The organism is Paenibacillus camerounensis (assembly GCF_000723885.1).
Taxonomy (GTDB): domain Bacteria; phylum Bacillota; class Bacilli; order Paenibacillales; family Paenibacillaceae; genus Paenibacillus_AQ; species Paenibacillus_AQ camerounensis.
In genome coordinates this window covers 1-57386 of record NZ_CCDG010000015.1, presented here as the reverse complement: position 1 = coordinate 57386, position 57386 = coordinate 1, and the positions used below count along the sequence as shown (strand labels likewise).

The 57386-nt window shown below is 51.9% G+C and carries 55 protein-coding genes, 1 pseudogene and 1 riboswitch (1 of these 57 running past the window's edge); of the genes and pseudogenes, 16 read left to right on the top strand and 40 right to left on the bottom strand.

Going from position 1 to position 57386, the window contains the following annotated elements:
• The 3 genes from BN3772_RS06275 to BN3772_RS06265 form a co-directional block, all read right to left on the bottom strand.
• On the bottom strand, positions 1 to 743 hold part of the coding region annotated (locus BN3772_RS06275) for a DEAD/DEAH box helicase (protein ID WP_052380401.1) (this coding region is incomplete at its 3' end). 496 nt of the annotated region lie to the left of the window's left edge; 743 of 1239 annotated nt are visible.
• Positions 744 to 839: 96 nt separating this feature from the next.
• Positions 840 to 1616: an SDR family NAD(P)-dependent oxidoreductase gene (locus BN3772_RS06270; RefSeq protein ID WP_042197873.1), complete on the bottom strand. Its 777-nt coding sequence runs from the start codon at positions 1614 to 1616 to the stop codon at positions 840 to 842.
• Between the two features lie 28 nt (positions 1617 to 1644).
• Positions 1645 to 2100, bottom strand: a complete 456-nt coding sequence (locus BN3772_RS06265; RefSeq protein WP_039876796.1) for a chemotaxis protein CheX — start codon at positions 2098 to 2100, stop codon at positions 1645 to 1647.
• 329 nt (positions 2101 to 2429) lie between these two features.
• On the opposite strand from BN3772_RS06265, the gene BN3772_RS06260 reads away from it, so the two are divergent.
• Both BN3772_RS06260 and BN3772_RS06255 read left to right on the top strand, forming a co-directional pair.
• Complete coding sequence (locus tag BN3772_RS06260; RefSeq protein WP_042197871.1) at positions 2430 to 3332, top strand: LysR family transcriptional regulator; 903 nt, start codon at positions 2430 to 2432, stop codon at positions 3330 to 3332.
• Positions 3333 to 3389: 57 nt separating this feature from the next.
• Positions 3390 to 4202 (top strand): histidinol-phosphatase, encoded by an 813-nt coding sequence (locus BN3772_RS06255; RefSeq protein ID WP_042197870.1) that lies wholly within the window; start codon positions 3390 to 3392, stop codon positions 4200 to 4202.
• Between the two features lie 168 nt (positions 4203 to 4370).
• On the opposite strand, the gene BN3772_RS06250 is transcribed toward BN3772_RS06255, so the two are convergent.
• The 7 genes from BN3772_RS06250 to BN3772_RS06220 form a co-directional block, all read right to left on the bottom strand.
• Complete coding sequence (locus BN3772_RS06250; RefSeq protein ID WP_042197868.1) at positions 4371 to 5120, bottom strand: nitroreductase family protein; 750 nt, start codon at positions 5118 to 5120, stop codon at positions 4371 to 4373.
• A gap of 226 nt (positions 5121 to 5346) precedes the next feature.
• Complete coding sequence (locus BN3772_RS06245; protein ID WP_052380400.1) at positions 5347 to 5895, bottom strand: GNAT family N-acetyltransferase; 549 nt, start codon at positions 5893 to 5895, stop codon at positions 5347 to 5349.
• 49 nt (positions 5896 to 5944) lie between these two features.
• Entirely contained in the window at positions 5945 to 6841 is an 897-nt protein-coding gene (locus BN3772_RS06240; RefSeq protein WP_042197866.1) for a metallophosphoesterase, read from the bottom strand.
• Between the two features lie 75 nt (positions 6842 to 6916).
• Positions 6917 to 7720: a DUF3891 family protein gene (locus BN3772_RS06235; RefSeq protein WP_042197864.1), complete on the bottom strand. Its 804-nt coding sequence runs from the start codon at positions 7718 to 7720 to the stop codon at positions 6917 to 6919.
• Between the two features lie 312 nt (positions 7721 to 8032).
• Positions 8033 to 8797 (bottom strand): succinate dehydrogenase iron-sulfur subunit, encoded by a 765-nt coding sequence (gene sdhB / locus BN3772_RS06230; protein WP_042197862.1) that lies wholly within the window; start codon positions 8795 to 8797, stop codon positions 8033 to 8035.
• A gap of 87 nt (positions 8798 to 8884) precedes the next feature.
• On the bottom strand, positions 8885 to 10627 hold the full coding sequence (gene sdhA / locus BN3772_RS06225; RefSeq protein WP_042180370.1) for a succinate dehydrogenase flavoprotein subunit: 1743 nt from the start codon (positions 10625 to 10627) through the stop codon (positions 8885 to 8887).
• A gap of 80 nt (positions 10628 to 10707) precedes the next feature.
• On the bottom strand, positions 10708 to 11373 hold the full coding sequence (locus BN3772_RS06220; protein ID WP_042180372.1) for a succinate dehydrogenase cytochrome b558 subunit: 666 nt from the start codon (positions 11371 to 11373) through the stop codon (positions 10708 to 10710).
• Positions 11374 to 11808: 435 nt separating this feature from the next.
• Between BN3772_RS06220 and BN3772_RS06215 the strand changes: the two genes are divergently transcribed.
• Positions 11809 to 12708, top strand: a complete 900-nt coding sequence (locus BN3772_RS06215; protein WP_042197860.1) for a LysR family transcriptional regulator — start codon at positions 11809 to 11811, stop codon at positions 12706 to 12708.
• 99 nt (positions 12709 to 12807) lie between these two features.
• On the opposite strand, the gene BN3772_RS06210 is transcribed toward BN3772_RS06215, so the two are convergent.
• The 7 genes from BN3772_RS06210 to BN3772_RS06180 form a co-directional block, all read right to left on the bottom strand.
• Positions 12808 to 14457, bottom strand: coding sequence for a type 2 periplasmic-binding domain-containing protein (locus BN3772_RS06210; RefSeq protein ID WP_042197859.1), 1650 nt, complete (start codon positions 14455 to 14457; stop codon positions 12808 to 12810).
• Between the two features lie 57 nt (positions 14458 to 14514).
• A complete protein-coding gene (locus tag BN3772_RS06205) occupies positions 14515 to 15414 on the bottom strand; it encodes a carbohydrate ABC transporter permease (RefSeq protein ID WP_042197857.1) in 900 nt (299 codons plus the stop codon).
• A 14-nt stretch (positions 15415 to 15428) separates the two neighbouring features.
• On the bottom strand, positions 15429 to 16385 hold the full coding sequence (locus BN3772_RS06200) for an ABC transporter permease (protein ID WP_042197855.1): 957 nt from the start codon (positions 16383 to 16385) through the stop codon (positions 15429 to 15431).
• A gap of 248 nt (positions 16386 to 16633) precedes the next feature.
• A complete protein-coding gene (locus tag BN3772_RS06195; RefSeq protein ID WP_042197853.1) occupies positions 16634 to 18901 on the bottom strand; it encodes a helix-turn-helix domain-containing protein in 2268 nt (755 codons plus the stop codon).
• 47 nt (positions 18902 to 18948) lie between these two features.
• A complete protein-coding gene (locus tag BN3772_RS06190) occupies positions 18949 to 20052 on the bottom strand; it encodes a rhamnogalacturonan acetylesterase (protein WP_042197851.1) in 1104 nt (367 codons plus the stop codon).
• 272 nt (positions 20053 to 20324) lie between these two features.
• Positions 20325 to 20993, bottom strand: coding sequence for a potassium channel family protein (locus BN3772_RS06185; RefSeq protein ID WP_042197879.1), 669 nt, complete (start codon positions 20991 to 20993; stop codon positions 20325 to 20327).
• Between the two features lie 15 nt (positions 20994 to 21008).
• Positions 21009 to 22376 carry a TrkH family potassium uptake protein gene (locus tag BN3772_RS06180; RefSeq protein ID WP_042197849.1) on the bottom strand — a complete coding sequence of 456 codons (1368 nt, stop codon included), beginning with the start codon at positions 22374 to 22376 and terminating at the stop codon, positions 21009 to 21011.
• Positions 22377 to 22595: 219 nt separating this feature from the next.
• On the opposite strand from BN3772_RS06180, the gene BN3772_RS06175 reads away from it, so the two are divergent.
• The 4 genes from BN3772_RS06175 (at position 22596) to BN3772_RS06160 (ending at position 27144) form a co-directional block, all read left to right on the top strand.
• Complete coding sequence (locus BN3772_RS06175) at positions 22596 to 22985, top strand: GntR family transcriptional regulator (RefSeq protein WP_042197847.1); 390 nt, start codon at positions 22596 to 22598, stop codon at positions 22983 to 22985.
• Positions 22978 to 23724, top strand: coding sequence for an ATP-binding cassette domain-containing protein (locus tag BN3772_RS06170; protein WP_042197845.1), 747 nt, complete (start codon positions 22978 to 22980; stop codon positions 23722 to 23724). The genes BN3772_RS06175 and BN3772_RS06170 overlap by 8 nt, the downstream gene beginning before the upstream one ends.
• Positions 23721 to 25289, top strand: a complete 1569-nt coding sequence (locus tag BN3772_RS06165; protein ID WP_042197843.1) for a hypothetical protein — start codon at positions 23721 to 23723, stop codon at positions 25287 to 25289. Before BN3772_RS06170 ends, BN3772_RS06165 begins: the two co-directional genes overlap by 4 nt.
• A 124-nt stretch (positions 25290 to 25413) precedes the next feature.
• Entirely contained in the window at positions 25414 to 27144 is a 1731-nt protein-coding gene (locus BN3772_RS06160) for a CPBP family intramembrane glutamic endopeptidase (protein WP_042197841.1), read from the top strand.
• 248 nt (positions 27145 to 27392) lie between these two features.
• Here the strand turns inward: BN3772_RS06160 and BN3772_RS06155 are convergent, their stop codons facing one another.
• From BN3772_RS06155 to trxA, 3 genes are all read right to left on the bottom strand, one after another.
• Positions 27393 to 27800, bottom strand: a complete 408-nt coding sequence (locus BN3772_RS06155) for a hypothetical protein (protein WP_042197839.1) — start codon at positions 27798 to 27800, stop codon at positions 27393 to 27395.
• 124 nt (positions 27801 to 27924) lie between these two features.
• Positions 27925 to 29892, bottom strand: a complete 1968-nt coding sequence (gene uvrC / locus BN3772_RS06150) for an excinuclease ABC subunit UvrC (RefSeq protein WP_042197837.1) — start codon at positions 29890 to 29892, stop codon at positions 27925 to 27927.
• Positions 29893 to 30007: 115 nt separating this feature from the next.
• Positions 30008 to 30325 (bottom strand): thioredoxin, encoded by a 318-nt coding sequence (gene trxA / locus BN3772_RS06145; RefSeq protein ID WP_038596102.1) that lies wholly within the window; start codon positions 30323 to 30325, stop codon positions 30008 to 30010.
• Between the two features lie 347 nt (positions 30326 to 30672).
• On the opposite strand from trxA, the gene BN3772_RS06140 reads away from it, so the two are divergent.
• Positions 30673 to 30831, top strand: coding sequence for a YqzM family protein (locus BN3772_RS06140; RefSeq protein ID WP_086074430.1), 159 nt, complete (start codon positions 30673 to 30675; stop codon positions 30829 to 30831).
• Positions 30832 to 30929: 98 nt separating this feature from the next.
• Here BN3772_RS06140 and BN3772_RS06135 read toward each other — a convergent pair whose 3' ends face one another.
• A complete protein-coding gene (locus BN3772_RS06135) occupies positions 30930 to 32768 on the bottom strand; it encodes an ABC transporter substrate-binding protein (RefSeq protein WP_042197835.1) in 1839 nt (612 codons plus the stop codon).
• A 111-nt stretch (positions 32769 to 32879) separates the two neighbouring features.
• Between BN3772_RS06135 and BN3772_RS06130 the strand changes: the two genes are divergently transcribed.
• A complete protein-coding gene (locus BN3772_RS06130; protein WP_086074429.1) occupies positions 32880 to 34139 on the top strand; it encodes an MDR family MFS transporter in 1260 nt (419 codons plus the stop codon).
• A 76-nt stretch (positions 34140 to 34215) separates the two neighbouring features.
• On the opposite strand, the gene dnaI is transcribed toward BN3772_RS06130, so the two are convergent.
• The 3 genes from dnaI to BN3772_RS06115 form a co-directional block, all read right to left on the bottom strand.
• Positions 34216 to 35172 (bottom strand): primosomal protein DnaI, encoded by a 957-nt coding sequence (gene dnaI / locus BN3772_RS06125; protein ID WP_042197832.1) that lies wholly within the window; start codon positions 35170 to 35172, stop codon positions 34216 to 34218.
• An 18-nt stretch (positions 35173 to 35190) separates the two neighbouring features.
• Positions 35191 to 36738, bottom strand: a complete 1548-nt coding sequence (locus BN3772_RS06120) for a DnaD domain protein (protein WP_042197830.1) — start codon at positions 36736 to 36738, stop codon at positions 35191 to 35193.
• 264 nt (positions 36739 to 37002) lie between these two features.
• Positions 37003 to 37299 (bottom strand): YuiB family protein, encoded by a 297-nt coding sequence (locus BN3772_RS06115; protein WP_042197828.1) that lies wholly within the window; start codon positions 37297 to 37299, stop codon positions 37003 to 37005.
• A gap of 444 nt (positions 37300 to 37743) precedes the next feature.
• Here BN3772_RS06115 and hemQ point away from each other — a divergent pair, with 444 nt between their 5' ends.
• Positions 37744 to 38502 carry a hydrogen peroxide-dependent heme synthase gene (gene hemQ / locus BN3772_RS06110; RefSeq protein ID WP_042197826.1) on the top strand — a complete coding sequence of 253 codons (759 nt, stop codon included), beginning with the start codon at positions 37744 to 37746 and terminating at the stop codon, positions 38500 to 38502.
• A gap of 210 nt (positions 38503 to 38712) precedes the next feature.
• Here the strand turns inward: hemQ and BN3772_RS06105 are convergent, their stop codons facing one another.
• Together BN3772_RS06105 and BN3772_RS06100 are read right to left on the bottom strand one after the other, a co-directional pair.
• Complete coding sequence (locus tag BN3772_RS06105) at positions 38713 to 38964, bottom strand: hypothetical protein (RefSeq protein ID WP_042197825.1); 252 nt, start codon at positions 38962 to 38964, stop codon at positions 38713 to 38715.
• Between the two features lies 1 nt (position 38965).
• On the bottom strand, positions 38966 to 40159 hold the full coding sequence (locus BN3772_RS06100) for an NAD(P)/FAD-dependent oxidoreductase (RefSeq protein ID WP_042197823.1): 1194 nt from the start codon (positions 40157 to 40159) through the stop codon (positions 38966 to 38968).
• Between the two features lie 424 nt (positions 40160 to 40583).
• On the opposite strand from BN3772_RS06100, the gene BN3772_RS06095 reads away from it, so the two are divergent.
• Positions 40584 to 41558, top strand: coding sequence for an NAD(P)/FAD-dependent oxidoreductase (locus BN3772_RS06095; RefSeq protein WP_042197877.1), 975 nt, complete (start codon positions 40584 to 40586; stop codon positions 41556 to 41558).
• Positions 41559 to 41694: 136 nt separating this feature from the next.
• Here the strand turns inward: BN3772_RS06095 and sda are convergent, their stop codons facing one another.
• On the bottom strand, positions 41695 to 41838 hold the full coding sequence (sda, locus tag BN3772_RS06090; RefSeq protein WP_086074432.1) for a sporulation histidine kinase inhibitor Sda: 144 nt from the start codon (positions 41836 to 41838) through the stop codon (positions 41695 to 41697).
• Positions 41839 to 42164: 326 nt separating this feature from the next.
• A complete protein-coding gene (locus BN3772_RS06085) occupies positions 42165 to 42827 on the bottom strand; it encodes a YheC/YheD family protein (protein ID WP_042197821.1) in 663 nt (220 codons plus the stop codon).
• Between the two features lie 238 nt (positions 42828 to 43065).
• On the opposite strand from BN3772_RS06085, the gene BN3772_RS06080 reads away from it, so the two are divergent.
• Positions 43066 to 43275: a hypothetical protein gene (locus tag BN3772_RS06080; RefSeq protein ID WP_042197819.1), complete on the top strand. Its 210-nt coding sequence runs from the start codon at positions 43066 to 43068 to the stop codon at positions 43273 to 43275.
• A gap of 163 nt (positions 43276 to 43438) precedes the next feature.
• Positions 43439 to 43615, top strand: a pseudogene (locus tag BN3772_RS31170) (gfo/Idh/MocA family oxidoreductase); the annotation flags it as partial.
• A 4-nt stretch (positions 43616 to 43619) separates the two neighbouring features.
• On the opposite strand, the gene BN3772_RS30860 reads toward BN3772_RS31170, so the two are convergent.
• On the bottom strand, positions 43620 to 44069 hold the full coding sequence (locus BN3772_RS30860; protein ID WP_042197817.1) for a hypothetical protein: 450 nt from the start codon (positions 44067 to 44069) through the stop codon (positions 43620 to 43622).
• A gap of 122 nt (positions 44070 to 44191) precedes the next feature.
• On the bottom strand, positions 44192 to 44551 hold the full coding sequence (locus tag BN3772_RS06070; protein WP_042197815.1) for a HesB/IscA family protein: 360 nt from the start codon (positions 44549 to 44551) through the stop codon (positions 44192 to 44194).
• A gap of 301 nt (positions 44552 to 44852) precedes the next feature.
• Here BN3772_RS06070 and mqnE point away from each other — a divergent pair, with 301 nt between their 5' ends.
• Entirely contained in the window at positions 44853 to 45959 is a 1107-nt protein-coding gene (gene mqnE / locus BN3772_RS06065) for an aminofutalosine synthase MqnE (RefSeq protein ID WP_042197813.1), read from the top strand.
• Positions 45960 to 46022: 63 nt separating this feature from the next.
• On the top strand, positions 46023 to 47084 hold the full coding sequence (locus tag BN3772_RS06060; RefSeq protein ID WP_042197811.1) for an NAD(P)/FAD-dependent oxidoreductase: 1062 nt from the start codon (positions 46023 to 46025) through the stop codon (positions 47082 to 47084).
• Between the two features lie 24 nt (positions 47085 to 47108).
• On the opposite strand, the gene BN3772_RS06055 is transcribed toward BN3772_RS06060, so the two are convergent.
• Complete coding sequence (locus BN3772_RS06055; protein WP_042197809.1) at positions 47109 to 47363, bottom strand: YuzB family protein; 255 nt, start codon at positions 47361 to 47363, stop codon at positions 47109 to 47111.
• Between the two features lie 82 nt (positions 47364 to 47445).
• On the opposite strand from BN3772_RS06055, the gene BN3772_RS06050 reads away from it, so the two are divergent.
• Complete coding sequence (locus BN3772_RS06050; protein ID WP_036701687.1) at positions 47446 to 47694, top strand: NifU family protein; 249 nt, start codon at positions 47446 to 47448, stop codon at positions 47692 to 47694.
• A gap of 184 nt (positions 47695 to 47878) precedes the next feature.
• Here the strand turns inward: BN3772_RS06050 and BN3772_RS06045 are convergent, their stop codons facing one another.
• From BN3772_RS06045 to BN3772_RS06005, 9 genes are all read right to left on the bottom strand, one after another.
• Positions 47879 to 48757, bottom strand: a complete 879-nt coding sequence (locus BN3772_RS06045) for a MetQ/NlpA family ABC transporter substrate-binding protein (protein WP_042197804.1) — start codon at positions 48755 to 48757, stop codon at positions 47879 to 47881.
• 53 nt (positions 48758 to 48810) lie between these two features.
• Positions 48811 to 49479: a methionine ABC transporter permease gene (locus BN3772_RS06040; RefSeq protein WP_042180446.1), complete on the bottom strand. Its 669-nt coding sequence runs from the start codon at positions 49477 to 49479 to the stop codon at positions 48811 to 48813.
• Positions 49479 to 50495, bottom strand: a complete 1017-nt coding sequence (locus tag BN3772_RS06035) for a methionine ABC transporter ATP-binding protein (RefSeq protein WP_042197803.1) — start codon at positions 50493 to 50495, stop codon at positions 49479 to 49481. The genes BN3772_RS06040 and BN3772_RS06035 overlap by 1 nt, the downstream gene beginning before the upstream one ends.
• Before the next feature lie 95 nt (positions 50496 to 50590).
• Positions 50591 to 50733, bottom strand: a riboswitch (SAM riboswitch).
• A gap of 55 nt (positions 50734 to 50788) precedes the next feature.
• Complete coding sequence (locus BN3772_RS06030) at positions 50789 to 51583, bottom strand: Cthe_2314 family HEPN domain-containing protein (RefSeq protein ID WP_167336651.1); 795 nt, start codon at positions 51581 to 51583, stop codon at positions 50789 to 50791.
• Between the two features lie 66 nt (positions 51584 to 51649).
• Positions 51650 to 53365, bottom strand: coding sequence for a UbiD family decarboxylase (locus BN3772_RS06025; protein WP_042197799.1), 1716 nt, complete (start codon positions 53363 to 53365; stop codon positions 51650 to 51652).
• Positions 53366 to 53422: 57 nt separating this feature from the next.
• Positions 53423 to 54343, bottom strand: coding sequence for a COX15/CtaA family protein (locus tag BN3772_RS06020; protein ID WP_081947749.1), 921 nt, complete (start codon positions 54341 to 54343; stop codon positions 53423 to 53425).
• Positions 54344 to 54506: 163 nt separating this feature from the next.
• Positions 54507 to 54851, bottom strand: coding sequence for a thioredoxin family protein (locus BN3772_RS06015; protein WP_042197798.1), 345 nt, complete (start codon positions 54849 to 54851; stop codon positions 54507 to 54509).
• Between the two features lie 111 nt (positions 54852 to 54962).
• Positions 54963 to 56588: a putative polysaccharide biosynthesis protein gene (locus BN3772_RS06010; RefSeq protein WP_042197796.1), complete on the bottom strand. Its 1626-nt coding sequence runs from the start codon at positions 56586 to 56588 to the stop codon at positions 54963 to 54965.
• A 26-nt stretch (positions 56589 to 56614) separates the two neighbouring features.
• Positions 56615 to 57100, bottom strand: a complete 486-nt coding sequence (locus tag BN3772_RS06005; protein ID WP_042197794.1) for a DUF456 domain-containing protein — start codon at positions 57098 to 57100, stop codon at positions 56615 to 56617.
• Positions 57101 to 57386 lie beyond the last annotated feature (286 nt).

Here is a 57386-nt window from a genome sequence, read left to right as displayed (position 1 = left end):
AACACAATCGCCCGCTTCGGATTATGGTGGCGGATGACGCGGCGCAGCATATCAATCTTGTTCCGCTCCTCCGACACCACATAGTGATGCTCCAGCGTCTGGGCGGTCATTACACCCGGATCAATACCGACCTCGGCCGGGTTCTTCATCTCACGTGAAGCCAGTGCCTTGGTCTCAGGACCGATAGTCGCAGACAGCATAACAAGCTGGCGTGTGCGCAGCGCGCTGCTGACGATCTTCGCAACCTCGCCGGCTCCGCTCAGCTGGAACATCTGGTCAGCTTCATCGATAACAATCGTGCTGACCTCATGCATCTTCAGCTTGCGCAGGCCGATCAGCTCGCGGATACGCCCCGGCGTGCCGACAACCAGCTGGGGATGCTCGCGCAGCTTATCAATCTGGCGTTTGATGGCGGCCCCGCCGATCAGCCCCATCACCTTAATGCCGCGGTGGTCTCCGTAGCGCTCGGCCTCGCGGAGAATCTGCATCGCCAGCTCCTGGGTCGGAGCCAGCACCAGCTTCTGCACCACCCTCTGCTCCGGGTTAATCGTTTGAAGCAGCGGCAGCAGGTAAGCCAGCGTCTTGCCTGTTCCGGTCTGGGAGGCGGCAAGCACGTCCCTGCCCTCCAGCAGCAGCGGGATCGTCTGCTCCTGAACGGGAGATGGAGCGGAAATGCCGAATTCCGACAATCGGGCAACAAGGTCCTCCTGGAGGCCGATGGCCGCAAAAGAAGCATTAGTCATAAGTATGTTTCATCCTTTTCGCTAAGTTAATATCTTCATTATATGCCAAAAAGGCCTCTCCACCAAATGGAAGGCCATTTCCTTATACACATAGATCTATTTACGGTTCATTGCGTTATAGGTCAGCTTGTCTGCCAGGCGGGGGAACAAACCGTACAGCCGGATGCCGAAGCCGGCAATTCCGGGAAGATCCATCTCTTCCTTGCGCTTTTCCATCAGCTTGACGATCTTGGCGGAGACGAATTCTGGAGTCATCATCATCCGGGCTACACTCTTCTCGTAGTTGCCGGAGGGGTCTGCCGTCTTGAAAAAATCAGTGGCAATCGGTCCCGGATTAACCGCCGATACCGTGATGCCGCTCTTGCGCAGCTCCTGGCGAAGCGCATTGGTGAAGCCCAGCACAGCATGCTTGGTCGCCGTATAGGCAACCGACCGGGCTGTGCCGATTTTGCCGGCCATCGAGGCTACATTAACAATCTGCCCGCCGCCCCTCTGCAGCATATGCGGAACAACAGCCTTGGTACAGCGGACAATCCCCATGTAGTTAACGTCCATCATATCATCGAATTCCTGCGCTTCCATCTCGGTGAATCCGGCAAATTTGCCGTAGCCGGCGTTATTCAGCAGAATATCAATTCTGCCGTATGCCGCCAGGATTTCATTGAACACCCGCGCAACCTCAGCCTCATCAGTAACATCGCAGGGATACAGTCCAAAAACGCCCGGAATTCCGGCCGCTGTCTCTTTCAGCTTTTTCTCCGAACGGGCCAGCAGGAGGGGAACCGCCCCCTTCTCGCTGAGCATCCGGGCCGTTATGGCCCCGATCCCGCTTGAAGCTCCTGTAATTACTACTATTTTGTCTTTAAGTTGCATGAAGGTCCTTCAGCTCCTAAGAGTACGCCTAAGAAATCATTACCTGAATATCAAGCTCCCCAATGCCTTCCATAAGCAGCGGAATGCTGAGTGCTTTACGCGGGAAAACGGCCATGCTCTCCAGTTTCATCAGCTTCGGAGGTGTAATATCCACAGATACTCCTTGGTTGGATAGAATCGTACTGGCATTTCCGCTGATCATATTTCCCAGCTCTGAAATCGCACTCTGTCCCATTTCATCCATTTCTGCAATCGGATAGCCGCCCATCATTGCGGATACCATCTTCAGCGCCACATGCTCCTCAAGCCCGAATATAATATCCCCGCTGAGCTGTCCTGTCATCCCCACCTGAATCCATATATGGTTATCGATCAGTTCAATATCCTTGATACCCAGATTTCCGGTCGATGGCGAGACCTGAACCACCTGCTCAATTACAATACGTGCAGACTCTAGAAATGGATTAATTACTTCTGCTTTCATGAAAGTGCTGTCCCCCCTCTACCTGGCTTTAGTCATATACCAAAAGTCCTAAGTAATAATGATTTATTATACTTCATATATCGGCATTATTCATCAAAAATTAATGCTCTTGTCGAAGGAATTCTCAATATAGTTTTCTCCTCCGCATTGCCCTGCCGGATGTAATCTCCTATAATTTAATCAAATACCCACACTCCGCGTAAGATAAGCCTGTACTACCATCCCTTGTTCCTATGTAACACTCAGCCCTGCAATCCTGTGAAAACGCCCGGTTTCCACACTATACAGATATTCAGCGATACGATTCGGTAGTAAAAGGGGGCACATCTATGAACATTAGCCAGCTGGAGACACTGATAACGATCTCCAAAACGATGAGCTTTCGCAAAGCAGGTGAACTGCTTAACCTGACCCAGCCGGCGGTTTCGGCGCAGATTAAGAGCCTGGAGGAAGAGTTCAAAACACAGCTTGTGGACCGGAACCAGCCGGTCACCCTGACGGACAGGGGCAGAGTATTCCTTACTCATGCCGAGCAGATTGTCAGCATTGTCGAGGAGCTGAAGCAGCGGCTTGCCGATTTGGACGAGAATCCCCAGGGACATATTATTCTCGGCACAACGACCTCTATTGCCATTCAAATTCTGCCGCGCATCCTGTCTTATTTTCAGGACCAGTTCCCGCATATCAAAACCTCCATCTCCTCCATGTCCTCATCACAGATTTATCAGCAGGTGGAGAGCGGACTGGTCGATGTCGGAATCGGCTATCTGATCGGACAGAATCCGGGCATGACCACCTCGGTCCTGTATTACGATACCTTTGAGCTGGTTGTCTCCCCGAGGCATCCGCTGGCCCAGGTAAAAACAGCGGGAATCGAAGCGCTCGGCGCGACGCCGCTCATCCTGCTCTCCCCGGATACGGTCGGCCGCAGATTTGTTGATGATGTCCTGGCCCGGCACGGCATTCAGCCCCAGGTCATCATGGAGCTGACGAGCAGCGAGGAAGTAAAGCGGATGGTTGAGCTGGATCTCGGCGCTGCCGTCATCTCCAAGCAGTCTGTAACTGCCGAGGTGCGTAACGGGACGCTCCGCATCGTTCCAATTATCGAGCTGGAGGTTACCCATCCGGTTGGCGTCATCACTAAGTCAGGCAAATATGTCAACTCTGCCATGCGCCAGTTCCTCAGTGACCTGAAGGGCATGCCTGAGACCCAATTCATCGGTTCGGAATAAACGGTATGCAGCGCTGCTGACGTACACACACTATGGCCAAAGGAGATGTTCATGCTAATGAAGTTTGACCTGCACACCCATCATTTCCGCTGCGGCCATGCCGACGGAAGCATCAGGGATTATATAGAAGCCGGCATCGCCGCCGGCCTTAACGTCATCGGGATTTCCGACCATACACCATACTTCGGCCATTCGTCCGAACAGGCTTTTCCCCATATTGCCATGGCCAAATCAGAGATTGTGAATTATGTGGAAGAAGTGCTGGCCCTGCAAAAAGAATACGCCGGCACCATCGACGTCCTGCTCGGCATCGAATCCGATTATTTCCCGGAGCATGCAGAGCTGTACCGGGCTACGCTGGCTGCTTATCCCTTTGACTATGTAATCGGCTCCGTACATAGCGTGAACGGGGACAGCATTTTTAACAAGAGCCGCTGGAAAAAGCTCAGACCGGAGCAGATGCAAGCGGTCAAAGCCGAGTATTACCGCCTGATTGCCGAATCCGCCCGCAGCGGCATGTTCCAGATTCTCGGCCATATCGACGCAATGAAGGGTAACTATCCCCAGTTCTGCGATATTCCTGCCGCCGCTGAGATTGATGAAGCGCTGCGGGTCATCGGTGAATGCCGGACTGCAATCGAGATCAACACCTCGGGAGGCACGAAGCTGTGCGGCGGCTGGTACCCGTCGGACGATATTCTGGAGCGCGCGCTGCATTACGGTGTTGAAGTCAGCTTCGGCTCTGATGCGCATAAGCCTTCGAGGGTGGCAGACCAGCGGAATGCTGTAGAGGTCCGGCTGAAGGAAATCGGCTTCAAGGAATGGGTATATTACAAGCGCCGGGAGCGGGTTGCCGTTCCTATTGAATAAATCATGGATCAAGTAGAAACGGCTATGCCGTCCTTCAAAGATTATTGACAGCGTAAAACATTTAAATTCTTATATTTCAAAAAAGCACCGCAGCAGCAAAGGCCCCGGGAAGCATAACAGCTTACCGGTCTGTCCTTTACCGCTGCGGTGCTCTGTTTATTAGGCAGCTTAGAATTTATGCAGATTGCCGCAGGTGAAGCCCTGCTTGGGAAGCGTCTTCCCGGCATCCCCGTACTGCGGGTTCAGTGCATAGAAATGGGCAATGACCGCGCTCCAGTCCCGTTCCGTCTGGCCGGCGGACTTCTGGTACTCGCGGAATTCCGCATTGTAACTGCGGATGCTGCCTTCCAGATCACGATTGTAACGCTCCTGATGGTATACGGCCTCCAGCGGCAGCCGCGGCTTCTTCGGCAGCTCTTCGCCAGGATAGCCGATACATAGGCCGACTACCGGGAACACATACTCAGGCAGCTCCAGAAGCCCGATGACGCTTTCGGTATTACGGCGGATCCCGCCGATCGGGATAATGCCGAGCCCCAGCGATTCAGCAGCAGCTACTGCAGCCTCCAGTGCAATCCCCACGTCCACAGCACCGACAAGCAGTGCATCCGTATCGCCTCCAGCCTCAAACGGCTGCCCCTCCAGCTCGGCCGCCAGCTTGGTCCGGTAGAAGTCCATGCAGAACACCAGAAACACCGGCGCGTCTGCCACATGCTGCTGTTTTCCGCTCAATTGCGCGAGTTGTTCTCTGCGCTCCTTGTTCTGCACGGCAATAATGGTGACCTGCTGCCCGTTAACCCAGGATGGCGCTGCCTGCGCCGCTTCAATAATGGAGCGCAGCTTCTCCGGCTCTACAGGCTTGTCTGCATACTTCCGGAACGAACGGTGATTATTTAGAATGTTCAATACCTCATTCATTGGATAATTCCTCCTGATCCTTAATGAACTTCTCCTGTGTCTAATCATAACCCGGCGGCAGCCGCAGCCGCCAGTATTTCAGCCTATGTATGCCAGCCCCGCAGCCCATTCCCGGCAGGAGGGCAAAAAAAATGGACCCGGATCTCCGGGTCCCAACAGCAGTTATATTTCAAAAGGGGGTCATGTACTTAGTTTAACCGGACACTGTTAGAGTTTGATAACGGCTTTATTTCAATTGTGTAACAATGCTGAACACTTTTATGACATCGCCTGATCCGTCTGCCACCGGAACAATACGTTCCAGGGTCAGCCCGTTTTTGAGCATAACCCGCTCGCTTCTCAGATTGCTGCCGCGGCAGCGCCCCTCGATCCTTTGCAGACCCAGCTCCTGTACGGCGTAATCCAGCATCAGCCCGACTGCTTCTGTAGTGAAGCCTGCACCCCACCAGTCCGGATGCAGCATGTAACCTAACACGGCCTTGCCCTCATGCCGGTTCCAGTTCTGCAGTGATACCGTCCCAAGCAGCTCCCGGCCGCCCCCGGCATAGATTCCGGCATGCAGGGCGCAGGGATCATGGGCATAAATCATCCGCTGAGCCAGTTTGTCCAGAACAGCCTGCTGGGATCCGGCGCCGCAGCGCATTACAATATGCGGCTGAACCTCCGGATGCGAGAGAAGAGCCTTCAGCCTGCCCGCTTCAGCAGGCTGGACCGGCCTGAGTTCAACAGCTGTTCCTTGCCGGACGGTGAATGATACTGTTTCATAAGTAATCATAAATCCTCCTCTTCTCAGCAGCTATTCCGGCATTGTCCTGTCCTCTGTGTCAGGCCCGGCGCAGGGTGAATACGGTCAGCTCCGGCCTGCACAGCAGCCGCAGCGGCATATAGGTTTCGCCGAAGCCTCTGTTCACATAGACCGGCATTGCTTTTGCTGCGGTATAGTATAAACCGCTTATGTATTTAGTCGAGCCGTAGGGCGTGTAGGGTGCCCCTACTAACGGCAGGCGGATCTGTCCGCCATGGCTGTGTCCTGATAATTGCAGGTTAAAGGGATAGCCCTCGGCCGTATCGGCATAATCCGGCTCGTGCATGAGCAGCACCGTGAACATGTCAGCCGGAACATCCTTCAGCGCAGCTGCAGGATCTGGACTGCCCTTGAGCATATCCTCAAGTCCGGCAACCGCGATTCTCTCACCGCCGCGGCTGATGACATAGGACTGATTCCTGAGGACAACAAAACCCGCAGACTGCAGCAGACGGGTAAGCAGCTCTGTATTCTTATAATCATGATTTCCAAAAATAGCGTATTTCCCGAGCGGTGCAGTCAATTCTGCCAGCAGCGCAACAGAATCATTCAGATCCTCGGCATCGCTGTCCACTATATCGCCCGTGAAGCAGATCATATCCGGCCTGGCCTCCTTGATATGCTTCACCAGCCGCTTAACATCACCGGCATCTTTATTGAAGCCCAGATGCACATCGCTGAAATGAACAAGCCGCGTTCCGGCAAAAGCCGGCGGCAGCTGCCTCAGCGGTAGCTCCAGCTCTGTCACCTCAAGCCAGTTAGGCTCTCCCTGCCAGACATACCCGCCTGTAAGCAGCCCCGCCCCGAATAAAGCGCTGGTTCCCCGGGCCAGGAACTGGCGGCGGGTCATCCTGCGGCGGCTGGCGCCTGCCGGGTTATTACTATTGGGAGAAGTCCCGGACGATTCTCTATTCATAGGGAGATTCTCCTTTGCACCAAATTGGATCATATTGTTCAGCCTCAACCGTATAAATGCTGAGAATGCTTAGCATTAAGCAGGCGTTTCCCCCGCAAAACCGGTCACCATAATCCGGCACTCCTCCTCCGGTGTCTCGCGGTATGCACGGGCTATCCCCTTGTCGGTAATGTCCTTACGGCTCACCTTGCGCAGTATGATGACAGTCTCCACCTCATGGGTGAACGGAAACGGCTCCAGCCGCAGTGTCGCTTCATCCTGCCACTCGGCGGTAATTACCCGGCCGGAGGTGAATTTAAAATCCTCGCTGCCCGAGAAGCCGTCCTTCCACCACGGGTGCTCTTCGGATTTGGGGCTGCCCGGCCGGTTCAGCGCCATATACAGCGACAGGTCATCACAGAACTGCAGCAGTCTGGCATCATAATACAGCTCATCTTCACCGATCGGGACGGCGCGCTGCTCCAGCTCACGGTGAATGCTTGCCCGGCGCTCCGCTTCATCCTTCTGATACTCCTCCAGCTCCGGACATTCCTCTCCGGACACCTCAATCAGCCGTTCAAAATGCAGGCTGCACAGCAATGCGCCATAGGGGGAGACCGCTTCAATTTCATTAAGCCCCCGCCGGTAAAAGGTAAGCTTAGGCACGACAGGAAAATCAATAAAGCTGTAAGGGGCGTTCTCGGCATCATTCCAGAAGGGTGTCTCATCCAGATCAATCCAGCCCCGGTCGTGGTTGGCAATGGACCACAGCACTTCATCGCGGCGTACAGATTCGGGCACCTGTTCATCCTTGAACCATTTGGCAAGCTCTCCGGCCAGCCGCCCGTGCTCATGCTGCTTAACCATGACAATTGTTCCATCCTGCTCTCGACAGATCAACGTAATTCCTCCCCCGGTACTCCTTAAATTGAAAGCGCATTAACCAAGAAGATTATAACATGCAGTTCTATAAATGTTTAAGTTTACCTTTTTTTCGCTGTTCCTTATGTATTGACGGAATGTATATCATGTACCCGCTTTTCCGCGCAAAAGAAACATATAAAACATTACCAGCCGGGTCTTAAGGCCTGTAGTTCACAGAACTGTACTAATCGTACTTTATCCCCGCGCCTTTAAGCAATAAAGCCGTTCCCCAAGGCGGAAACAGCCTTGGGGAACGGCTTTGAACAGAATAATTGCAGCGGTAAGGCGCTACACGCCCAGCCAGCGCTTGAACATATGCTTGGTAGTCTGCTTATTGATCTCGGCAATCGAGGTGGTCAGCGGAATGCCTTTCGGACAGGCGCGCACACAGTTCTGCGAGTTACCGCAGCCGTCGATCCCGCCGTCCTCCATCAGCGCCTCCAGGCGGTCATCCGCGTTCATTTCGCCAGTCGGATGGGCGTTGAACAGGCGTACCTGGGAGATCGCTGCAGGGCCGATGAAATCGGTCTTCTCATTGACGTTCGGGCAGGCCTCCAGGCAGACGCCGCAGGTCATGCATTTGGACAGCTCATAGGCCCACTGGCGTTTTTTCTCGGGCATCCGCGGACCCGGACCGAGATCGTAGGTACCGTCAATTGGAATCCATGCCTTGACCCGCTTAAGGGCATTGAACATCCGGCTGCGGTCAATGACCAGGTCACGTACCACCGGGAAGGTCTTCATCGGCTCAATCCGTACCGGCTGCTCCAGGTTGTCTATCAGTGCGGCACAGGCCTGGCGCGGCTTGCCGTTGATCACCATTGAGCAGGCCCCGCATACTTCCTCAAGACAGTTGGAGTCCCAGCAGACCGGCACCGTACTGTCACCGCTTGCGTTAACCGGATTACGCTGGATTTCCATCAAAGCGCTGATTACATTCATCCCCGGCCGGTACGCCAGCTCAAATTCCTCATTATAAGGTGTGCTCTCCGGTTCGTCCTGGCGGGTAATGATAAATTTCACGTTTTTGGGAGCTGCAGCAGTTTCCGCCATATCGGTTACCTCCTAAAAGTTTTGTGAGCGTTACTTCTCCGGTTATCCTTCGTACAAAACTCGCTTCGAAAGCATACGCGATTATAATTAATCCTTGGAATAGTCACGCACCCGCGGCGGAATCAGCGACACATCTACAGCCTCATAGGAGATTTGCGGGCCATCCGCCGTCCATGCCGCTTTGGTTGTCTTGAGGAACTCCTCATCGTTACGGTTCGGGAATTCCGGCTTGTAGTGGGCTCCGCGGCTCTCATTGCGCAGCAGCGCTCCGAGTGTCATCGCCTCGGCCAGCTCCAGCATGTTCCACAGCTGGCGGGTGAAGGCAACGCCCTGGTTATTCCAGCGCGAGGTATCGCTCATATTGATGTTGCCGTAGCGCACCTTAAGCTCTTTGATTTTGCCGATCGTCGCTTCAAGCCGCTTGTTCTCACGCACCACGGTCATATTGGCGGTCATCCATTCGCCCAACTCCTTATGGATTACATAGGCGTTTTCTGTACCTGACATGTTCAGCAGTGATTCGTATTTGCCAACCTGCTGCTTGTGGAAGCTGTCGAACACGGTGGACGGAATATCCTGCACGGACTTCTTAAGCCCTTTAATATATTCTACCGCCTTCGGTCCCGATACCATCCCGCCGTAGATTGCCGAGACGAGCGAGTTCGCGCCGAGCCTGTTCGCACCGTGGTACTGGTATTCGCATTCGCCCGCTGCGAACAGTCCCGGGATATTGGTCATCTGGTTATAATCGACCCACATGCCGCCCATTGAATAATGCACAGCCGGGAAAATCTTCATCGGAATCTTGCGGGGATCATCCCCCATGAATTTTTCGTAGATCTCGATAATGCCGCCGAGCTTGACGTCAAGCTCCTTCGGGTCCTTGTGCGACAGGTCCAGGTAGACCATGTTCTCGCCGTTAATGCCCAGGCCCTGATCGACACATACATTAAAAATCTCCCGGGTGGCAATATCGCGCGGCACCAGGTTTCCGTAGGAAGGATATTTTTCCTCCAGGAAGTACCATGGCTTGCCGTCCTTGTAAGTCCAGATACGCCCGCCTTCGCCGCGCGCCGATTCCGACATCAGCCGCAGCTTGTCGTCGCCCGGAATCGCCGTGGGGTGGATCTGGATGAATTCCCCGTTGGCATAATGGACACCCTGCTGATAGACCGCGCTGGCCGCGGTTCCTGTATTGATGACCGAGTTGGTTGTTTTGCCGAAAATAATGCCCGGCCCGCCGCTGGCGAGAATAACCGCATCCGACGGAAAGGTCTGAATTTCCATCGTCTTCAGGTTCTGGGCGCTGATACCGCGGCAGACGCCCGCATCGTCCAGAATAACCGAGAGGAACTCCCAGTTCTCGCTCTTGGTTACAAGGCCCTCCGCCTCCCAGCGCCGTACCTGCTCATCGAGCGCATACAGCAGCTGCTGTCCGGTAGTCGCCCCGGCAAAAGCCGTCCGGTGACGCTTCGTACCGCCGAACCGGCGGAAATCGAGCAGCCCCTCCGGTGTACGGTTGAACATAACGCCCATCCGGTCCATCAGGTGGATAATCCCCGGCGCAGCCTCACACATCGCCTTAACCGGCGGCTGGTTCGCCAGGAAGTCACCGCCGTAGACGGTATCGTCGAAATGCTCCCAGGGCGAGTCTCCCTCGCCCTTCGTATTTACAGCCCCGTTGATGCCTCCTTGGGCGCAGACCGAATGCGATCTTTTGACAGGGACCAGAGAGAATAGATGAACATGTGCGCCGGATTCCGCCGCCTTGATGGTAGCCATCAGGCCAGCCAGCCCGCCGCCCACGATAATGATATCGGCTGATGCCATGAGAGTTCCTCCTAAAGTTTTGTAGGGTACATATAATATAGCTTTGTACAAAACCGTCTCTTTTAACAGCCGTCACCCGCTTAAAGCAGCGTTCTGAGGGTCTGTGCGGCGCCGGCCGCTGTCTGGAATTCACTGTCACGGAAGGCGAACAGCGAGATCAGGAACATAAAGGTTACAATAACGAAAAGACCGAGACAGAGCACGGAGGACACTTTTTGTGAGCGCGGCCCGACGGTAATGCCCCAGCTGATCAGGAAAGACCAGAGTCCGTTTGAGAAGTGGAAGCAGGCTGCAATGATAGCGATCACATAAATCGCCAGCATCAGCGGCTGAGTCACAATATCATGCATGACGCCGCCAAGCTGCTCATGTTCAACATTGCCTACGGCAACCTGAACCCGCGTCTCGAACATATGCCAGACGATGAACACGAAGGTAATGACCCCGCTGATCCGCTGCAGGGTATAACGCCAGTTTCTTTCCAGGTTGAAGCGGCTCAGGTTCGGCTTGGACTGGTAAGCGATATACAGCCCGAAGACTCCATGGTACAGCAGCGGAAGCCAGATGCCGAACAATTCCAGGAAGAAGACAAGCGGAAGGCTGTTCAGCCACACCACACTGTCAATGAAGCCTGAAGCGCCACCCTCTACTGCCGCGAAATTCGTCATCATGTGTTCGATGAAGAAGAATCCGAGCGGGATAACGCCGAGCAAGGAATGAATCTTTCTGGAATAAAATCCTCTCATGCAAAGTGTCCCCTTTCCGATTAAAACAGCGTTTTCATTAATGAGCATACACCGCCGGGAGTACAGTTGAAACAGGGGAAGGAAGGCCTAATCAGCTCGCCAGACATCTATTTTCACCGCTATCCATTGTTTTCCCGGACTTTGCTCTAACATTCACAATATGTGAATATCTTGTGTCACTTTTCATGTTACTCTTTTTTGTCTTATAAGGGAATTGCAATCTAATTATTAAACGTTATACAATAAATGCATAAGAATATTTTTAATATGATAATAATTCTCATTTAGAACCTTGGTTTCCTGGTTTAATCCGCTTTTTCCGATATTGGATCGTCTTTTCCCGGCAGCTATGCTATGAGCATTATCACATTCATCCATAGACAATGAGCGTAAAGTATCAGCATTACCATAGATTGGTCAAAGGAGAACCCCCTTATGTTCGATGATTTGGACATTTTTGCTGCGGTTGTAGAGCATTCCAGCCTCAACCGGGCCTCGCGCCAGCTCAATCTCTCACAGCCTGCCCTCTCCCGCAAAATCTCGAAGCTGGAGGAGCGCCTCGGCGTATCCCTGTTCAACCGGTTCGGCAAGCGGCTGGAGCTGACTGAGGTCGGACGCCTTACTTATACTTATGCACTTGAACAGCGGCTGCAGCGCTCCAAATTCCTTGAAGCCCTGTCCAAATTCAAGGAAGGTGAGCCGCAGCTCGTTACCCTGGGGGCCAGCCTCACCACCCTGCAGACGACACTGCCGCCGCTTGTGAACGCCTACATGGAGAAATATCCGGCTGCCGAGCTGAAGCTGATTACCGGACGGACGCATGAGATTGTATCCTCCGTCAGCGAAGGCCGGAGCGATGTCGGGATCGTCGCCTCCTCCATCCAGGAGCCGGGCCTGCGCTGCATTCCGCTGTTTGAGGACCAGCTCAGGCTGGTCGTCTCCGAGCACCATCCGCTGACCCTTAGTGCAAAGCTGACAATGGATGATCTCAACCGGCTGCCGATGATTCTATTCTCTAAGGGAACCTGGTACCGCCGTATGACTGATGAGCTGTTCCAGCGCTGCGGCACCGACCCTGATGTACGGATGGAGATCGACTCCTTCGAGGCCATCGTGCGGCTGCTGCCGACAATTAAGGCCGCTGCACTCCTGCCGAAGTCATACCTGCGTCCGGAGCTGCTGAACGGCGGCGGACTAGTCTCCCTGCATATCAAAGAGCTGGAGCAGACCCAGCGCACCACCTGTCTCATTTATCCCGGCAACGGCGGACTCAGCACAGCTTCGCGCTGCCTTGTACAGGTTACAGAGGAAGTGTTCCTGGCAGACCAGGAATAAACAGCAAATCCCCGGCAGGACGTTCCATACTACTATGGAATGTCCCGCCGGGGATGTTTTTATCCGTACGGCTGTTCAGTTATACTGGCTGCAACCGGATTAACGGAACTGGCCCGCATCAATTGCTTTTTGCTTCTCATCAAGGATTTCCTGGTAGCCTGCATCCAGGTAGGTTTTCTTCGCTGCTTCATAGTTGGCATCGAAGTCAGCTTCAGGAGCCAGTACAATCTTCACATAGAGTTCCTGGAAGAGGGTATTAAGATCTGCTTTGTATTCATTAACCTTTTCAAGAACGGTTGTGAACATGGCGTCCGGTGTGCGGAATTCAGCTACTTCATTGTAGTACTTCACCAGATCGTCAGCCAGATATTCATAGCCGGCAGGCGACCAGTTGCGCAGGTTCGCTTTGAGTGTCTTTTCAGGCTCAGGGTATTGCGCAATTTCTGTTACAAGACCCCAGTAGTCTTTATTGTTGTTCTGGGACAGGACAGATTCACCTTTGTAATCCGGGTTCTTAACAGCGATGCCTTCTGCATCAAGCGTGTAGTTCTCGCCTTCAATACCGTTCTGGAATTTGAACAGGTTCTCCGGCTGGCTCAGCCATTCCAGGTACATCCAGACTGCAGCGCGTTCTTCATCGGAGGTTTCATAGTTAATTCCCATGATGAAACCGAACGGCCAGTAGGCACGGCCTTGAGGCTGCTTGCCTTCCGGAACACCTGCAAATGGAGGCACGATAGCAAACTCAGCGTTAGGGTCATTGGCCAGCGTCGCGGATATAACATCCGTATTGTTGGTCAGATAGAGTCCAAAGGTACCTGTTTTGCCGGAAACAAACTCCGATTTGATTTTTTGCTCGTCAGTGCGCAGATAGAATTCTTTATCAATGAGACCGTTATTGTACTGGTAGTTCATGTTGCGCAGCCATAGCTCTGTATCCTTAGTAGTGAAATCAGCCACGCTCAGATCGGAATACAGCGCACGATACTTGGCGTCGATTGGCCAGTCACGGAAGGCATAGTTATAGTTGAAGCTATTGGCTGTCAAGCTGCCCCCGGTTACACCGAGTCCGGCTTCTTTCCATTTCGCGAGCATATCGTTGTATTTCTCAAGGGAAGTCAGATCCTCAACCTTCATACCCACCTTCTCTACCCAGTCTTTGCGGATAAGGGTAGTGAAGTTATCAGCTTCCGGACGGGCAGCGTAGAAGAAAATATTCTGGTCATCTACAATACCATACTGCTTGATGGTCTCACCCATACTGCCCCAATAAGTCGGCGCATAATTCTCAATCTCAGCCCAGTCCAGCGGCTGCATGACATCCTCACCATAGTAAGTAAGCGCTTGCGGCATATCGTAGTGGAAGATGATATCCGGAGCTTTGTGCGATGCCAGCAGCTGCTCATAGTCAATGACTTCACTCTTGCGGGTAATCGGAATAAAGTTAACATCAATGTTGTATTTGTCACCGAACTCTGCCTGCACCCAGCGGGTGTAGTAGTTATCCGTAACATTCCAGCCTTCGAACGCACGCTCATAGACCGGGATATCAAGCGAAACCTTGTCTTTGAAGCCTTGTGAATAATCCGGGTATTTCCCTTCAGCTGCAGCATTTGTAGCTGCTGCTGTCTCTGCAGGGCTGTTAGTGGCTGCGGCGTTCTGTTTATTGTTGTTGCCGGAGCATCCGGCCAGCATACCGGCGGTCATGACCGAGGCCATCAATAATGATACATACCCTTTTTTGTTCATCGCAATTCCCCCAATTATAGTTTTCGTATTGAAGTAGTACTGCTGTGGAACATATAATTACTCTTTGACTGCTCCGAGCATAACACCCTGTACAAAGTATTTCTGGACGAAAGGATATACGCAGAGAATAGGCAAAGTAGCAAACACAACAACAGATGCTTTCAGCACTTCAGGATTACTGAGTGTGACGGTGGTTGCTTCCAGCTGGAAGCTTTCACTGGCCTGAATAACCAGATAGTACAGCTTAAGCTGCAGCGGCCGCAGATCGGTCGCATGCTTGATATAGAACAACGCGTCCTGATAGGCATTCCAGCGTCCAACCGCGAAGAAAAGAGACAGCGTCGCGATAATCGGCTTGGAGAGCGGAATCACGATATTCCAGAGAATCCGGAAGTGTCCTGCCCCGTCAATCCGTGCAGATTCTTCCAGGCTGACAGGAATACTGCTCGTCAGAGAGGTCTTCATGATCAGCAGGTTAAAAACACTGAAGGAGAGCGGAAGAACCAGCGACCAGATCGTATCCATCAGCCCCAGATTGTTGATGTTCATGTAATCCGGGATAATGCCTCCGCTGAAATACATCGTGAACAGGAAGATGAAGGTGATGACCCGGCGGCCTTTGAACTGGGCTCTTGACAGCGGATAGGCTGCGCAGATCGTCAGGACCATCCCAAGAACAGTGAACAGCACAGTTACAATAACTGAGATGTACAATGACCGGAGAATACTGGCATCGGCAATAATTTTACCATATGCTTCCAGAGTGAAGCCTTTTGGCCACAGAAAAACTTTGTTGGCTATAACATAGGAATCAGAGCTTAGTGATTTGGAGGCCACATGCACGAACGGCAGCAGGCACACCAGCGAAGCAACAATCAGGCCGAATTTGATCAGCAGATCATAGATATCTATACGCCATTTGCCTGATGCGGCAGGACTTACGGTTGATGCTTTCATGGTTCCTCTCCTTTCTATAGGATTCCATCCTCGCCAAGCTTCTTGGCTACCCGGTCAGCTGATACTACAAGGATAATTCCGATTACGGACTGGAACAGTCCAATCGCCGTCGCCCGGCTGAAGTTGCCCGATTCAATCCCCCAGCGGTATACGAGAACCGGTATGGTGGTTGTAAATTCAGTAGTCGCCTTATTCTGCAGGGACCAGATCCGCTCAAATGAGCCGTCCATGACTTTTCCCAGACTCATAATCAGCAGGGTTACAATGGTTGCCCGGATTGATGGAATGGTAATATTCCATACCTTGCTCCAGCGTCCGGCCCCGTCAACGGTTGCTGCCTCATACATTTCGGGATTGATGCCGCTGATTGCGGCCAGATATATGATTGTTCCCCAGCCCATACTGTGCCATACGCCGATAGCCAGATAGCTGATCAGCCAGTTTGTATCCTCCTGAAGGAACGGCACCCTGGTTCCGCCCATCAATTCAATGAGATTATTGACGGCACCGCTTCCTTCGCTAAGCAGCTGGTAGGCGATTGCTCCGATAATAACCCATGACAGGAAGTGGGGCAGATACAGCAGGGTCTGGTTGACCCGTTTGAACTTGACGCTCTTCACTTCATTCAGCATGAGCGCCAGGACAATCGGCATCGTGAAGCTGAATAGAAGGTCAAGCACATTGAGCAGCAGCGTATTGCGGACAGCCCGTGTGAAATCAGGCTTGGAGAAGATCTGCTGGAAGATTTCGAAGCCTACCCATTCACTGCCCCAGAAGCCTCTGGCAATTTTGTAGTCTTTAAAAGCGATTACAAGCCCGGTCATCGGCAGGTATTTGAAAACGATTACAAAAGCGAGCGGAAGCATTACCAGCAGATACAGCTGCCAGTCACGGCGCAAGTAATAGAGCGGCCCGTATTTTTTTCTTAATAAAAGGGCCTGATTGGTTTGTGAAGCGCTTGCAGCTTTCAAAGTCTCACCCCCTGCAACATTTTATCTTTTGGCCGGCTGTGTGCTCCGGTGTGAATCCAATGTATCCCGATTATCCGGTTTTGCAAATCATGAGTATTGATGATTCCCATCAAATTTGATTAGACCGCGGTATTATCAGCTTTTGCGGCTTGTTCATAATCAAATATGATAGGCATTCCCAAAAATAAAACGCTTTCATTAACAGAGAAACAAATAAAAACCGCCGGCTGTCGGCCCCGAGAGGGCTCCTAGGAGCCCTTGCTCTTGGCCGACTTGTAGCTGCTCGGCGGCATACCTTCATATTTACGGAAAAAACGGTTGAAGCTCTGCAGATTATAATATCCTACCTCTGCAGCAATCTGCTTAATCGTCAGATCGGTATCCAGCAGCAGCTCCTTGGCTTTTTCGATACGGAGCTGGTTAAAGAAGTCGATCATGCTTTTACCGGTCTGCTCATATACGATTTTGCGCATATAGGAGTAGCTGATCCCGATATCCTTTGCCATATCCTCGAATACAATTTCCTCGCGGTAGTGCTCCTTCAAATATTGAAAGATCCGTTCCCCGTGATTTGTTTCGCCGGTGCTGTGATCCAGGCTCTGGACAATCTCCCGGAACATCTCGTGCAGATACTCCTCAAGCTCCTCCAGCGTATCCATAGCGGCCAGAATACTGTAGATGTTGCCCTTCCCGACAATCATTCTTCCGGTACCGATATGATTCTCGCGCAGATGCTTGATCGTCGCGCCCATCAGCTGGTGATATATGAACATGATGTTATCATACGAGATGTTGTCTTCTGCGCTGATCTGGCTGCGGATATTCTGCAGCTCTTTAAAGATACCGTCCAGATTGCCGGCATCCAGGAAGTTGAGAATCCGCCGTTCACTGCAGTCGAAATCGATATATTTGCGGCTGTGCTCCTCTTCATCCTCCCAGTACATAATGCTTCCGGCCCCGTTGATCATCCGCTGCTTTATCAGCTCCATTGCTTCAAACAGCCGCTCGGCCACCACTTCAGGCGCATCCGCCACATCGCTTACTCCGATTGTAACCGTATGCTCCAGCAGCGCAAGCGATTCATCACGGACCTTTTCCAGCGCCTGCTGGATAGTCTCCCTGCCTGCCTCATCCTCATCCGGGGCAAAATTCAGCACGATGACAATACAGCCGTCATTATGATAGACAGAGCTGGCCAGAATCCCCTGAGGGAAAAGGCTTTCAAACTTGGTGTTGAGCAGATAGCGGTGGTAGCTGCGTGTCTCCACATTGGTGTTACCGATATACACCCTGTAACGGTCGATCGAGACTACAGCTATCCGGTAATAGGCTTCAGGGAACACTTCGGTAATGCGCGGCGGAATTTCTCCGCGCAGCAGACGGTGAACCGCAAGGCTCCGGGTATCCTGCTCACGCTCCTGCAGCAGCTGGAACAGGCTCTCCTCCTCCTCCTGCATCCGCTTGAAGGCCATGTCCAGAAAGGCAAGCTCATTTTTGTTGGCGACTTCCAGATCACTCTTGGAGCGTATGGTCCGCACCAGCTGCCTCAGCGGCCTTGACAGCCAGGTAGCAAAAAAGAGCGCAAGAACGGTTCCGAGCAAAATAATGGCACCGGTCAGCAGAATAATATTCCCCTGCATATCCCTGGAATCGGCCATCATCTCATCCAGTGAGCTCCAGCTGACATTCCACCATCCGGATAACGCCGATCCGGTCCAGGCATAAACCATCCGCTTACCGTCAAGCTCACGGAACGCATAGCCTTCATTTATATTCTGATTCAGCAATTCACGGAGAAACGGCAGCTCATATCCGTCTGACAGCAGCAGTGATTTGTCATTGAAGGAAATCACCCTGCCATCGGAGTCCAGCAGCAGATTATTGCTGTTACCCACCTCTGTGGCATTCAGGTATTTGAAGATCTGGCTCTCCTTCATATTCACTACGACAATTCCGTGGGTGTTGGAGGACAGCCGGTTAAGCGGATACACATAGGAGACGACATTCTCTCCGGTATCCAGCTTGCGCGGAACCCATACGCCACTGATTCCCCGCTGATCCTCAAGGGCTGTACTCACCCAGTCCATCGCCTCATAGCGCTCCAGCTTCGTCACACTCTTGTCCGTAGAGACTACATAATCAGAGCCGTCCAGATAAAAGTATGAAGAAGCTACGCCGTCTATCCGGCGGTTGAGATTCAGCAGCTCATTCGTTACGGCCTTTCCCAGGCTGACATTCGTATAGTTGGAATTAATTTCATCGTATGTCTCGAAGCTGCGAATCCGGTCAAACACACTCGTTGCTGCCAGACGTGACGTATCCTGTACCATACTGGCCATTGCGTTTTCATTCAGCTTGCGGTTGGCATTAAGCCCCGCAAGCGTTGATTCCCCGATGGCTGCCTCTGAGTTCTCAATAATCTGCGACCCGCTGTACCAGGTAAGGATGGCTGTCGGAATAGCCATGATACAGAACAGAATTAACGCTAACTGCAGCATCATCGGTATTTTTTTCATAGTGCGCCCCCCTATAATCTCTAATCCCCATAGATGATCACAGCAAGCTATCTGAGGAACATAATGAGCTTCTGCAGCCCGAGCTCTCTGATTCCCTGAACAACCAGTTCAGCTATACGCAGACTGCCGCGCTCCTGGAAATGTGTATTGTCAACGGTACCGCCGGGATGATTCATCCATTCCCCCGGCGCTCCCCACAGAAAGATTGACTTGGTTGCTTCCGGTCCAGCTTCTTCAAACAGGATTCTGCTTTTCCCGGCCAGATCAATCAGCGGAACCTCTTTTTCCCCGGCCAGCTTTCTGACAGCCTCCAGATAAGCCCCGTGTGTGTCCTCGAGCTTGCCGGAAGCATCAAAATACCGGCGGTGCACAGAGGTAACCAGCACAGGGATCGCCTGCTTGGCACGTGCACCTTCAATATACTTACGCAAATACTCCGGATAGGTTGTCAGCGGGTCTGTATGGCGCGCTTCATCCCATTTCTGGTCATTATGCCCGAACTGGATGAATAAATAATCGCCTTCCCGGATCTCGTCCAGGATCGGCTGAAGCCGGTTTTCGCCGATGAAGCTTTTGGAGCTGCGGCCTCCTACAGCATGATTGGCAACCGTGACATCATGCTTGAAAAAGTACTGGAGCATCTGCCCCCAGCCGGAGAACGGAAAGCCCTTCTCATCCCCGACATCCGTAACTGTCGAATCGCCGGCCAGATATACTGTAATCTGTTCGCTCGTCTTCGTAATTTCCAGCGCATTAATCCGCGGGGCAACACCGCCGAATCTGAGCTTCAGCTGGCCTCCGCGCACGTTCACACCGAACATTTCCCGTGATACCTGTCCGGTAACTGTCCGGTAATTGTTAAGGATCAGCCTCTCCCCGTTAGTCTTAAGGGATGTGCAGGACGGCGCCGCCTCATCACCGGTCAGAATCGAAACAATATAATTACCGTCTTCAACATCTGCCAGAAAAGCCGTATTAAAAGGTATAACAAAATCCCCGGTAAGCTGCTGCTCCCCCCGGATATGCTCTGTCACCTGTGATACATCTGTAAACCCATAGCCCTTGCCGGCATCATAGCTGTCCGCAGCAGACACTTTGGTGAATCCTTCTGCCGCTGTCCCGGCGGGTCCAAAATCAAAACGCAAACTCATATTACATCCCCCTACTATAATTTAGATGAAATTTTAAACGCTTACAAGTTATATTACAGAAAACACTGAACAAAGGCATGCTTACCGTTATTTTAACATTATAAGAATCGGTTAATATATAATTTTAGAGCGATTTTTCAAATAAATTTGCTAAAACAACTAAAACCCAATGAATAGATACCACAAATGTTGGAAACAGACATCAAACGGCGCAAAAAAACCCGGATAAGTCCGGGCCGGCTGTCTGCCGTAAAAGAACGGCTTATATGATATTATTCCGCGTTAACCGCCTCATCCTCAAACTCCTCAATACTCGCATTAGAGCCGATTACGACCATAATATCACCCTGGCTTACGTAATCATGTGCAGTCGGTGCAACAATGATCCCGTCCTTGCGGTTCAGGGCAATGATGCTGCAGCCGTATTTGGCCCTTGTGTTCAGCTCAGAGAGGCTTTTGCCGTCCATGCAGGCGGGTACTGTCAGCTCAACAACTTTGTAGTCCTTGGAAATTTCGATGTAATCCAGCAGATGGGGCGTGACCAGCTGATGCGCTACACGGATGCCCATATCCCTTTCCGGAAAAATAACCCGGTCCACGCCCAGCTTGGATAGCGCGCGGCCGTGCAGAATCGTAATTGCCTTGGCAACCACCTGCTTCACGCCCAGCTCCTTCAGCAGAATCGCCGTCAAAATGCTCCGCTCCATATTATCCCCGATAGCCACAATACCGCAGTCAAAATTACGCACACCCAAGGAACGCATGATGTTCTCATCCGCTGCATCTGCCATAACGGCATGAGTCAGCTTCCCGCTCATTTCCTCCACACGCTCTTCCAGGTGGTCGATTCCGAGCACCTCATAGCCCATAGCCATCAGCTCCAGCGCCAGGCTGGAACCGAAGCGGCCAAGACCGATCACAACAAACTGCTGTGCTTTCAACATTACTTTAACCCCTTATCCAATTATCATTTTACCTTCCGGGTACTTATACAATGGCTTACCCTGCTTCGGACCCAGTGCATAGGCCAGCGTCAAAAGACCGAGCCTTCCGGCAAACATCGTCAGACAGAGCAGAATTTTGCCCGCATCTGTCAGCTCCGGTGTCACACCCATCGTCAGACCGACGGTCGCAAAAGCCGATGTTGTCTCGAACAGAATCATCAGAAACGGCCACCCTTCAGTAGTCGAGAGAATCATCGACACTGTGACAATCAGCAGGACAGCAAGCAGCGTAATAGTCAGCGCCTTGAAGACCCGCTCCTGGGCCAGCCGGTAACGGAACAGGACGATATCCTCCCGTCCGCGCAGCATGGAGACAACCGCCCCGATCATCAGCGTAAAGGTCGTCGTCTTAATTCCTCCGCCTGTTGAGCCCGGGGAAGCCCCGATAAACATCAGCATGACAATGAAAAATTGTGAAGCCTGGCGCATACCGCCGATGTCTACCGTATTGGGTCCCGCTGTACGGGGCGCAACCGACTGGAAGAATGCAGCCCATATCTTGCCGCCGATATTCAGCGGGCCAAGCGTACGTGCATTCGTGAACTCAAACACAAAAATAACAGCCGCACCGGTCAGAATCAGCGCTGCGGTCATCGTCAGAACGACCTTGCTGTGCAGCAGCAGCCTGCGGGTCTTGCGGTAATCAATCAGATCCGCCATTACGATAAAGCCGATCCCGCCGGAGACAATGAGCAGCATGACAACCAGGTTAATTACCGGGTCATTGGCATAAGCCGTAAGGCCGCTGTAATCCCTGAACAGATCAAATCCGGCATTATTAAACATCGATACGGCATGAAAGACACCGTAGTACAAAGCGCGGGCAAGCGGCATATCCGCCGCCCATCGAAGTGCCAGCAGCACAGCACCGGCTGCCTCTATCACAAGTGAATACACCAGCACCTTGCGGATTAGCCGTACAATCCCCTCCATCGAGCTCTGATTCATCGCTTCCTGAAGAATCAGCCGGTCACGCAGCGAGATTCGCCGTCTCAGCAGCAGCGCGAACAATGTGGCCATAGTCATAAAGCCGAGGCCGCCGATCTGCATCAGCACCAGGATAACCGTCTGGCCGAACAGGCTGAAGTAAGAGCCCGTATCCACCACCACCAGCCCGGTTACACAGGTTGCAGAGGTTGCGGTAAAGAGCGCATCTATGAATGTCAGAGAATGGCCGGAGGTACTGGAAAAGGGCAGCATCAGCAGCAGCGTTCCGACCAGGATGACTGCGGCAAAGCCAAGCACCAAAATCTGGGGCGGGGACAGCTTAAGAAATTTGAATTCCGGAAATTTAGGAAACGGCGAAGCCAAGCGGCTCATCCTTTCACATGCTTCTTGTCAGCACAAAATTAATATTCATCCGATAAACATACAAATTATATACGTTATTGTCCAGCATCACAAAGCCTGAATTTTCGCCTGTGATCAATTTCTCTTGATATTGTATGGTGTGTAGTGGTACACTCCATTTATAAAGTGTATGGCCTTCCCCCATACACATATCCGTTTGTTAACAGCAGAACAAGGAGGCAGGGGCCTATGGATCAGCCTTTTGAGCTTTTACCGGAGCCGTTTCAGATCAATCCCTCATTGCCGATCTACGAGCAGTTTGTCGAAGCGATACAAGGAAGAATTGTCAGCGGGCAAATACCGTCCGGCTCCCGGCTTCCTTCTGTAAGGGAGCTGGCAGCTGGCAGGGGTGTCAATCCTACCACCATAGCCAGAACCTATCAGGAGCTGGAGCGTATAGGCCTGATTGTCACCTACCGCGGGCAGGGGACCTTCGTCACCAGGGATGAGACGGCGATTGGCGGGGCACGCAAAGTTATGATGCGCAGGGCCATACAGGATTTTAAGGCAGCAGCGGCAAAGCTTGGCATCACTGCTGAACAATTGCTTGAATTTGATAAGGAGGATTCTAATGAGTGAATATATTTTAGACAATTCCAATTCCGGGATAGGGGTTTCAGCAGAGCCGGCAGCTGTAGAGTGCATAGGGCTCGGGCTTACCCTGAGAAAAAAGAGTATCCTCCATGACGTCACCTTTAATATTCCCCGCGGCAGCCTGACCGGACTGCTGGGTCCTAACGGGGCCGGCAAGTCCTCGCTGCTGCGCATTATCGCCGGGCTGGCTGACCCCGATACCGGCTCGGTGGAGATCTTCGGCAAGCCGGCAGGAGCAAAGCGGCTCGGCGAGCTGTCGCTGCTGCCGGACCGCAGCAGTCTGCCAGGCTGGCTGAGTGTCAGGGAATGGCTCAATTTCGCCGCCGGCATCTATCCGGACTGGGATCCGGCCAAGGCGCAGGAGCTGCAGGCGAAGCTGTCTGTATCCGCAGAGGCCGTTATATCCACGCTATCCCGCGGAGAGGAGGCGCGGCTTCAGCTGCTGACCTGCCTGTCACGCAAGGCACCGCTGATTATTCTTGACGAACCGTTCACCGGTGTAGACCTTATATCACGGGAACGAATTGCTTCGGCTGTTGTCGCTGAGCTCGCTGACGGTGCACGGACTTTTCTGATCGCGACCCATGACATCCGGGAGATGGAACTGCTGTTTGACCGGCTAATCCTCATCGGCGGGGGCACAATCCGCAGCGTTGATGAGGTAGATACCCTCCGCCGTTCCGGTAAGTCGGTCGAATCCCATTACAGGGAAGTGTTCGCATGAATATTATGAAGACGCTCATCAATCTTGAATACAGCCGCTACGACCTGTCCCGGCGCGGTAAACACTACAGCCTGTTTGCAGCCTTGACCCTCATTATTCTGCTGTTCATGACCGGACTGAATCTGAAAGGTACCCATGTGTCGGAACGTGTTCCGTTCATTTATGCCTCCATGCTGCTATGGTCAGTTGTCACCATCCTTTCCGCTGTACATATGGTTACATTTAAAAGCCTGAGCCACCGGGACTGGTTTCTGTCCTTTCCGCATTCCAGGCTGAAGCTGCTCTATGCCCAGCTGTTCAGCCTGCTCCGGCACAGCCTGAACCTCACCCTTGCAGTACTGGCTGCAGCCTGCATTCTTTACTATTATTCTGTCAGAGCAGGCTGGTATCAGCCGCTTACAGCATCCGGGTTGATTTATCTGTTTTCAGCTAACACCCTATTTCTTCTGGCCTTTCTGCCGCTCGCGGTTACTTTTGGGCTGGGAGTCAGCCTGTTTCTGCGTTCCCGCACGGGCGCGCTGCTGCTGTTCCCGTATCTGATGATTTGGATGTTCCCCTTCATAGCAGAAAGCGCTCTTGGTTCTGCCAATCAGGAATTTTACACCTCAGCTGCCAGCTCTCCCGGCCGTGTGCTGCTTGCCGCACTGGTGTTATGCCTGGCCGGCTGGCCGCTCTGCCATCTGCTAATGAAGCTTATTGCCGCCAAAGGAATGAATGCCGCAGCCGCGGCAGACCGCCTTTCCGCAGCCCGCACTGCCTCCCTCCGCCCGGGATTCCGGGCGCTGCGGATGAAGTCAGGCAGCGGCTCTGCCGGCCGTCTTGTACCCTATCTGCTCCTTTACCGGCTCCATATCAGCCGCGTACATCATATAGAGAAGCACCCGGCAATCCGGATTCTCAAGCTGGTTGTTCCGTTTCTGATTGCTGCTGTCGTGTATCTGGGTTTTGCCTTGGAAGAGGAGGTCGTTATCCTTGACTTCATCAAGCCATTATTTGCACTGCTCGTTATGCTCGGCAGCATATGGATGCTGATGCGCACCGGCATTGAACGGAAGCAGCTCCCTTGGCTGCTTAGCTTTCCGCAGAGCCGGCTGGCCCTGCTCCTGAGCGGAGTTGCTGTAGTCTGGACAACTGTAATGCGGGCTCTTTCTGCACTCATGCTCTCAGCCTGTGCCGGCAGCGTTGCCGCTCTGCTTGCCGGCCGTACCGGGATAGAGGAGTGGTCACATAGCATCTCCTGGGTGTTATATTCCTTCCTGCTCTCTGTACTGGTGCTGACTGTGATCCTGTGTCTGCTGCAGATCGAATACTGTACATTGAAATTAAAGGTGCTGAACATCGTAATGATACCGCTGGCTATGCTCGGCCCTCTGCATAGCTTTCTGCTGAACCGGTTCATGTATTCCGGGCTGCACGGCGGGGCTTCACCTGACTTCCGGTTGCTCGGACTGACCGCCCTGATCGCCCTGCCAGTAGCGCTATGCTGCATTCCGGCAGGAGCGGCTTATTATCACATGAGCCTGATTCAGCCAGCCGGCAAAAAGACAAGATCTAAACAGGCATAAGCCGGGGCTTGTTTACGTAAACGTAGAGATAGGCAAGTGGGTTCCTTTTTGTAACGATCCGGCCCGTCCTTTATAATGAAACAACATGCAATGACTGCAGAATAATCTATCAAGGAGGCGTTCCATGAATCCCGTCGGCCAGTCCTTACAGCAGCGGCCCCTTTCAAAAAGACTTATCCTCGCAGGCATATTCGGCCTTATCGTATTTCTGATGTTCCAGGTAGCTCCGCAACTGCTCGCAGGAGGGGCTGCTACCGCCATCAGCAAGACTGAAGCCCGTGACAAGGCAGCTGCCTTTGCAGCAGAGCACCTGGGGCATGCCCAGAGCGGTCAGGACCGGTGGACGGTAAGCTATCAGACCGACTCTTCCTTCTACGGCTACATGTCCCGGGAAAAGCTCCTGCAGAGCTACAATGACAATAAGCTGGATCAGCGGTACCCATTCGACGTTTATCATGCTGTACTTTATACCGAAGGAGCCGCAGATCCGCTGCTTGCCGTTGATCTTAACATGTACACAGGCGAAGTTACCGCCTTTGCACGGAACGGCTATGCCCATTCCAGTGACGGTTGGGACTACGGCAATCCGCCTTCCCCCGGAAATTCCAGGGGAATTTACTTAGAGGGCAGTGAGAACGGCGGACTGTCACTGCAGCAAAAAGAAACACTGGCCAGCCCTTGGCTGAAGCTGTGGGGAGCCAGCCCGGCCAGGCTGCAGATTGAAGCAAATACGGACGGCTACGGACTTGTTTATACGGACAGCTCGGTTAAGATCGGTGAATCTTCGCTGCAATACCAGTTTAATTTCTTGAACGAGACGCTGTCTTATTTCCGTGCAGGCTTCTCTGCACCATCCTGGCATGACACCTATGTGGAGAACCAGACTTCGCTGGCTAACAGGCTGACCCTGCTCGGCTACGCCCTTCCCACCCTTGCGCTCGGCCTTCTGGCGCTGATCTTCAGCATTCTGCGGAGGAGCCACACTTCTTTTGTACGCGGTATTACCTTAAGCTCGATTCATTTCACAATCATGATGATCAGCACCTACAATATGCTGCCTGAATCGGCCTTGGACACCGCGGAATCCCGCATAACGGCCGTCATTATGTTCATCATCTATGCCCTCTACAGCCTGCTCATGTCTTCCCTGCTCTACTTCTCCCTCGTCGGCGGTGACGGGTTGTGGCGTAAGGAGGAGGGCCTGAATCCCTGGCCGCGGGCCAATGAGCCCGGCTACGGCAGGTATGTACTCGACAGTCTGCGCGCCGGTTACGTATGGGCCTTCATTCTGCTTGGTGTGCAGACCGTCATGTTCATCATTCTTTCGTTCACCCTCGATAACTGGTCAACGACGGATGCCAGCCAGTCTCCGTACAATATGAGATATGCCCTGCTGCTGCCGGTTGTCGCCTGGCTTGCCGGCTTATCCGAGGAAGCTGTCTACCGGCTGTTCGGTATCCGGATGCTCAAAAAGCTGGTCAAAAACACCTTTATCGCTTCCCTCATCACCACTGCGATCTGGGCTTTCGGGCACACCCTGTATCCAATCTATCCGGTTATTTCAAGACCGATTGAGCTGACTGTGATCGGGCTGCTGTTCAGTTATATTTTTCTGCGCTACGGCTTTATCGCGGTCATGTTCGCGCATGTGGTGTTCGACAGCATCCTGATCGGTATGACGCTGATCTTCATGCAGGAGAGTGTGAACATCGCAGCGGGTGTCATTACCATCGTTCTGCCATTCGTTGTCGGCTATATCGTATACCGGTTCAATCCGCCGGACAGCACCAGCCGCAAGGACCCTCAGGGTCCTGACGGTCCGCTTCGGCCCGCAGGATCAGGATGGCTGAGCTAGGCTCCAGACAATCCAGACAATAATAAAGGTGCTCCGCAGGCTGCCTAGATATAGCAGTCTGCCGGAGCACCTTTTGTATTCTGCCAAAAACCTCATCCCCCGCTGGCGGTCCCTCCCGCTTATCTCCGCTTAAAAAACCGGTCGTACAGCACCAGGGCAACCAGGATCGTAAATACCTCCATCAAAAACTTGGGCAGCAGCAGAAATATATATTCCATAAGAAACCTCCTATATCTGTTAAATCTGTATTATATATATTTCTGTTTAATCCACCGGCTATCCTTTATATTGCCCTTCATTTGGCGGTTCAGCCCGGGTTCGGCTGAATCAAGAGCATTTTTGCCCTTCATCTGGCGGTTCAGCCCGGATTCGGCTGAATCAAGAGCATTTTTGCCCTTCATTTGGCGGTTCAGCCCGGATTCGGCTGAATCAAGGGCATTTTTGCTCTTCATTTGGCGGTTCAGCCCGGATTCGGCCGAATCAAGGGCATTTTTGCCCTTGATGTGACGGTTCAGCCGGGGTTCGGCTGAATCAAGGGCATTTTTGCCCTTGATGTGACGGTTCAGCCGGGGTTCGGCTGAATCAAGGGCATTTTTGCCCTTCATTTGGCGGTTCAGCCCGGGTTCGGCTGAATCAAGGGCATTTTTGCCCTTCATCTGGCGGTTCAGCCGGGGTTCGGCTGAATCAAGGGCATTTTTGCCCTTGATGTAGCCTCTCCTCTCCCGCCAGCCGCAGACCGCAAATAACCGGCCCCAAAGGGCCGGCTTCCATTAACACATGTTATTGCTCATCCTCACTATCAGTATCAGCCTGAGCCGCCGGCTCCTCATCATTGAGCGCAGCCAGGATCTGCCCGGCCAGCTTCTCACCAATGGAGAGCGCGCGGAAGTCCTCAAGCGAAGCTTCCTTAATTTTTTTAAGCGAGCCGAAATGCTTGAGCAGCACTTTCCGCCGCTTCTCCCCGATGCCGGGGATCGAATCCAGCTTCGAGGTGACCATCGATTTGCCGCGCTGCTCGCGGTGGAAGGTAATCGCAAAGCGGTGAACCTCATCCTGGATGCGCTGCAGCAGGTAGAACTCCTGGCTGTCCCGCGCCAGCGGCACCGGCTCGGCGGAATCCCCGATCAGTAGCTGCGCGGTCTTGTGCTTGTCGTCCTTGACCAGACCGCAGACAGGGATGTACAGCCCCAGCTCATTTTGCAGAATATCAATCGCCGAGGAGATCTGCCCTTTACCGCCGTCGACCACAATCAGGTCCGGCTGCGGCAGGTCCTCCTTCAGCACCCGCTCATAGCGTCGCCGGATAACCTCACGCATTGTCTCGTAGTCATCCGGACCCTGTACGGTGCGTACCTTGTACTTCCGGTATTCCTTACGGGCAGGCTTGCCGTCGATGAAGACGACCATCGCCGAGACCGGATTGGTTCCCTGGATGTTCGAGTTATCGAACGCTTCGATCCGGTTCAGCGATTCCAGCCCCAGACTCTGGCCGAGGCTGAACGCCGCACCCGAGGTCCGCTCCTCATCCCGTTCAATCAGCCGGAACTTCTCGTCCAGTGCAACCCGGCTGTTCTGGCAGGCCATGCCGACCATCTGCTTCTTCAGCCCGCGCTGCGGGACCAGCACCTTGAGGCCCAGCCATTCCTGCAGGGCTGCAGCTCCGCTGGCTGCTTCCACCGCAACAGCCGAAGCAGCTTCGCTCTCTGCCTCCGGCTCCCCGTCATCTTCAGCGTCCAGCTCTGCAGCCAGCCTGCCTGCCGTCACAGCTGCGGCCGCTGAGGCTCCGGATGGCTTCTCCGTACCCTCACTGACTTCCTCGGGCAGCAGAATCTCCTGCGGCAGCGCCGGGTTATCGCTGTAATACTGCGTCACATACGACATGAAGTCGCTGTAAGCCTCCCCGTAGAACGGGAATGCCGAGGAGTGGCGCTGGATCATTTTCCCCTGGCGCATGTAGAGAATCTGCACACACATCCAACCCTTGTCCACGGCATAGCCGAACACATCGCGGTCCTTCGTATCTGCCGTATTAATCTTCTGCTTCTCCATCAGGGCATCGATGTGCATAATCTGGTCACGCAGCTCTTTGGCACGCTCGAAATACAGCTCATCCGCCGCTTCCTGCATTTTTTTCTGCAGATCCTTTTTGACCGCCTCATGACCGCCGCTTAAGAAAGCCGAAATATCGCGGATGATTTCGTCATAAGCCGGCTTAAGCACTTCCTTCTCGCACGGGGCGAGACACTGGCCCATATGATAATAAAGGCAGACCTCCTTGGGCATCACACCGCATTTGCGCAGCGGATACATCCGGTCAAGCAGCTTTTTGGTCTGCTGGGCCGCGTAAGAGTTCGGATACGGTCCAAAATATTTGGCTTTATCTTTAAGCACCCGGCGGGTCACTTCAAGGCGCGGGTGCGCTTCGTTCGTTATTTTGAGATACGGAAACGTCTTGTCATCCTTCAACAGCACATTGTAGCGCGGCATATGCTTTTTGATCAGATTGCACTCCAGAATGAGCGCTTCCATATTACTTGAAGTCACTATATATTCAAAATCAACAATATTGGCGACGAGCCGCTGGGTTTTGCCGTTATGACTGCCTGTAAAATAAGAACGGACACGGTTCTTCAGCACTTTGGCCTTACCCACGTAAATAATGGTCCCCTCTTCATTCTTCATCAGATAGCACCCGGGCAGGTCCGGCAGCAGCGCCAGCTTGTTGCGGATATTATCGTTATAATCCATGATTTCTCCCCCACCTGTTACTTGCACATACTATAGCAATTTTAACACACAAAACGCCCCCGGATAAACCGAAGGCGCTTGTAATCAAATCTTATTCAGTAGCGGTAACTACATTTTATTGGTGTTTAGCTACGATATTCTTAAGGGAATCCTTGGAGTTCAGGCCGACAACCTTATCCACCGGCTGACCGTCTTTGAAGAAGATCAGGGTAGGAATACTCATAACTCCAAAACGGGAAGCCGTTTCCGGATTCTCATCCACATTCAATTTAGCAATTTTTACGCTGTCGCCCAGCTCGGTGGACAATTCCTCGAGAATAGGGGCAAGCATTTTGCAAGGGCCGCACCAAGGTGCCCAGAAATCTACTACTACAGTACCCTGACCTTCAACTTCACCCACAAAGGACTGGTCAGACACGTTCACGATAGCCATGATATTGTTCCTCCTTTAATTTTGCAGAGCTGCATCCGCTCCTATAGACTGTGCTTGCAGAAACGAATTCACTCTGTAAGGTTAGCTGGAAAAAAAGCTTCATGTAATATGATAACCATATTACCATTTACCGACACATCCCATTATAACATAGATACTATACTTTTGGGAAATGTTTTAGACAATTACATTGTATAAAATCAATTATTTAGCACATTTTCGCTTCTTTACAATATTGCAGAGACTACGTATACTCTAAGAAAACGCATTAATTGTCAATGACTTCCCTCACACGTAATACTGTAATTCATTGCAGTACAGCTTGCAAGCGCAAGGAGGAGAACGAAGTGGATATCAATGCCAAGACACGGGATCCGCGGGAGCATGTTAATGAAGAGCCGCGCAACGATTTGGGCGATCTGATGACCGGTTTTGCGGGAATGGCCGGCTTTATGACGCTGGTATTCTTCGGGATGGTGATTGTGAAATTTGTTTTTCTGGATTAACGGCAGATGACAGCTGAGAGTCCGGCGGTTCCTGTGTAATGATTAGCGGGAGCGCCGGACTTTTGTGTGCAGACCTTTTCACTCAAAATCTTGCGGGCTTAAACATTCAGCGGCTGAAACCAGATTTTATGAAATTCGAGCCAGCCGTAAGCATTGATCGACACTCCGCGGACTGTTCTATGGTGCGAGGTGTTGTTTTTTTTATGAATCAGGAACAAAACGGAGTTCGTAGCCCGCAGCAATGCTTCCAGCTCTGCCAGCACCTTCTGGCGTCCAAGCCCGTCTGGCTCCCTGAAGACCGCATTTACCTTATGCTGTACAGCATTAGAGGTCTCCGTATCAAATGCGGGCTGCAGATAGTTTTTTTGCAGATACATTTGAATTTCACTGATTTCATCATCTCCTAGCACACTTCCAAATAACCTCGCATCATACTGTGAAAATGGCTCCCCGTTCCTCCCGTCCTCTATCCGGTCAGCGACTTGAATCTCCACCCGGATGCCGAATTTCCCGGCCTGCTCCTGAATCCAAACAGCATCACTGCGGTGAAAAGAGTTCACATGCAGCCTGAGTATCTCACCCGCATAGCCGCTTGCTGCAAGCAGTGCACGAATTACCGCAGGCTCCGGAGAAGTGGTGTTATTCGCCATCTCTGCCTGCTCACCCGGAAGATAACGGAACCCGAAAGCAGGGTGTAACCGGTCCTCTCCCAGTTCATCGATCATCTTGTTCCGGTCCATCAGCAAATCCAGCGCTTTCCGGAAATCCGGATGATTCTGCGGGCCTCTTGTCCCCTGATTGAACACAAGCAAAGTGCAGCAGGAAAACCGGGTTTCCAGATCCAGCCACTCCCCGCTGCCTTCCTTCAGAACCTTCTGATATGCCTTTGAAGCATCCCCGTGTGAGGACATGGCCGAGGACCAGTCAGGTTCAGATAAATCCTCTCCTTCCATACCTGACAAGTTCAAAATTTCAACCCGGTCAAGCTGCGGCCGCCCCCGGAAATGCTGTGCAAAAGCTTTCAGCACACAAATCCCGTCGCTATGGCGCTCAATCCGAAATGGCCCTGTACCCACCGGACGGACCGCAAAATCCGCTTCAGCATATCCGCCCATGTCTGCCGGTATGATGCTCGCCGGAATTGTACAGAGAAAGCGCAGAAATAAATAATTCGGCTCCCGCAGCCGGATGCGGACGGTTTTGGCATCCAGCGCCTCCATCCTATCTATATCCTGAAACATCCAGGCTCCCTCGTAGATCTCCGGCTGCAGGCGCAGCCTGTTCAGTGAGAACAAGACATCTGAGGCTCCCAGCTCCTTACCATGGTGGAACAGCACACCTTTTCGCAGATGAAATATCCACTCCCTGTTATCTTCGCTTTTTTCCCAGGAATGGGCTATGCAGGGTTCAACTCTCCGGCTTGTCTGATCATATTCCACCAGTGTATTGAACAGCTGCCCCGCCATATGACAATCAAACGCATAATAGACCTGACCCGGGTCCAGAGTGAAAATCTGCCGGTATACCGGAAAGCGCAGCGTATCCTGCTCAGCTTCCTGTACAATCTGTGTTGAAAAGCCGATTCTCCGCGATAGCCAGTCCCTGAACTGCTCCTTGGCCGTATGTCCCCCGAACCGGTTCATCAGCTCCATAGCACCGTCTACGTCACTCTGCTCCATCTTTAGCTTCACTTCCTGCAGCAGAATGGCATCCGAATCAGCCAGCAGTGTCAGAATAGAGGAGTGGCCGCGGCCTAAACCCGGCTGCCAGTTAATCCAGGCCATGCCGTTAAGCGTACGGATGATCTGTTTGGCATATCGCGGTGTACAGTGCCAGGTCCCCGCAAGCTTGTCGACAGTAACCGCGAACGGTTCTCCTGTCTCATAGTCTTTGGCCGCGCAGCGAAGCTCCAAAAAATGCAGGGCTGCCGTTAACATATCTAATCTCCTCCGCAATTAAAAGGTGATCTCACTTGGACTTATTGTACCCTTTTCATCCTCTTTTGGGCAGATATACTTAATTCAAACCACAACAAAAGGATGATGGGAATGACAACCGGTACGAAACAGCATACAAGCACAAGCAAAACAGCATTTCATCCCGTAGCCTGGGGGGTCATACTCGGAACCTTTCTTTCCAGAACCGGGTTCTTCATGACGATTCCCTTTCTTGGCATCTATCTGGGACAGGTAAAAGGCATCGATCCGGCAACCATCGGGGCGATTCTGGCCCTTAGCCTATTTGCAGGAACCTGGGGGAGCTTTGTCGGCGGAGCACTCTCAGACCGCATCGGCAGGTACCCGGTGATGATCGGTTCGATGGCTTTATGGAGCCTCGTTTTTATTGGCTTCGCTTTTGCGGATGCCACCTGGCTTTTTTTCCTGCTGAGCGGTCTGAACGGATTGTTCCGCAGCTTGTTCGAACCGACCGCCCGGGCCCTGCTCACTGATGTGACACCGGAGGAGCGCCGGACAGATGTATTTAACGCAAGATATTTCGCCATTAATGTCGGCGGGGCAATCGGACCGCTTATAGGATTAAAGCTGGGGATCGGAGGCTCTTCCTCACTGGTGCCTTTTATGCTGAGCGCAGCTATTTATTTCTTTTACGCCATCGTCCTGGTTATCTTTAGCATCAAATATAAGCAACCAGCCGGAAATGATTCCAGTTCAGTCACGGTAAAACAAATGGTTAAAATTATGATTACGGACAAGGTATTCCTTTACTTTCTGATTGGCAATATCTTTGTGTTTGGCGCTTACTCCCATCTGGATACGACACTATCGCAATATATCGGCCATGAGCGGATTGGCACATACTCGCTACTGTTCATAATCAATACACTGTCTGTGGTGACGCTGCAATATCCGCTGGCAAAGCTCATGAAACGGTTCTCCTCAATGACCGCCCTCAAAGCCGGATGTCTGTTTTTCGGGCTCGGCTTGCTTGGACTGGGATCATTCGACCAAACCATACTGCTTGCCTTATCGATGGTCGTCTTTACGCTCGGGGAAATTCTCTGCTTTGTGATCGGCGATGTACTGATTGGCGAAATTGCTCCGGCACATCTGAGGGGAGCTTATTACGGAGCCAGCGGATTTGCTTTTATCGGACAGAGCATTTGTACCTGGTTAGGCGGAATCCTGCTGCAGACCCTGGGCTTTGATCATGGCCCGCTCATTTTCAGCATTCTCATGCTGCTTACCTTTGTTGCTTATCCCTTTTTCCACCGGGGCCAACAGCTGCGGGAGCAGCAGACAGGGCAAACTGACAAAAGCACGAAAGTTGTGTCCGGCACATCAATGTAAGGGATGAAAAAATAAACAGCGGTGCCTGGGACCTCATCGTCCCTGCACCGCTGTTTGTTTATTATAATGCCTCAGCCTATTTGTTTTTTCCCCGCTGGTTCTCCCCGTGAAGCGGAATAACGTCGACAAACGGAGCAATCCGGTCCATCAGCCGCTGTCCCTTATGCAGCTCTTCCCCGTCCTTGCTGGTAAAGCTAAGGTGCTTCTCCAGCCCGTCCAGCGGATAGTTGGAGGTATAGAAGGTCGGCTTACGGTTCATCCGGTAATTCAGAATGGCTCCCAGCACATGGTCACGTGCCCATGGGTTCAGATTCTCCGCGCCGATATCATCAAAAATCAGCAGATCGCAGTTTTTTAGCGTATCCGTTGTTTCCTTCAGCTTCTGCCCGTCCAGCATTATCGACTTAAGATCCTCAATGAAGTCCGGCATGTAGACAATGACGCCGGTGTAGCCGGCAACCGCCAGCTCATGGAGCAGATAACACATCAGGAAGGTTTTGCCTGTCCCGAACGTGCCATGCAGAAAAATCCCCTGCGGCGTGAGCCCGTCTTCCTTCACTCCGGTAATATAATCAAAAACTTTATTCACGGCTGAGGCCCGCCGGGGGTCCTTGCCCATAATATCCATCTCATCGTAGCCGCCGTTCAGCACGCGTTCATCCACGTAGAAGCTGCGGATCCGTCTGCGGATGCTGTCCTGATTATCCTGGGCAATCTTCAGGTTGCAGGCTGTCTTACGCTCAAATAAATCCGGCGAGCCGTTTACACTCTCAACTGTAAGCTTGCTGTAATGACCCTGGAAATCATTCGGACAATTCTCAAGGCCCGGGCAGCTCGCACAATTCTTGCTCTCCCGCACATACTGGAACAATTGGCTCAGGTGTAGCTTCAGCCGCTGGTCATCCAGCTCGGGATGCTCGGCCTTAAGCTGCTGTACCAGCGGGTTACCCAGCAGGTTCTGCTCAAGATCACGGGAACGCTGGCGCAGGGCCGGATTGTTCATCGAACGCAGCACTTCGCTCATCGACTCCATAGCTGCACCTCGCTTTCTTTACGGCGTCCTCAGGGCGCCCTTCTTCTTATTGGCCTTAATCTCGGCCGCTTTCTTCATCATCGCCGCGAATTCCTCTTCCGATACAGTACCGGCGCTTCCGTCATCCAGCACAATCGGAATCTCCGGCTTGGCAGCCCGGCTGCCGCCTTTGTTATAGGTACGCTGCCGCGTTCCTGAAGCTGCCCCGGCCGTACCGGAGGCAGCCCCCTTGCCTTTGACCTTGGACTGGTCGCGGATATAGCGCACCGCCTTCTCGTACGTATTCACCTGCTTGACCAGCATGTTCGAGGCTATCGCCTCCACGAAATTGCGGTTCATCCGCTGGTCGCCGCCGGAAGCCACCATTGTCATCAAGTAATGGATCAGCACATTGATGACTTCAGCGCTCAGCTTGTAGTTCAGATCTATTTTCTCGAATATATCCATCAGCTGGCCCGGTACTGCTCCCGGAAAAAAGGTTTGCAGCAGCCGGGTATAAGGCTCGTTGCGCAGCATCATATTATATTGGTGAATATCACATTTGGTCAGGAATTGCGGAGGCACCTCGACATAATACTCCATCTCTACCGGCTGCTCCTGCTGAATCCCCTGATCCTCAGGGTCACCCGAAGCTGCCGCGCGCAGCGAGACGACCTTGGACGCAGCAATCTCCCGTTTCTCCTGGCGCTTCATGTCCTGGCGGAAATGCTGGCTGGCACTGTGCTGCAGCGTATCGAGAATCACCTCGCCGTCCGGCGTGAACATTCCGTCTTCATCCAGCAGCCGGCATAAATCCTGCGGACCCAGCTCATATTTGCGGGCCACATAATTAATTACGCCCATCTGGGTATGATCAAAGCGCAGCTTCTCCACATGCATCCGGTTCACCGACTCCCGCGGAAAACGCAGAATAATATCACTGTAGCCGATAGCCAGTTCACTGCCTTCACTGAAGCCCGGCTGCTTCACTGTAGCCACTTCAGCCAGCGCCTGCTCCAGCTCATAATCTATCACATGGGTATTTAGCTGGAAAATATCATAAAAGGGCAGGGAAATATTCTCTTTACCGATTGAGCGGCGGCTCCACTCCTCCGGTTCACGGTTCCAGAACTGCTCACGGAGCGACAGGACGGCGAATTTGCCGATTTTGTCACGCAGCAGCAGCGTCAAATGCTGGGTTGCAAAAAAATCAGCAGGTGACAGCGGCGGCAGCAGCTCATATTCATACATATAATCATCGTTCTCCGGCATGTAGATCCGGCAGGTTGCAAGCAGCCCTACCGCCTCAAGCCGGGAAGCCTGGTCTACTAGATATTTACGGCCTTTCTCGTTCGGTTCAACGCCAAGCGTCATAAACAGCCTGCGCTGCTGCTCCACAGCAGAGTAGCCGATCGATTCAGCAGGAATATGCTCAAACAGCAGCCTGTATAGGCTGATCGCAAAGGCTCCTACCATCGGCTGATAGACCGAGCCCAGCATACGTGAATCAACATGGCTAAGACCGAATTCGCGGGAAACGCAGTACCGGTGATGTTCGGTGAAATGATGCAGGTTACTCATGCGCATCTGCGGATAACTCCCCCTTTTATATACGAATTCATGCAGATTTCTATTCTATCACAAAACATCCGGTCGGAAATGTAAAAAAAGAACCAAATAACCCGGTTTTCGGCCTATTATCGACAACTTTTAAAAACTTGCTGATCATAGCGGATAATAGAGAAGATAATTTGCGGGAACTCCGAAAATTTCTAAATTGTATAGTACTAAAAAAACGGCCTTTCCACCCCTTCTCAGGAATAGCAGCCGTTTATACGCAGGTGTAGCCCTTTAGAACATCTTATAACCGCCGAGCCGCAGCTTCTGAATCGTCCAGCCGCTCAGCACAGCACCGGTAAGCCCGGCAATTCCGGTGAGGTAATCAACAATGTGGAAGCTGCCAAGATGCTCCCAGAAGGTCATGGCATTCCTGTCCCAGATCGAATAGACCACTACGGGCAGGATGATAATCACGAACAGGTAGGCGGGGAACCAGGTTGTCTTCATTAACATGTTAAGGATAAAGCCGATACCAAACATCATAACAAAGAACAGCACGGCCAGAACAAATACAGGAATAAACCCCATCCTACCGCCAACCCCTTTCTATAAATAACCGCACATAACTGCTTAATTAATAGTAAGTTTACTAGAAAAAATGTAACGAAGCAATGAACATTCTTGTCCTCCGTATCCGCTTCCAGCCATAAGTGCCGCCTGCCGTTTGCTCTTGGCTGTCCGCATGCGATACAATGCATATAGATTAACCGGATCATACATAGAAGCGTATGCTTTGGAACCGGATTTAACGCCAATGCACTAAAGATTTCATTGAAAGTGTACCGCGCAGTTCCTTCAACGGAGCCTATGCTTCGTAATAAACTGAGCGTATGCTTTCGGAGCAAGTTTTACACGCAGTACCTTCAACGGAGCCTATGCTTCGTAAAACTGAGCGTATGCTTTCGAAGCAAGTTTTACACGCAGTACCTTCAACGGAGCCTATGCTTCGTAAAACTTTTAAGGAGTGAGAACATGAACGAAGCCGCTTTGACGCTGGAAGGATGGTATGCCCTGCATGACTTCCGCTCAATCAACTGGACGGCCTGGACGGCCGCCGATGACGAGGAGCGGGCCGTAGCCCTGGAAGAGCTGCATGCCTTCATGGAGGACTGGGGACCGGTTGAGGAAGCCAAGGAAGGAAGTACCGCTGTCTATGCCATCGTCGGCCAGAAGGCTGATTTCGTGATGATGTTTCTGCGCGAAAGCCTGGAAGCGCTGAACGCTCTTGAAACCGCCTTTAACAAAATTGCCTTTGCCCAATATACGACGAAGTCTTATTCTTATGTCAGCATCGTCGAGCTGAGCAACTATGCCGCAGGCGGAAGCGCCGGCGACGGCAGTGATCCGATGCAGAATCCGCATGTGGCAGCACGCCTGAAGCCTGTACTGCCGCAGGCGAAGCATATCTGCTTCTACCCGATGAACAAGAAGCGTGAGCTCGCTGATAACTGGTATATGCTCGATATGGATAAACGCCGGGAACTGATGCATTCGCACGGATTGATCGGCCGCGGCTATGCCGGCAAGGTGAAACAGATCATCACCGGCTCAGTCGGCTTTGACGACTGGGAATGGGGCGTAACCCTCTTTGCCGAGGATGCGCTGCAGTTCAAGAAGCTGGTATACGAGATGCGCTTTGACGAGGTCAGCGCCCGCTACGGCGAGTTCGGCCCGTTCTATGTCGGCAACCTGCTGACAACCGAAAGCTTTGAAGAGCTGCTTAAGCTGTGATTTCAGATCAAAAAGGATGGTTTCCTGCGGGAAACCATCCTTTTTGTTAATGTTCTCAACACCTGTTTGACTTATGACACTGAATTCTCCGGTTTCATTAGATTTCGCCTCAGCTCCACTGATCTGACACCCATTCCACCGCAACAAAAAGACCGCCCGTCAAAGGGAGCGGTCTATATATGCAAATGTAACTCCATCATGAGGGTAAGATTACTCTTCTTCCTCATCCTCGCTGTTCAGGCTCTCCAGATACTCTGCCGTTGCCTTGTCGCGGGCCCGGCTTTTATCCTTCAGCCGCTCGATGGCGGGCAGAATGAGCAGGTCAATCTCCTTCTGGACCGGGTAGGCCAGATCATACCGGCTCTGGTCTTCCAGATAAGAGCCCACCTCAATCAGCGCATTGTAACGGTCCAGCTCATCACGGGTCAACAGCCCGCGGACTTGCACGCTGCAGTGGCGCATCCTAGAAGAATCTCCCTTTCTTCAGCACCAGCGGAATGCCGCCGATAATGAAGAGATAGCGCATATCAACTACCTTTTTGAGCTGGGCTGCCGTCCAGCCCTTGTAAGTCTTCTCACCGACTACCGCAATGCCCTGGCCTTTGCCCAGCGATGCCACAGTCCCTTTGTTGCTGAATACAAACTTCTTCGGCTGCTGGCTGCGGATCGCTGCAACCAGGTTATGAGCACAGCACTCGCCCTGCTGCATCGCAATCTGTGCGGTCGGCGGGTACGGGCGTCCTTCCGGATTGATCATCAGGGAGCCGTCACCAATGATAAAGATATTGTCATGTCCCGGAACACGGAGATACTCATCAACCTTCACCCGTCCGCGCATAGCTTCGAAGCCGGCCGCTTCAATCAGCCGGTTGCCGCGGATACCGCCGGTCCAGACAATCGTTGAGGCCTTGATTTCTTCACCGGTTGCGAGAATCACTCCCCCGGGCAGACATTCCTTAATTGCTACACCGATCTTGAAGGTTACGCCCTTCTTGGTCAGCACAGCCATTGCATGCTCAACAAGCTCCGGCGCGAAGCCCGGCAGCGCTGTAGGGGCAGCCTCTACATTGTAGATATTAACCAGACTCGGATCTACATCATATTCCTTGCAGAGGGCGGGAATACGGTCTGCCAGCTCTGCAACAAATTCAATGCCGCTGAAGCCGGCTCCGCCGACTACAAAATTAATATGCTCCTGGGCGTTATTTTCGTTCTTATATTTGGCAAACTGATATTCAATATGCTCACGGATCAGCCGCACGGAATTAATGCTGCGGATAGTCAGTGCATATTTATCAAGGCCCGGAATTCCAAACGTCTCAGGCTCGCCGCCCAGAGCAATGACAAGGTAATCATAAGAAAGCGTGCCGTCTTCAAGAATCACTTTTTTCTGTTGGGTGCGGATTTCCTGCACGGAAGATTTCACGAGGTCGATCTTAAATTCGTCTATTAGTTTGGAGATAGATACGCGTGTATGTTCAATGCTATCCGTTCCCGCAGCAGGCATATGCAGATGGGTAGTGAAATAATGATATTCATGGCGGTTAACCAGCGTTACATCAGCTTCATTATAGTTCAAAGCTTTCTGCAGCCGCTGGGCGGTCAAAATACCTCCATATCCCGCGCCTAGGATGACAATTTTGGGAATACTGCTCATGTTCCGGCTCCTTCCAACAGGTGAATCTGTCTATGTGTTATTTTTTGTAAAATATTTTAGTTTCTTTTGTGAATTTATACACTTAAATTCGGGAGAATTTCCAATAAAACTTAAAGGATTTCTAAAATAACCATATCCATTGTAAACCTTAGTATCGTTTTAATCAAATATAATCATACAAGAAAAGACGGATTCGCCGTCCATTAAAGGACGGTACCGTTTCTCGAGAAATATCAGGATAATTTATGATGGGCAACATATAAATTCTTATATTTCAAAAAAACGTCACATTTTTCCGTCCATTTTAAGCCTTTGCAGGGCAGTCCCACAATGTTTATAATGAGTAAGTACACAAGTATGGCATTTTGAAACTATCAACTCGGAGGTGTAATATTACGTGACACTAGAGCAACCCGGCGTTCCTATGAGCGACCTGTTAATTATAGGCGGCGGTCCTGCCGGCATGTTTGCCGCTTTCTACGGCGGTATGCGTCAGGCGTCTGTAACCCTTATTGAAAGCATGCCCCAGCTGGGAGGCCAGCTCGCCGCGCTTTATCCGGAAAAATACATTTATGATGTGGCCGGTTTCCCGAAAATCACCGCACAGGAGCTGGTTGATAACCTGTCCCGGCAAATGGACCTGTTCCAGTCCAATATCTGTCTGGAGGAGAAGGTGGTATCTGTTGAGAAACGGGACGAACGCCACTTTGTAACCACTACAGATAAAGCGGAATACCACAGCAAGGCTGTTATTATTACCGCCGGTGTAGGCGCCTTTGAACCCCGCCGTCTAGAGCTTCCTGAAGCGCCGCGGTTTGAGAAAGCCAATCTGCACTATTTCGTAAGCGACCTGAATGCCTTCCAGGGCAAAAAGGTACTGATCAGCGGCGGCGGCGACTCCGCAGTCGACTGGGCTCTCATGCTTGAGCCGATCGCTGAGGAGGTTACACTGATTCACCGCCGCGACAAGTTCCGCGCACATGAGCACAGTGTAGAGCAGCTGATGGCTTCCAAGGTAAATGTAATTACCCCTTCAGAGATCACAGAGCTGCACGGAGAAGAATTCATTACCAAGGTAACCTTGTCCCATATAAAAACCAAGGAGACACAGGAAATTGAAGTAGACAGTGTTATCGTCAACTTCGGATTCGTATCTTCGCTGGGTCCGATTGCACAGTGGGGCATTGAGATTGAGAGCAATTCCATCGTCGTGGATTCGCGTATGGAGACGAACGTTCCAGGTATCTTCGCCGCCGGTGATATTACTACATACCCCGGCAAGCTGAAGCTGATTGCGGTGGGCTTCGGTGAAGCACCGACTGCCGTTAATAACGCCAAGGTATATCTTGATCCGGATGCCAAGCTTTCACCGGGACACAGCAGTAATCTCAAGCTTTAATTATCCGCTATCTGCGTATAAAGAATAAAAGGGTATCCTTTCAGGTTGATTCCACTCCAACTTGAAAAGATACCCTATTTTGTGCCGCTTGCGGTTAGACAGAGCAGCTGCTGCAGAAAATAAATTACGATATGCCTTAGTGTAGAACCGCATGTTCTGGAGAGTGTAAGTTCCGTTTGCGAATTTCAGCGAGCAACAGAGCGATGAAATCATGCTCTAAATGTAGCTCTATCGCTCTTTGGTACGAGTCGAGCAGCATCTCATCCGATAATTCAACCACAACGTTCACCTACCTTTCCTTTGTTTGAATCTAAATCTATCATAGCAAACTATCATTCATCGAACAAGCGTTCTTATTATCCACAAGCTACTGTGGAAATCCTGTGCATAATTTGTTAGTAAGGATAAAATATCCATTTCCTTCGCAGTGGAATATGGGGATAATAGTTATGCACAGGGAGTTTCCACTTTATTTTCTCCAAAAATATTTTCCAGAAAGTTCACAAAAAATAGCATTTCTTACCTCATATTACCTCGGTTTTGATATAGCTAAACGCAATTTTAGCCTATAGTTATCATTATCGTCAATTCCAAAAAAATAATTAATCACTTTGGTCTGGTATTAACCTCAAGAATCCAGATTTTTCCCCGGTGATCTACTGCATAATCAAATCCAAGCTCACCGATCCCCGGAAAATGCCGTTCCAGCAGTTCGATACAGACATGTGTCAGCCGGCGCATTTCCGCCTTTTTGGCCGACGCGCTGATGCCCGGAAGTGAACGGCGCAGACCATGCCGGCAGGTCATCATTGTCCCGCCTTTACAAAGATTAGTGACAAATAACCCCGGGCGCGCCAGTCTCCCCACCATTGAGCGAAATTCCCAGTGCTCGCCGTTCTTCACAACCTTAACCCGGTAATCAATCGGACGTCCGGCAATCCGGGCAAGCGAGATGCCCTGCTGAATCATATAACGCCTTCTAAGCTTTACCCTGTCGAGCGCATGCTTCATTGATGCAAAGTCACGGTACATCCGGGTGTGGTGGTTGTAAGTAAATCCGTAGCCCCGGCTATCCCGGAACACCTTGATTACCCCATGGCCCCCGCCGCCGACAATCGGTTTGATGACTACATTTCCGTATCTGCCCAGCATTGCCGACAGTCCGGCAGCGTTATATCCCTTCGTTCTCGGAATGTAACCGGCAACCCGTGAATCGCTGAGCAGCGCCTCGGTTTTCAGCCACTTGCTGGCCAGTTGTCTTCCCGCCATTGTTCCCTCTCCTTTCGCAATCCCAGCCTACCCTATAGATTACTCAGAAAAGGAGCTGCCCTCCTGTATGATTGTCCGTGTAAAACCCGTTCACAGCAAAAAAGGGCATATGGCAGCAGGCCTTATGTCCACGGGAATTTGTCTTGCCAGCAAATGATTATACAAGATGCGCCATACCGGCCCCCGCTGGAATTTACTTGAAGTTCAATGTATGATTACCGTGAGAGGGGGCTTCATTATGGCTCAATTATTTGAGGTCTTGTACCGGCTCGCGATGATCGGCATGTCTGTCGTTCTGGCAGGTACTACTATTCTTGTCTGCGCGCTCGGCTTCAGGTTTATCCGTGACCGCCGCCCGTTTCTGGGTGCAGGCTGCATTGCTTTTTCCCTCGCAGCCGCGGCTCTGATTATCTTTATGGTTCATTACAAATTCATCATGCCTGCTTGAGCAGCTGTTGTTCAGGAATACTGTTTACTCTATGAAAAAAGCAAGCTTACGGCTTGTGCAGATAGACTGGTTGATCCGCTCAGAATTTTTTTCTACTATTATAATACTCTATTAATACTACATATATGAGATAGCTGGCTAAATACCGGAAGGGGTTATGTACATGAACACACGGATTAACTGGGGAATTATCGGCTGCGGTGATGTAACCGAAGTCAAGAGCGGGCCAGCGCTGCAGAAGGCAGAGGGCTCGCAGCTTACCGCTGTTATGCGGCGGAATGGGGAGCTCGCAGCAGATTATGCCCGGCGGCACGGCGTACCGCACTGGTACTCCGGCGCATCCGTCAGCTTTTATTGTCATCCATGCCCAGTAGGGCCTGCAGCTCCGCTTCCCTTTTTTTCAGATATAAATAATACTCCGCCCGCTCAAATATCTGCATATGATCAAATATAATCATATAGTGATGTTTTTCATCGCCTGACTGCAGCAAATGTTCCATATATTCGATCGTTGCCTCAAAATAGCTTGTATCCACATTCCCCCCGTAATCCCTGATAGCCTGCCTTATTACCGTCAATTGCAGCGGGATATGGGAGATGATTTCTCTGTACAAGTCCGGATCTGCTTGCAGCTTCATTTCACTCCTGGCACGCAAGAGCTTCCATTGCACCTTAAACCATTCATGATATGGATGAACCGCCGAATAGAGAGGCTCATAAAAAATCAAATCCCTCTGCCGCTCCAACAGCTCACTCCGGGCCTTTTTGCGCTTTATATACCTGAATGTCAGCATCTTAGCATCCCCCTGAGTTATACAACAAAATAACCTCCTGAAAGTGCATTCTGCTTACACATTCCAGGAGGTCAGATTTTAGATTATAGTGTGTTAAAGTTCCTTGACTTCTTAAGCTTTATTTAGCAAGGCTCAGCCGCCGGATTCCCCGCTTCTTCCTTCGTACGGAACGAAGACCCGCAGCCGCAGGTAACTGTAGCGTTAGGATTGTGGATGGTGAACCCGCCCGTCATGCCGGATTCCTCGAAATCGATCTCAAGGCCGTTCAGGTAACGGATATCATCCTTGCTCACCACTACCTTGAGTCCTTCAACATCCATATAGACATCCTGCTCGGTCTCGTTGTCATCAAAGCCCATTGCGTATGAGAACCCGCTGCAGCCGCCCGCAGTTACACCAAGACGAAGGAACATATTCGGCATTTCCTGATCTGCCAGCATGGTCTTAAGCTGTCCCGCCGCTGTTTCGCTGATTGTAATCATAGTCTAACCTCCTAAATGTTATATGATGTCATAAAGCCTTCCGGCTAAAAGTTATACTCTATATAAAATTCAGTATACTCCACTCCGTCCGTTCGCTCAAGTCACAACTCCCCGGCTAAAGCTCTCAAACAGGAAAATGCTAACTTCCCGCGGCGGTTGCTCACCTTTAGAGAGAGGTTTATAATAGGTTAAGCGATGATCTGTAAAATTCGGAAATTTGTCACGGAGGCTAGGTGCCTCTTTCTTTATTTTTATTCATGGACCGCCGGTTCAGGAAGTCTAACCTTCAGGAGGAATTTGTATGTCTACACTTATAACCCCGCACACCGATGCCAGAATGGCAGACATTATTGAAAAAGTACGCGGCGGCGAACGATTAAATCTGGAAGACGGCGTTTATTTATATGAGAGTGATGACCTGCTGACAATCGGCCAGCTGGCTAATGAGGTCAATCTGCGCAAGAACGGGAAAAAGGTCTATTTTATCGAAAACATGAGCCTGTATTTCACCAATGTATGCGAATCCCGCTGCGCATTCTGCAATTTCCGCAAGGATGACGGCGAAGAAGGGGCTTACACCCTGTCCGGGCCGGAAATGGTGCAATATGTCGAACAGCATATCCACCCCGGTGTGCGCGAATTCCACATTGTCGGCGGCCATAATGATAAGGTGCCCTTTCAGTATTATGTTGATTCACTGAAGGCGCTGCATGAACGGTTCCCCGAGGTGACACTCAAGGCGTATACGGCAGCAGAGATTGATTTCTTCACCCGGATCAGCGGGCTAAGCATCCGTGAAGTGCTGGAGCAGCTGCGTGCGGCTGGACTGAAATCGCTGACCGGCGGCGGGGCAGAAATTCTCTCTGACCAGTACCGCAAAAAAATGCGGGTCGATAAAGCCAATGTCGAAGAATATCTGGAAGTTCACCGGACTGCCCACAAAATGGGCATGAGAACACACACAACGATGCTGTACGGCTCGATTGAATCACGCGAGGACCGCATCCGTCATATGATGCAGATCCGTGAGCTGCAGGACGAGACAAACGGCTTCATGGTGTTCATTCCGCTGTCTATGCAGCCGAAGAACCGCAACGCCGGTATCATGCGCCGCAACTCTGCTTACGAGGATCTTAAGACAATTGCCGTCAGCCGGCTGATGCTCGACAATTTCGACCATATCAAGGCTTACTTCATTAATATAGGTGTACAGCTGACCCAGGTAGCCATGAGCTTCGGTGCATCCGATGTACATGGAACCATCCTGAAGGAGCGGATCAGCCATGCCGCCGGAGCATTGACGCCGGAGGGTATGACACGTGAAGAGCTGATCTGGCTCGTCAAAGGCGCCGGACGTATCCCGGTTGAGCGGGATACCTTCTACAACGAGATCAAAGTTTACGAATAGAATAGCGTTACTGTGCCTGTTGCAATCCATACTACAGCCATATTTGAAAGGAAGACGGGTCTCATGAGAACACTACTTGTCCTTGGCGGCGGCTACGGCGGCCTTGCCCTGATCCAGGAATTGCTGAGCCACCATCTGCCCCACGATGTGGAGATTGTTTTGATAGACCGGATGCCTTATCAGGGAATCAAGACTGAATATTATGCGCTTGCCGCAGGTACTGTGAACGACTATCATCTGCGTATCCAATTTCCCGTGCATCCGCGCCTAACTGTGCGCTACGGCGAGGTAGGCTCGATTGATCTGGACAGCCGGCTCGTTTTTCTTCAATCCGGTGAGCCGGTTCCCTATGATATTCTGGTGATTGCCCTGGGGTGCACGGATAACTATCACGGCATTGAGGGTGCTGAGCAGCATACCTGCAGTATCCAGAGCTTCTCCGCCACACGGGAGACCTACCGCCGGCTCAATGATATTAAGCCGTACGGATCGGTGAATATCGTAGGCGGAGGGCTAAGCGGAGTCGAAATAGCCGCAGAGCTGCGTGAGAGCCGGCCGGACCTGAATATCCGGATTCTGGACCGCGGAGAGCGTGTCCTGTCCGCTTTTCCGGCCAAGCTGTCCCGGTATGTGGAAGAATGGTTCAGTGAGCATCAGGTCGAGACACTCGGCCGCATCTCTGTATCCCACGTAGAAAAGGGTGCCGTCTTTAACGGCACCCAGGCAATTGCTGCGGATGTAACGGTATGGACGGCTGGCATTCAGCCGGTCAAGGTCGTGCAGCAGCTTGAGCTGCCCAAAGACCGCGGCGGCAGGCTTGTGATTGGCCCGCATTCGGACATAGCCGGTTATCCCGAGGTCTATGTGATCGGAGATTGTGCCAGCCTGCCTTTTGCGCCGAGCGCACAGGCGGCAGGCGCACAGGGGGAACAGGTGGCCTATGTGCTCCGGTCGCTGTGGCGGGGTGACACTCCGAAGCTGCACGCCCTCAAGCTAAAGGGAACACTTGGTTCCCTGGGCAAAAACGCAGGCTTCGGCCTAATGGGCCGCCGCTCCGTAATGGGTCGTGTTCCCCGCCTGCTTAAGAGCGGTGTGCTCTGGATGTCCAAACGGCACTTCGGTTAAACGCCGGGCCGGCTGACTTGACAGCTAGTCCAGATCCAGGCTGTCCCAGGCTTCCTGCTCCTTAATGGCAGTCTCGATAGCCTGCTCAAGCAGTTCCGGGGAATCCGCTGCAATGATCTCACCGTCTACCATGGCGAACGGTTGCAGGTAGCATTCCCCGCAATTGTTCAGACAGCCGTATTCAACAACATCATATTCGGGATTCTGCTCCAGCTTGTTCATAAGCGGGCCTGTCCCGTGCCCGATATTGCTGGCACAAAATTCAATAATTGGTCTCATGTTGTTCTCCTTATTATGCACTAACCATTTTATTTTTTAACTTTTTGTACTATAATAAGCTTACGAAAGGAGTGATTGAGAAATGAGTGAGAATGTACAAAGCGCCACCATGTATGATGAGGTTCTGGAAGTACTAGATAAACTACGTCCTTTCCTGCAGCGCGACGGCGGCGACGTTGAACTGATTGACGTTGAAGACGGTATCGTTAAGCTGAAGCTTATGGGTGCCTGCGGCAGCTGCCCGAGCTCCACGATCACGCTGAAAGCCGGGATCGAACGCGCTCTGATTGAAGAAGTAGAAGGCGTAGAAGAAGTTGTTCAAGTATTCTAATCCCATTCTATACCGTCCCGTTTCCCTGGATCAGGGGAGCGGGATTTTTTCTATTATAGAGGATTTCCTCCGGTGTCACAACCCGGTTATTTCTTCCCGGCATAAAAAAGGCTGTCCCGTAAGGTCATCAATGACCTCTCCGGGACAGCCTCTTATTCATTACGAAGCCGCGTTAATCAGCAGCTTAAAATGCAGGGATAATGGCACCTTCGTATTTCTCTTCGATGAAGGCTTTAGCTTCTGCGGAGTTCAGTGCAGCAGCCAGCTTCTGGATTGCATCGGAATCCTTGTTGTCAGGACGGGCTACCAGCAGGTTAGCGTAAGGGGAATCAGCACCTTCGATGAACAGGGCATCCTTCGTCGGAACCAGGCCGGCTTCAAGCGCAAAGTTGGTGTTAATCAGCGCGATATCTACTTCATCCAGCTGGCGCGGCAGCATTGCTGCATCCAGTTCAATGATTTCCAGGTTCTTAGGGTTTTCAGTGATATCTGCCTTAGTTGAAGTGATGTTAGTATCATCCTTCAGCGTAATCAGGCCGTTCTTAGCCAGCAGGATCAGAGCGCGTCCGCCGTTCGTTGCATCGTTCGGGATTGCTACTTTTGCACCGTCAGCCAGTTCGTCAACGGATTTAATTTTTTTGGAATAAGCGCCGAACGGCTCAACGTGAACTGCAGTCACAGATACCAGATCCGTGCCGTTCTTAGTGTTCTGGTCATCCAGATACGGCTTGTGCTGGAAGAAGTTCGCATCCAGTGCCTTCTCGGCCAGCTGTGTGTTAGGCAGGATGTAGTCAGTGAATTCCTTAATCTCCAGCTTGATGCCTTGTGCTTCAAGCAGCGGAGCGATGGCATTCAGAATTTCGGCATGCGGTACAGGAGAAGCACCGATAACAAGCGTTACCGGATCAGCGGCAGGCTCTGTAGTAGGCTCAGCGGAAGCATCAGCTGCCGGAGCGTTAGTTGCTGCAGAGTTAGCAGCGTTAGTAGCAGTATTATTGTTGCCGCAAGCTGCCAGCACCAATACCATGGTCAAGCTGAAGAGCGTCAGTAGTACTTTTTTCATCTGTAAATCCCCCTCTAAATGTGTTTATGAATAAGGCTATATTTGGAAGTACCTTATTTCCGGGTAAAATATTGGACCAGCCTGTCTCCGGCCATCTGCAGCAGCTGAACTAGTATAACCATCAGCACTACAGAGATAATCATGACTTCCTTCTCATACCGGTAATAACCGTAGCGGATCGCCAGGTCACCAAGACCGCCGCCGCCGATCATTCCCGACATTGCTGTGTAGGAGACAAGGGTTACCAGCGTAATTGTTACTCCGGCGAGCAAGCCTGGACGGGCTTCCGGCAAAAGCACCCGCATAACAATCTGCCCTGTCGAAGCTCCCATGCCCTGCGCCGCTTCGATCACTCCGCGGTCTACCTCACGCAGCGAGGTCTCCACCAGTCTGGCAAAGAACGGGGCAGCACCGATAACCAGCGCCGGAATCGTTCCAAGTACCCCAATTGAAGTTCCCATAATCGTCTTGCTCAGCGGGATCAGGGCCACCATCAGAATCAGGAATGGAACCGAGCGGAGGATATTTACAGCCAGTGATAATACCGAGTAAACAACCCTGATAATACTGTTATTTGATCTCCCCCATAAATATAACACAATTCCGAGCGGTAAACCAAGAATAATTGTGAAAATTCCGGAATACGCCAACATTTTTAATGTGGCACCGGATGCTTCGCCCATTTCCTGCCAATTAATATCATTAAAATTGAGACCGCCCATCAGGAAATCACCTCCACATCAAGTCCTTGTGCCGCCAGTTCAGTAATCGTATCGTTAATTGCGCCGGGCTCGCCTTCAAACCGGACAATCAGCTGGCCGTAAGGGACATCCTTGATGGTCGAAATCGTACCCTGCAGAATAGCAAAGTTTACGCCTGTTCCGCGTACAACCTCAGATAAGGTGGACTCATAGGTTTTTTGCCCCAGAAACGTAATCTTAACCGCCTTCGTATCGCCTCTGCCTCCAGCTTCCAGCGCTGCTCTAAGCGGGCCTTCCTGCTGCGTTTCACTGCGGATGAAATCCTTGGTCACCTCATGCTTCGGCTTCAGGAATACCTCTGTCACTTCGCCCTGCTCCACAATTCCGCCTCCGTGAATAACGGCTACCCGGTCGCAGATGCTCTGGATGACATGCATCTCATGGGTAATCAGTACAATGGTCAGGTGGAACTTGCGGTTAATATCAAGCAGCAGCCTCAGTATGGAGTCTGTTGTCTGCGGGTCCAGCGCCGAGGTGGCCTCGTCGCACAGCAGAACATCCGGATCGCTTGCAAGTGCGCGGGCAACGCCGACACGCTGCTTTTGTCCCCCGGATAGCTGGGCCGGATATTTGTTTGCATGGTTTTCAAGGCCGACCAGCACCAGCAGTTCCTTCACCTTCTGATCAATCCGGCTCTTTGATGTGCCTGCCAGCCTCAGCGGGAATGCAATATTGTCATATACGGTAGCGGAGGATAACAGATTAAAGTGCTGAAAGATCATGCCGATCTTACGCCGTTTCTCCTGCAGCTGCCCCTTGCCGAGAGCGGTAAGCTCAACGCCGTCTACCCAGACCTCACCGGCGGTCGGGCGCTCCAGCAGGTTGATGCAGCGGATCAGGGTGCTTTTACCGGCACCGGAATGGCCGATCACACCGAAGATCTCACCTTTTTTGATAGACAGATTTAAGCCCGAGAGCGCTATTGCGGCCTTACTGCCCTTTCCGTACACCTTGGTCAACTCTTTCAGCTCTATCAATTTCCGTCGTTCCCCCTTTATTCTGGTGCTAATCAAAAAAGCCCCTTCCGATCATTGCAGATCGCAAGAGGCCCTGTGCGTTTGTTAACAATGCCATCTCATCTGCCAACGTCCGCATCCGGGCGGCATTGTAGGAATTAGCACCATGACATTTGCAGGCAGCACAGAAATAAAGGGCTGTACACAAATCGGTTGCCGGGCTTCATCGGGCCTATCCCTCCGCCGCTCTCGATAAGAAAAATATGAAATTATTGAGCGATACTTATCGCAGAATGTAAGAATATAATGCAAGCCTAAGTATAGTGAGTTTCCGCTTTTTTGTCAAAGGAAGATTTTGTTGCTTTAACGTGCCCCTGTCCTGGAGTGTTATCAGCCAAAGCCTTAATCTTATGCCACTGCTCATTGCTGTAACGGAAGGCTGCACATAAGGATTTGCAGACCATCTCCACCCCCTGCTTCAGATCCTCCAGATGGCTGTCCACATCCTCAAGCCTTATTTTATCATGAAGCCCTTGATGCCGCTGCCACAGATCATCCTGCATTTCAGCGTTCATGTAATGAATCTCGGCGTTGCGGCGCTTGCGCAGATTCTGCAGCGGCTCACGGTAGGAATTCTTGATGTCCTCAAGCTCATCAGCCAGCGGACTATGCGTCTTAAGCAGCTGAAACTGCCTAAGCACGGTGAAATAGGAGAAGTGGGCATTGTTCTGGCTTGTATTCAAGCCGTACAGGCTGTTCAGCACTGTCCCCAGCTTATCCAGCAGTGAGAAGACACGGATGAAGCCGTTTTTATAAAAATAGACATAACGCGCGTAATCTCCCTGCTCCTCCACCGACATATCATCCATGTACCCTGCAACAACCTTTTTCCGGTAAAAAGCGGCGGCGAAGCAGCTCTGCTCCAGCTCATCAAGCGAGGAAATCAGGCCGCGTGTCCATATCTCCAGCTTGCGGTACTCATGATCATGATCTTCATGGTCATTCATTTCCTTGCGCAGCATGGACGCAACCTGTGCCATGTTGTCCATCGCTTCAGCCAGTACCCCGCTGTTGCGTCGCGGAGGCTCACCCAGTAATATCCGCAGCATGACTTGTCCTCCTTAAAGTTACGAAGAATGTATGATTCCAGCCTTTAATGAACGGTCAGCTGAGCTTCACTGCTGAAAATAACGGCTCCAGCTGCGGTCAACCAAATCCAGTGTGCTGCTGCAGGGCGTCTGCTCCGGTTCATATCCCGGCTTCATACGCGCATCAATGACTATCGGCAGCTTATAGCTCAGCTGATGCTGCTTTATTTCTGAAGCTGCATAAATATCCCCGGCCGGATCAAACCGGGTAAACACCGTCCATAAGAAGGAGCTTTGAGTGCGCACCGCTTCAGCAGCACGATCCGTCACTATCACCAGCGGCCAGGCTGTCTGCTGTTCGCGAAGCGCAGCACTCAGCCGGACGGGAAGCTCCGGGTCCTCTTCATAGGATGCACCGGAAACAGCTAAACATCCCCCGCAATAAGGTACGGCTTCCGCAATTCCTGGTAATTGACCCTCTGTATAGGAGCGGGGAAGCTCCCGTATGGCAGGTCCTACACCCGTTAGTACCGCCCGGCTGGCAGATCCCGGCTTGCAACCATCCCCTTCCGCAGCTGTACTGCTAAATACATGCAGGCCGGCAGCCGGATTGAAGCGTTCCAGAACGTATTCCAGGGTGGCCGGCAGATCAGAAAAAACAGCCGGTCCGCCTGTAAGCAGCAGCATTCTGCTGCTGCACAAATGCCGTTCACCAAAGATGCGGAACGCTGCACCCAGCGCCTCCTGCGGAGAGCTGTCCTGCACAGCTGCTGCGGCAAGTCCGCCCGGACCGGATTCGGAGTATGTCCAGAAGGCATTCACCGAAGGCATTGCCAGATGATGGACAGGAGAAAGCAGCTGCTGAAGGTAATTAACCAGGTAAAAATTATCCTCTTGCGGAGTAACCGCAATGGACGCCGGATAAATTGCATCCTTGCGGCGCCAGATCCGCTGTACATGCATGACCGGGGCCTGCTGCGCTGCAGATTGTGGTGTAACCAGGCCGCGGATTGCAAACTCCGCTTCCGCAGGAATGGAGTGCCCGCCCAGCGGGTCCTTGACCATAGGCAGCCTGCTGCCGAGGATCAGGGACGCGAGTACCAGGGCCGGCAGCCGGACTGAGTGCGAAGCACCTGCTGCCGCCATCAGCGCAGGCGGACCTCCGATAAAGACGGATACCGGCAGGGCCTCGCCTGCGGCTGCAGCCTCCTGCTGAAATAAGCCCGCCCCCTGGTTCCGCTGCCAGTCTATTTCAGCCGTGCTGTGATCAATGAAGCGGAGCCGGTGCATACCCAAACTGTGCTTCTGCGGCTTCATCAGGCTCTCAGTATAGATAAGCGGAAGCGTGATGTACGCACCGCCTGCCTCCTGCCAGCTGGTAACGCGCGGCAGCTCTTGAAGCGGATCATTCGTCCGGCAGACGCCAAGAACCGGTGCCTCGCCCTGCGGCACATGCTTTATGCCTGTTTTCAGCAGATTATAGACGAGCTTTTTTTCCTTCCACATATTAGGGAGCGTAGGCGGCAGCAGCGTGTCAGCCGCTCCGGCCACTGCCTTCAGCAGCTGCTCCGGCCTGCTGCCAAAAGCACGGTCCACGCGCCGGGCTGTTCCGAACAGATTGGTCACCACAGGAAAAGGGGTTCCTTTCACATTGGTGAACAGCAGCGCCGGCCCTTCCTCCCTCATGACACGCCGGTGAATCTCCGGCAGCTCCAGATAAGGGTCCACAGGAACCTCTACAACAGCCAGCTCTTTGTCCTTGCGAAGCTGCTCAATCCACTGGCGTAAATTTCCGTATCCCACCTTTGTTGGCACCTCCTAACACAAACGTCTTCCTTATTTATCGATCAGATTTGAACGTTATTTTATACTTAGCTGCCATACCCGTACACTCATATAGCATAGCACTCCAAACAATCCGGCAATCAGCACAATATGGGAAAGTGCCGCAAATATGTACAGTTTCTCGTTATACAGCGTATGAACGACTGCGGCACCGCTGAACACCTGCAGCAGGCAGAGTGTAACCGCGGCTACTCCCAGCATCCGCAGCTCCGGCAGCTTTTTGTATCTCCAGAATGCCAGGTGGCCCAGTAAGGCTGTCAAAAGAAACAGCAGCGCTGCAGCAAGCCTATGCGTGAATACAATGCCCACACCGCCTGTCAGCTCAGGGACCCATTCCCCGTTGCAGAGCGGCCAGCCCGAGCAGCCTCCCTGTGAATCCGTGTGGCTGACATAAGCCCCGATATACACAACGATATAAGAGTATAACGCCGTTATCCAGGTTAAGTTGCGGAAGCCCCGGCTCACCGCGGGTCCGTCTGCATCCTGCTGTCCGGCAGATTGATGCCATCTTCTGGTTCCAAGAGCAAGCATCAGGGCACTGGCAAAAGCAATCAGGGAAAAGCCCATATGCAGCGCCATCACCGCCGCCGACTGCGAACGGATAACCGCAAGCGCTCCCATTCCTCCCTGCACGACAACGAATAAAAGGGTTAAGAGGGCATAGCCCAGCAATTCCTTGCGCTGGTGCGCAAACCGCCGGAACAATATCATAGATGCCAGCGACAGCAGGCCGGCAAGGCCGCTGAACAAGCGGTGAGTATATTCGATCATTGAGCCGAGCGTGTATGCCGGAATAAGCTTGCCGTGGCAGAGCGGCCATTCATTCCCGCATTCCAGACCCGAGCCTGTCTTGGTTACAACGGCGCCTCCGAACAAGGCGAGAAACATCATGAGGCAGGTTATGTAGCTGAGCCACTTCAAATGAGCTGTCGTCACTTTGATCACCCCACTGTACCAAGATGAATGGAAGGAGAGAGATGGACACGGCTTGCCTATGGAACCTTATGATTGTTTGAAAAAAGCACCGCTTCTGCTCTGGTCGGGGCGAAAGCGGTGCTTGTGCTTCAGGCTGTAGAAATCACATTATTTCTAATAGTCATTACTTGCTGATGGTCAGATGCACTTCCAGCGCCCGGTCCAGGAAATTCTCAATTTCCTCACGGGATTTGCGCAGCTTGTTGACGAAGCGGACAAGCTCCCGTCCCTCGCTGTAGGCTACAAAGCTGGGAATACCGAGGATGTTCTGCTCCTGGCTGACGTCACCGACCGCATCAACATCCACCTCAACCAAAGTCAGGCGATCCGCGTATTTCTGCTCAACCTCAGGCATAAACGGATCTATATATTTGCAGTCAGAGCACCAGTCTGCCTTAAATACGGCAATTGTTAAGCGCGGCGTTTGAACCGCTGCCTGAAAATCAGCAGCAGATGAAATTTTGTCCATGCAAAGGTCAATCCTTTCCTGGTTAAACTGTATGTGTTCCTTCTCTAAGTGAAGCAAATTGTGCTTAGGAAGTCAATTCAAAAGCATAAAATTAAGACAAACATCACAGCATTATTCGTGTGTACGCACTCTGGCAGGCTGAAGCTTCATTAGCGGGTTCAGAACTTTCTGCAGGACACGCGGGTAACCGGCAATTTCCTGGCGGCTGAACACTCCCAGCACAATAAGCAGCACAAGATAAATCACGACAACTGCTGCGCCTACAACCAGGCAGGTAATGAGGAATGCGATCCGGTCCGGCATCATGCGGGTTAGCGTAATGCCCGCCTCATTCAGTCCGTAGCCGATTCCGCCGGAGGCCAGTACGGCGACAGTGAAGCCGCCCCAGCGTTTGCCCATAATGGTAAAGGGCACGATCTTCTTCAGCATGCGCAGGTTGAGCAGCGTAATGACGATAAAGCAGAGCGCCGTAGCGCCGATAATCCCGTAAATGCCGAACACCTTGCTTAGCAGGAAGCTTGCCGCCAGCTTCGTCAGGATACCGGCAAACACATAATACATGGAAATCCGCGATTTCCCCATGCCCAGCAGAATGGAGTTCGTTGTCATCATTGTAATCTGGAAAATCGTCCCGGCCGTCAGCATAGCGACGATTCCGCTGCCGTCCAGACTACTGAACAGCAGGCCGTTAATCGAATAGGCAGCGACCACGAGCGAGACTACAATCGGTGTCCCGGTCAGAATGGATATCCTCATCGCCAGTGTGACCTGGCGCTGCAGATGCTGCTCATCCTTGCGGGCATAAGCGGCTGAAATAATCGGAATCAGTGATGTGCTCAGCGCAATGGCAAGCACTGGAGGTATACCGGCAACACTGATTGCCCGGTTGCCGTAGACGCCCAGTGCGCGTGTAGCCTCTTCTAATCCGGTCTGGCCGCTGAGCAGCGGTACAATTAAGGTTGTATCGATAAAGTTCACTACCGGCACAGTCACAGAAGATAATACAATCGGAATGGATAATTTAAAAATACTTTTATAAATACCGAGCAGCGGAAGTCTGGCCGCGCTTGAATCGTACAATGCCGCTTTCTCTTCGGTACGGCGCATTTTCATAGCATAATACAGCATGATTCCGAATGCCCCGATACTGCCGAACACGCTGCCGAACGAAGCACCGGCCGCCATCCATGTATTGTCATAGCCCTGCTTCAACAAAATGTAAGCAAGCAGAATCGCAGTGGATACCCTGGCAATCTGCTCAACAATCTGTGATATACCGCCGGCCATCATATTGTTCCGTCCCTGGAAATAGCCGCGCATCATGGCGATGGTGGGGAACAGCAGCAGCGCCGGAGCAATAGCCCGGATTGCAAGTGTACTCTCTGGAACTTTAGCATAGTCTGCATAATAAGGGGCTGCTATGTACAGAAGTGCACTCATCACAACACCGACAACCGCAGCAAAAATCAGCGCAGCCCGGTACACCTGCTGTGCTTCATGCGGCCGGTTCAGGGCGTAGCGTTCAGATACCATTTTGCTGAGCGTACTTGGAATTCCTGCGGTAGCCAGCGGAAGCAGCATCAGATATACCGTGTTGGCCTGTGCGAATGCTGCATTTCCGGTAACATTAAATAAGTGTTCCAGCGGAACCCGCTGGGCAAGCCCAAGCACGCGGGCTATAAGTGCTGCCGCGGCCAGTATAAGCGTGCCTTTGACAAAAGACTCTTTCTTGGACAAACTGTTTCGCCTTCTTCGCTGTTAATTTAGTTCACAGAGATCCAGATAAAGAAGAGGACCACCATCATAATCTGCAGTATTACTTTGACTACAGTACTGCTGAATAAGCCGAGCAAAGAGCCGAAGCTTACCTTGACCGCTTTACCCGGCTGGGAGCCGGCGATCAGCTCACCGATGAAGGCGCCGATAAAAGGACCCAGGATTAGGCCTAGAGCATTAAGTACAAGCGGACCTACAATGATTCCGATTGTACTGCCGATAACCGATGCACGCGAGCCGCCGAACTTCTTGACACCCCATGCACCGACGACATAATCGGCTACGAATAAGACGACCACAATGGCTGTCTGGAGCGTCCAGAACCAGGCTCCAAATGATCCGAACGAAAAGAACCAGCCGTATACAAAAAACGCCAGATAAATCGCCAGCGCGCCTGGCAGTATCGGATATACCGCCCCCGCCAGCCCTACCGCAAACAAAGCAATGATCAGAATCCAACCCAGGATTGCCATTCCTTTAGCCCCCAAAGTTTGATAGCTTCCGCTTCTTTGATTTCCTTCGCAAACTTCCTTCGAAGCGTATTCTTCGTTTTGATAGCATTTAGTTACATACCCGATATTTCTTTGGTCGCATGTACCCGGATGCAGGCACTTAGTTGCACTTTATACAACTAAAACACCCGTTTTTGCTCGCATTTCTATTTTAGTTGCACTTTGTACACTTAAGCAGCCGTAAAATGCTGATTTTGAGCCATTTGGCCAAATTTAGCTGTACAGAAGAGTCAATTTCATAATTCAG

What these genes read in the sequence shown, in the direction of transcription:
- BN3772_RS06040 (WP_042180446.1), bottom strand. Translation starts at nt 49,479, where the DNA reads ATGGGCGGTCTCAATTTTAATGATATTAATTGGCAGGAAATGGGCGAA.
- BN3772_RS06120 (WP_042197830.1), bottom strand. Translation starts at nt 36,738, where the DNA reads ATGCGCATGAGTAACCTGCATCATTTCACCGAACATCACCGGTACTGC.
- mqnE (WP_042197813.1), top strand. Translation starts at nt 44,853, where the DNA reads ATGTCTACACTTATAACCCCGCACACCGATGCCAGAATGGCAGACATT.
- BN3772_RS06115 (WP_042197828.1), bottom strand. Translation starts at nt 37,299, where the DNA reads ATGGGGTTTATTCCTGTATTTGTTCTGGCCGTGCTGTTCTTTGTTATG.
- BN3772_RS06105 (WP_042197825.1), bottom strand. Translation starts at nt 38,964, where the DNA reads ATGCGCCACTGCAGCGTGCAAGTCCGCGGGCTGTTGACCCGTGATGAG.
- BN3772_RS06175 (WP_042197847.1), top strand. Translation starts at nt 22,596, where the DNA reads ATGGATCAGCCTTTTGAGCTTTTACCGGAGCCGTTTCAGATCAATCCC.
- BN3772_RS06135 (WP_042197835.1), bottom strand. Translation starts at nt 32,768, where the DNA reads ATGTTAACGGCAGCCCTGCATTTTTTGGAGCTTCGCTGCGCGGCCAAA.
- BN3772_RS06245 (WP_052380400.1), bottom strand. Translation starts at nt 5,895, where the DNA reads ATGATTACTTATGAAACAGTATCATTCACCGTCCGGCAAGGAACAGCT.
- trxA (WP_038596102.1), bottom strand. Translation starts at nt 30,325, where the DNA reads ATGGCTATCGTGAACGTGTCTGACCAGTCCTTTGTGGGTGAAGTTGAA.
- BN3772_RS06080 (WP_042197819.1), top strand. Translation starts at nt 43,066, where the DNA reads ATGGCTCAATTATTTGAGGTCTTGTACCGGCTCGCGATGATCGGCATG.
- BN3772_RS06170 (WP_042197845.1), top strand. Translation starts at nt 22,978, where the DNA reads ATGAGTGAATATATTTTAGACAATTCCAATTCCGGGATAGGGGTTTCA.
- BN3772_RS06100 (WP_042197823.1), bottom strand. Translation starts at nt 40,159, where the DNA reads ATGAGCAGTATTCCCAAAATTGTCATCCTAGGCGCGGGATATGGAGGT.
- BN3772_RS06005 (WP_042197794.1), bottom strand. Translation starts at nt 57,100, where the DNA reads ATGGCAATCCTGGGTTGGATTCTGATCATTGCTTTGTTTGCGGTAGGG.
- BN3772_RS06055 (WP_042197809.1), bottom strand. Translation starts at nt 47,363, where the DNA reads ATGAGACCAATTATTGAATTTTGTGCCAGCAATATCGGGCACGGGACA.
- BN3772_RS06045 (WP_042197804.1), bottom strand. Translation starts at nt 48,757, where the DNA reads ATGAAAAAAGTACTACTGACGCTCTTCAGCTTGACCATGGTATTGGTG.
- BN3772_RS06195 (WP_042197853.1), bottom strand. Translation starts at nt 18,901, where the DNA reads ATGAAAAAAATACCGATGATGCTGCAGTTAGCGTTAATTCTGTTCTGT.
- BN3772_RS06085 (WP_042197821.1), bottom strand. Translation starts at nt 42,827, where the DNA reads ATGGCGGGAAGACAACTGGCCAGCAAGTGGCTGAAAACCGAGGCGCTG.
- BN3772_RS06165 (WP_042197843.1), top strand. Translation starts at nt 23,721, where the DNA reads ATGAATATTATGAAGACGCTCATCAATCTTGAATACAGCCGCTACGAC.
- dnaI (WP_042197832.1), bottom strand. Translation starts at nt 35,172, where the DNA reads ATGGAGTCGATGAGCGAAGTGCTGCGTTCGATGAACAATCCGGCCCTG.
- BN3772_RS06210 (WP_042197859.1), bottom strand. Translation starts at nt 14,457, where the DNA reads ATGAACAAAAAAGGGTATGTATCATTATTGATGGCCTCGGTCATGACC.
- uvrC (WP_042197837.1), bottom strand. Translation starts at nt 29,892, where the DNA reads ATGGATTATAACGATAATATCCGCAACAAGCTGGCGCTGCTGCCGGAC.
- BN3772_RS06160 (WP_042197841.1), top strand. Translation starts at nt 25,414, where the DNA reads ATGAATCCCGTCGGCCAGTCCTTACAGCAGCGGCCCCTTTCAAAAAGA.
- hemQ (WP_042197826.1), top strand. Translation starts at nt 37,744, where the DNA reads ATGAACGAAGCCGCTTTGACGCTGGAAGGATGGTATGCCCTGCATGAC.
- BN3772_RS06270 (WP_042197873.1), bottom strand. Translation starts at nt 1,616, where the DNA reads ATGCAACTTAAAGACAAAATAGTAGTAATTACAGGAGCTTCAAGCGGG.
- BN3772_RS06265 (WP_039876796.1), bottom strand. Translation starts at nt 2,100, where the DNA reads ATGAAAGCAGAAGTAATTAATCCATTTCTAGAGTCTGCACGTATTGTA.
- BN3772_RS06180 (WP_042197849.1), bottom strand. Translation starts at nt 22,376, where the DNA reads ATGAGCCGCTTGGCTTCGCCGTTTCCTAAATTTCCGGAATTCAAATTT.
- BN3772_RS06250 (WP_042197868.1), bottom strand. Translation starts at nt 5,120, where the DNA reads ATGAATGAGGTATTGAACATTCTAAATAATCACCGTTCGTTCCGGAAG.
- BN3772_RS06030 (WP_167336651.1), bottom strand. Translation starts at nt 51,583, where the DNA reads ATGCTGCGGATATTACTGGGTGAGCCTCCGCGACGCAACAGCGGGGTA.
- BN3772_RS06155 (WP_042197839.1), bottom strand. Translation starts at nt 27,800, where the DNA reads ATGAAGGGCAAAAATGCCCTTGATTCAGCCGAACCCGGGCTGAACCGC.
- BN3772_RS06190 (WP_042197851.1), bottom strand. Translation starts at nt 20,052, where the DNA reads ATGAGTTTGCGTTTTGATTTTGGACCCGCCGGGACAGCGGCAGAAGGA.
- BN3772_RS06220 (WP_042180372.1), bottom strand. Translation starts at nt 11,373, where the DNA reads ATGAGAGGATTTTATTCCAGAAAGATTCATTCCTTGCTCGGCGTTATC.
- sdhB (WP_042197862.1), bottom strand. Translation starts at nt 8,797, where the DNA reads ATGGCGGAAACTGCTGCAGCTCCCAAAAACGTGAAATTTATCATTACC.
- BN3772_RS06240 (WP_042197866.1), bottom strand. Translation starts at nt 6,841, where the DNA reads ATGAATAGAGAATCGTCCGGGACTTCTCCCAATAGTAATAACCCGGCA.
- BN3772_RS06095 (WP_042197877.1), top strand. Translation starts at nt 40,584, where the DNA reads ATGAGCGACCTGTTAATTATAGGCGGCGGTCCTGCCGGCATGTTTGCC.
- BN3772_RS06260 (WP_042197871.1), top strand. Translation starts at nt 2,430, where the DNA reads ATGAACATTAGCCAGCTGGAGACACTGATAACGATCTCCAAAACGATG.
- BN3772_RS06205 (WP_042197857.1), bottom strand. Translation starts at nt 15,414, where the DNA reads ATGAAAGCATCAACCGTAAGTCCTGCCGCATCAGGCAAATGGCGTATA.
- BN3772_RS06050 (WP_036701687.1), top strand. Translation starts at nt 47,446, where the DNA reads ATGAGTGAGAATGTACAAAGCGCCACCATGTATGATGAGGTTCTGGAA.
- BN3772_RS06060 (WP_042197811.1), top strand. Translation starts at nt 46,023, where the DNA reads ATGAGAACACTACTTGTCCTTGGCGGCGGCTACGGCGGCCTTGCCCTG.
- BN3772_RS06070 (WP_042197815.1), bottom strand. Translation starts at nt 44,551, where the DNA reads ATGATTACAATCAGCGAAACAGCGGCGGGACAGCTTAAGACCATGCTG.
- BN3772_RS06255 (WP_042197870.1), top strand. Translation starts at nt 3,390, where the DNA reads ATGAAGTTTGACCTGCACACCCATCATTTCCGCTGCGGCCATGCCGAC.
- sdhA (WP_042180370.1), bottom strand. Translation starts at nt 10,627, where the DNA reads ATGGCATCAGCCGATATCATTATCGTGGGCGGCGGGCTGGCTGGCCTG.
- BN3772_RS06130 (WP_086074429.1), top strand. Translation starts at nt 32,880, where the DNA reads ATGACAACCGGTACGAAACAGCATACAAGCACAAGCAAAACAGCATTT.
- BN3772_RS30860 (WP_042197817.1), bottom strand. Translation starts at nt 44,069, where the DNA reads ATGCTGACATTCAGGTATATAAAGCGCAAAAAGGCCCGGAGTGAGCTG.
- BN3772_RS06215 (WP_042197860.1), top strand. Translation starts at nt 11,809, where the DNA reads ATGTTCGATGATTTGGACATTTTTGCTGCGGTTGTAGAGCATTCCAGC.
- BN3772_RS06015 (WP_042197798.1), bottom strand. Translation starts at nt 54,851, where the DNA reads ATGGACAAAATTTCATCTGCTGCTGATTTTCAGGCAGCGGTTCAAACG.